Origin of the sequence: Amaricoccus sp. (genome assembly GCF_017993425.1) — a bacterium.
Lineage (GTDB): Bacteria > Pseudomonadota > Alphaproteobacteria > Rhodobacterales > Rhodobacteraceae > Amaricoccus.
In genome coordinates, this window is the sequence record NZ_JAGOMQ010000001.1 from 1 (window position 1) to 57,395 (window position 57,395).

Consider the following 57,395-nt stretch of genomic DNA (forward strand, 5'->3'; position numbering starts at 1 on the left):
GCCCTGCCCGCCCCCGCCCTTCAGCTCGCCCGCCCGCGCGATCTCCGTCGCGCCCTCGACGCCGCTGTCGGCGAGGAGCCCGGCCAGCCGCTCGCGCGAGCCTGGCGAATAGGCGGCGATCACCACGTCCCCCGCCCGCCGCCGCGCCTTCACATGGGCGGCCAGCGCGTCGAAGAGGCTCACCCCCTCCTGCTGCCGCTCCGGCGCGAAGTCGCGCCCGAGCCGCCCGCCCGCGTCGATCACCCCCGGCCCCAGCGGCTGCGGCAACGTGGCGAGCCGCTGCACCGACCGCCCCGCCAGCGCCGCCTCCAGCGCCTCGGGGTCGAGGTAGAGCTCTCCCGGCGGCACGGGCTTGTAGACCGCCCCGAGCTTCGATTTCGCCGACAGCGCGGCCATGCGCGCCTGATACTGCTCGCCAAGCGCCGCCCAGCGCGCCGAATGCGCCGCGTCGAACGCCTCGTCGAGCATCACCGGCGCGCCGGGCAGGTAGTCGAGCAGCGTCCCGAGCCCGTCATGGAAGAACGGCAGCCAGTGCTCGTAGCCCTGGTGCTTGCGCCCGGCGCTCACCGCCTCGTAGAGCGGATCGTCGTTCCCCGCCGCCCCGAACATCGCGCGATAGCGCGTGCGGAAGCGCTGGATCGAGGCCTCGTCCAGCACCACCTCGGAGACCGGCGCCAGCTCCACCCGCTTGAGGCTCGCCGTCGTCCGCTGCGTCTCGGGATCGAAGCGCCGCGCGCTCTCCAGCACGTCGCCGAAGAGGTCGAGCCGCACCGGCCCCCCCGTCCCCGGCGGATAGAGGTCGACGATGCCGCCCCGCACCGCGAACTCGCCCGGCTCGGTCACCGTCGGGGCCTGATGAAAGCCCATCCGCGCCAGGTAGGCGCGCAGCGCCGCCATGTCGAGCCGATGCCCGACCGTCGCGGTGAACGCCGCCTCCGCCACGGTCTCCGGCCGCGGCGTCCGCTGGGTGAGCGCGCCCACGGTGGTCAGCACCGCCGCCGGCCGGTCGAAGCCGCCGGCGAGCGTGGCGAGCGTCGCCATCCGCCGCGCCGCCACGTCCGGGTTCGGCGACATCCGGTCGTAGGGCAGGCAGTCCCAGGCCGGGAAGGTCAGCGCCGGCAGCTCCGGCGCGAAGAACCGCAGCGCCGCGCGCGCCGCGGCGAGCCGCGCGTCGTCGCGCGCGACATGGATCACCGGGCCGCCGGCGCGGCCGATGGTCCTTGCGAGATGACGCCCGTCGAAGCCCTCGGGACAGCCGCCGACGAGAAGCTTTCCGGGCCGAATGGCTGCGACCCCGGCCATGGCGCGCGACGTAGCGCAGCCCCCGCCCGCCCGCAAGCGCCGAGGGGCGGCGCGCCCGCGGCGGCCGCCCGCGAGCCCGTCGGCCGCCTCCCGCCGCCGCAGCCCCCCGAACGGCCCCTGCCTCCTTGCTCCCCTCGCCCATCGACAAGGCGGGGGGCTCAGGGCGATCACCCGATGGCCCCGCGGGTCTGCTCCCGGCGCGGCTGCCCCCTCCGCGCCGCCGATTGACGCCCGCGCGCCCCGGGTTCATGTATACAAAAAACCAACCAGAACCCGGAGGAATCGACCGCCATGGACAGTCTCGAGGACATCATCCGGCGCGACGGCGGCATCGTCCCGCGGCTGCGCAACTCGAGGATCGGCATGTATGTATACCCTGTCGTCGCCTCCGAGTTCTCCAACTGGCGCGACGAGCAACGGGCCTGGCGCGAGAGCGCCGTGCTCTTCGACCAGTCCCACCACATGGACGAGATCGTCGTCGAGGGCCGCGACGCCGCCGGCTTCCTGCAGGGTCTCGCCATCAACAGCTTCGCCAATTTCGGCCCCGACCGGGCGAAGCACTTCGTCGCCGTCGGCCCCGAGGGCTACGTCATCGGCGACATGATCGCCTTCCGCGAGGAGGAGGACCGCTTCGTGCTGGTCGGCCGCGCGCCGACGGCGAACTGGGTCCAGTGGAACGCCGCCCTCGGCAGGCACGACGTCCGCGTCGCCCGCGACCCCCGCTCGCCCTCGCGCCCCGACGGGCAGAAGGTCGACCGCATCCACTACCGCTTCCAGATCCAGGGCCCGCAGGCGAACGCCATCCTCGAGCGGATCAACGGCGGCCCCGTCCCGGAGATCGCCTTCTTCCACACCGGCTGGATCAACGTCGGCGACCGCCGGGTCCGGGCGCTCCGCCACGGCATGGCCGGCGCGCCCGGCCTCGAGATCTGGGGCCCCTACGCCGAGAAGGACGCGGTGCGCGACGCCGTCCTGCGCGCCGCCGCCGCCGCCGGCGTCGACCTCCGCCAGGTCGGCTCGCGCGCCTATTCCACCAACACGCTCGAATCGGGCTGGATCCCCTCGCCGCTGCCGGCGATCTACACCGCGCCCGAGCTCGCCCCCTACCGCCAGTGGCTCAAGGCCGACAGCTACGAGGCGAACGGCGCGATCGGCGGCAGCTTCGCCTCCGACGACATCCGCGACTACTACACCTCGCCCTACGAGCTCGGCTACGGCATCTACGTGAAGTTCGACCACGACTTCGTCGGTCGCCCGGCGCTCGAGGCGATGAAGGACAAGCCCCGGCGCAAGAAGGTCACCTTCGAGTGGAACGGCGAGGACGTGGTCAAGGTGATCGCCTCCGCCTTCCAGCGCGACGCCGACCCCTTCAAGTGGATCGACTTCCCGCAGCCGAACTATGCCTCGTCGAGCTTCGACCGGGTGATGCAGGGCGACCGGGTCGCCGGCCTGTCGATGTTCAACGGCTACAGCTACAACGAGCGCTGCATGCTCTCGCTCGGCGTGGTCGACGCCGACGTGGCCGTCGGCGACGTGCTGACGCTCGTCTGGGGCGAGCCCGACGGCGGGACCGGCAAGACCTCGACCGAGCGCCACCGCCAGGCCGGGATCCGCGTCCGCGTCGCCCCCACCCCCTATGCCCGCGAGGCCCGCGAGAACTACGCCGACAGCTGGCGCACCCGCCAGCCCCAGCCGGCCTGACCCGCCGCGCACTCCGGTCGACCCGCGCCACGGGTCGGCCGGCCACGTCGGCGACTTTAACCTCTCGTTAAGCCGCAATCACGTGAAATCAATGCCTTATCCTATTTTCACGCGTGAACGCCCGCAGCGATCACGCCAGCCGAAGGCTCGCCGCGCCCGCCACGATCAGCCCTGCGGCGGCGAGCCGCGCCGGCCCTACCCGCTCGTGCAGGGCCAGCGCGGCGATCGCCATCCCGAAGAGGATCGAGGTCTCCCGCAGCGCCGCCACCACCGCGACCGGCGCGTGGGTCATCGCCCAGAGCGCCAGTCCGTAGGACCCGAGGTTCCCCACCCCGCCGGCGACCCCCAGCCGCCAGTGCCGCTCCGCATAGGCGAGGAACGCGCGCCGCCGCGCCACGAGCGCCCAGCCGACCAGCGGAATCGCGTTGAGGAGGAACAGCCACATCGCATAGGCGACCGCCGACCCCGAGACCCGCACCCCCGCCCCGTCGATCAGGGTGTAGCAGGCGATCACCCCGGCGTTCGCCAGCGCGAGCCCCGTCCCCAGCCGCGACGAGCGCCCGCCATAGGCGAAGGTCATCGCAAAGACCCCCGACGAGATCAGCGCCACCCCCACCCAGGCGAGCGCCCCCAGATGCTCGCCGAGGACCGTCGCCGCGAACACCGCCACCAGCGCCGGCGCGAGCCCACGCATCAGCGGATAGGCCCGGCTCATGTCCGTCGCCTTGTAGGCCCCGGCGACCAGCGCGAAGTAGACGACCTGCACCACCGCCGAGGCGAGCAGATAGGGCGCCGCCGCGGCCGAGGGCGCCGGCAGGAACGGCAGCGCCGCCGCCCCGATCAGCCCCGACACCGCCGCGAGCAGCACCGTCGTCAGGAGCTTGTCCGGCCCGCCCTTCACCACGGCGTTCCAGCTCGCGTGGAGCGCGGCCCCGAGCAGCACGGCGAGGAACACGGTCGGGCTCATCGCCCTTCCCTAGGACGGCGCGCGCGCCGGCGCCAGCGGCGCGAGAAAACGGCTGACCGGGCCCTCGTCTTGCGCTAGCTTGCGCGGATAACCGCCGGAACAGGCGGGCTCGAGGCGGAACAGGAGACTCCATTGCGCGCCCTCGCTCTTTTGGCATGCGCCGCCGCGCTCGTCGCGTGCGGCTCGCCCTCGCCCCAGGCGTCGAGGTCCGTCGCGACCTCCGCCCCGCGCTTCCTCGACTACGACCCCCACGAATGGACCGCACGCACGCCGTGGAACTACCCCGTCCACGGCGTCGACGTCTCGAAGTGGCAGGGCACGATCGACTGGCCGCAGGTCCGCGCCTCCGGCGCCTCCTTCGCCTTCATCAAGGCGACCGAGGGCGACGACCACATGGACGACCGCTTCGCCGAGAACTGGCGCGCCGCCGGCGCGGCCGGGATGCCGCGCGGGGCCTATCACTTCTACTACTTCTGCTCCTCCGCCGAGGACCAGGCGGCCTGGTTCATCCGCAACGTCCCCCGCGAGCGCGGCGCCCTGCCGCCCGTCCTCGACGTCGAATGGAACCACAAGTCGAAGACCTGCCCCTACCGCCCGGCGCCGGCGATCGTCCGCGCCGAGATGACGACCTTCCTCGACATCCTCGCCAGCCACTACGGCCAGCGCCCGGTGGTCTACGTGCCGCCCGACTTCTACCGCGAGAACGACCTCGGCCGGCTGCAGGGCGTGACCTTCTGGCTGCGCTCGGTCGCGGGGCACCCGTCCGAGGTCTACCCGGGCCAGCCTTGGGGCTTCTGGCAATACACCGGCACCGGACAGGTCCCCGGCATCGCCGGCCAGGCCGACCTCAACGCCTTCGCGGGCGGCCAGTCCGAATGGCGCGCCTGGCTGGCGCGCCACACGCTCTAGACGCCGCCCGCCCCGGGGCGGCGTCCCGTCGCCGTCCCTACTGGTTCGCGGGAGCCGGAGCCGGAACCGCGGGCGCCGCCGGAGCAGCGGGAGCCGGAGGCGCCGGCGGCACGGCGAGCGAATCGAATCCGGCGGTGAACCCGGCCAGCGACAGGTTCAGCACGACCGGCGTCTGCGGGCTGGCGATCGAGGTCACGATCAGCTTGATCGCGTTTCCCCGCTTCATCGCCGCCACGTCGGGCTCGCGCAGGCCGAGGCGCACGACGCAGCCCTCCTGCACGCACCACTCGAACGGCAGCACCGCCGCCTGCGCGTTGTCGATCTGGAAGCTCAGCCCGGAATGCAGCAGCGTGCCGAGCGGGGTGTTGAAGATCATCAGCGCCTGGGCGTCGGCGCCGGCCGGGAGCTTGATGACCCGCGCCAGCACGACCGGGTTCTTCGTCGGGTCGAGCGCCACCTGCTGCATCTCGCAATTGGTGGTGCCGGCGACGCAGCCGATCTCCCAGTCGCCCTGCTTGGTCACCTGGATCTGCGGCTGCGCCGGCGCGGCGGGCGCAGGCGCAGGAGCGGCAGCGGGGGCCGTCGCCGGGACGGCGGGCTGCGCGGCCGGCGCGGCCGCGGGGGCAGCCTCGGCCGGCGCCGCGGCGCCGGCGGGAGCCGCCGGGGCCGTCGCGGGCGCGGCGGCGTCCTGGGCGAGGACCGGAGCGGCGGCCGCGAAGCCGACGGCGGCGGCCGTCATGAGTAGAATGCGCAAGGAGGTCATGATCTGCTCGGGTTTCCTCGATCGACGCGAGGGCGCTTGCCACTCTTGGCCCGGCCTGTCAACGTCGCCGGCGGGGCGCGGAGAAGTGAAAAGGACGCCCACAAGGAGCGCCCTTTTCCTCGCTTGTGCGATTTTCCCTGTCGGACTGGCCGAGCCGTGGACGGGAAGTTACGCCAGATGAGAAACAGCGTCAAGCGCAGCGGACAAGTTGTGATGATACAATCGTGAATAGAAAAAAGGGGCCGCGGAGCAAGCTCCGCGGCCAGTCCAACAGGGAGGAAGTCGCCCGCCCCGGACCGACCAAGCCGCGGGACGTGATTGCACTCTAGCGGACATTAGTTAATAACCGGTTCGAACAAACCGTGACTTCGACTGACCGGAGGACAGATGGCGGAAGGCACGATCTTCGTGGGCGGCGCGGGAGAGGGCTACGCCGAGGCCCGCGAGCTGCTGCTGCGCTACGGCAACCGCCACGGGCTCGTCGCCGGCGCGACCGGCACCGGCAAGACCGTGACGCTGCAAATTCTCGTGGAGGGCCTCTCCGCCGCGGGCGTGCCGGTCTTCGTCGCCGACGTGAAGGGCGACGTCTCCGGCCTCTCCCGCCCCGGCGACCCGGCCGGCAAGGCGCATGAGGCGCTGGAGGCGCGCGCGCGGCAGATCGGCTTCCAGCCCTACGCCTACGAGGGCTTCCCTTGCGTCTTCTGGGACCTCTTCGGCGAGAAGGGCCACCCGGTCCGCGCCACCGTCGCCGAGATGGGCCCGCTGATGCTGGCGCGGATGCTCGAGCTCTCCGAGGCCCAGGAGGGCGTCCTCAACGTCGCCTTCCGCATCGCCGACGAGCAGGGCCTCGCGCTACTCGACCTCGCCGATTTGCAGGCCATGCTGGTCTGGCTCGCCGACAACGCCAAGGAGGTGGGCAAGACCTACGGCAACGTCGCGCCCGCCACCGTCGGCTCGATCCAGCGCGCGCTCCTCGTGCTGGAGAACCAGGGCGCGGCGAAGTTCCTCGGCGAGCCGGCCCTGAAGCTCTCCGACATGATCGCGGTCGATGCGACCGGTCGCGGCCGGGTCAACGTGCTGATGGCCGACCGGCTGATCCAGGCGCCGCGGCTTTACGCGATGTTCCTGCTCTGGCTGCTCTCCGAGCTCTTCGAGGAGCTGCCCGAGGTGGGCGACCCGGAGAAGCCCGTCATGGCGTTCTTCTTCGACGAGGCGCATCTCCTCTTCGACGGAGCCCCCAAGGCGCTTGTCGACAAGGTGGCGCAGGTGGTGCGGCTGATCCGCTCCAAGGGCGTGGGCGTCTACTTCATCACCCAGAACCCCGACGACGTCCCCGGCGTGGTGCTCGGCCAGCTCGGCAACCGCATCCAGCACGCGCTCCGCGCCTTCACGCCGCGCGACGCCAAGGCGCTGAAGCAGGCGGCGGAGACCTTCCGGCCCAACCCCGCGTTCGACACCGAGACCGCGATCCGCGAGGTCGGCACCGGCGAAGCGGTGATCTCGCTCCTCGAGGCGAAGGGCGTGCCCTCGATGGTCAGCCGCGCGCTGATCCGGCCGCCCTGCTCACGCATGGGGCCGATCACCGACGCGGAGCGGGCCGAGAGCCTGCGCACGTCGCCGGTCGCCGGCGTCTACGACACGCCCGTCGACCGCGAGTCGGCGCGCGAGCTGCTGGCGGCCCGCGCCGACAAGGCGGCCGGCGAGGCCGCGCTGGCGGAGATGATGCTGGCCGACGCCGCGGCGCGCGAGGCGGCCGAGAAGGAGTTCGCCCGGGCCCGCCGCTACCAGCCGCCGGCCGAGCCCGCGCGCCGGTCGACCCGCGCCGACCCGGGCCTCGCCGAGACGATCACCAAGACGGTGGTCAAGCAGCTCGGCACCCGTCAAGGCCAGGCGATGGTCCGCGGCATCCTCGGCGGCCTCTTCCGCGCCCGCTGAGGCGGGCGTCTACTCCTCCGGCTGCGCCGCCGGGCGCTCCGAGGGTCCGGGCAGCACCGAGCCGATGCCGCGCTCCACGCGCCGCGCGGCGGCGGAGAAGCCGGAATCGAGGCGGCGGAAGCCGCTCGCGAAGTCTCGCCGGGCCGCGGAGAAGATGTTGTCCGGCTTCTGCGGCTGCACGACCGGCTCCGGCGCGGGCGCCGCTCCCCGGCGCCGGCTCTTCGCCGCCGGCCGCGCCGTCGGCTGCTCGGGGAGCCAGACCGCTATCCCGGGATCGGCCCGCGGCGCATCCTCGAACGCCGCCGGCGGCTGCCCGGCGCCGGAGAAGAGCGGCAACGCCGCCGAGGCGTCCGGCGCGGGAAGCGCCGCGCCCCCCGGCGCCGCGACGGACACGGGCGCAACCGTCGCGTCCCGCGCCGTCCCGGGGGCCTGCAGCGCACCCTCCGTCCGCGCCGCGAGCCCCTGCGGCCGCGGCAGCGGCGCAGCCGCCCGCAAGGTCGCGGCGCCGGCCGGCGCCGCCGGCGCGGCCTCCCGCACGACATCGGTCTCCGGCGCGGCGACGCTCTCTGGCGCAGCCGCCTCCAGGGCGGCGGCGTCCTCGGGCGCGGCGGCGTCCAGGATGGCCGCGCCCTCCGGCGCCGCCTCCGGCATGGCCCCGCCAACCGGCGCGGCGGCGCCGCTGGCCGGCGCAAATCCTTGCTCGGGCTTCGCTTCCACGGCAGGTCGATCCTCCACGGGCATGGGCGCGACGCCCTCCGCTCCCGGGGCTTCCGCACGCGCCAACGCATCGACCGCCGGCACGACCGGGATGACGACCGTCCCGGGGCCGGACTCCGGGGCCTCGACCGGCGAGGCCACGACCGCCTGCGACGAAGCCGCCGGTTCCGACGTCGCCGCAGCCGGCGCCTCGGCCGTCGCGTCCCCCTCCGGGAGCACGACGACGGCAGGAACATCGGACCGGAAGAACGGCCCCGCGAGCCAGGTCAGCGCCGCCCCCGCGGCGAAGGCCAGCCCGGCCGCGAGCAGGACCGAGCCCCTGCGCCGCGCAGCGGGCCGGCTCCGCGCCTCGCGGCGCAGCGGCGTCGCCGGATAGGTGTCGAAGGCGTTGGCGGCATCCTCGGAACCGACCGCCGCGAGCCGCGGCGGCAGGTCGGCGTCGCCCCGCTCCGCCCCGACCCCGAGCCCCGGCCGCGCCCGCCCGAGCCGCGCCGCGAGCCCCGAGGCGAACCGCGGCGGCGGCTTCCGCGCCAGCGCGGCGGCGCGCTGCGCGCGGGCCTCGCGCAACCGCGCCTCCAGCGCCGGGGATTCGATGTGCAGCGCCGCGGGCGCGTCTTCCCAGCCGCCCGCCGTCCGACCATCGTCTCGCATGGTTCGCTCCACCGCCCGCCGGTCGTCGCGCCGACGTTTCGCCAGGATCTGCTCGATCCCGACGATAGCATGCACACGCCCGAGGGTGTAGCCGCTTGTCGCGAAAGAAGCTGGACCGGCGCCGGTCGCTCAGTTGACGATCTTCGCCTCGGTCGCGGCCCGCGCCTCCGCCTCGGTCACCCCGTCCGCGACCTCGACCAGCCGCAAACCGCCCTCGACCACGTCGAAGACGCCGAGATTGGTGATGATGCGGTCCACCACGCCCTTGCCGGTCAGCGGCAGCGTGCATTCCTTCAGGAGCTTGCTCTCGCCGTGCTTGGAGGTGTGGTCCATCACCACCACCACCCGCTTCACGCCCGCAACCAGGTCCATGGCCCCGCCCATGCCCTTCACGAGCTTGCCCGGGATCATCCAGTTGGCGAGGTCGCCCTTCTCCGAGACCTCCATCGCCCCGAGGATCGCCATGGCGATCTTGCCGCCGCGGATCATCCCGAAGCTCTGGCTGCTGTCGAAGTAGCTCGTCCGCGCCAGCTCCGTCACCGTCTGCTTGCCGGCGTTGATCAGGTCGGCGTCCACCTCGTCGTCGGTCGGGAACGGCCCGATGCCGAGCATCCCGTTCTCCGACTGCAACGTCACGTCGACGCCCTCGGGGATGTAGTTCGCCACCAGCGTCGGAATGCCGATGCCGAGGTTCACGTACATGCCGTCCTCGAGCTCCTTCGCGGCGCGGGCGGCCATCTGGTTGCGGTCCCAGGGCATTGTCGTCCTCCTCGGGGTCAGATCGGGAAGCGCCGCGCGCGCGGCACAGCAATGGTGAATGTCGAGCCGCCGGGGCCGCTCTCGACCTCCAGCGTCGCGTCGAGGGACCGGACCAGCGCCGCCACGATGCGCCCGCCGAGCCCGCCGCCCGCGGGCAGCGCCGCGCCGGCCGGCATCCCGCCGCCGTCGTCCGCCACCACGACCACGACGCCGCCGTCGGCCCCCTCGCGCACGCCGACCCGGACCACGCCGCCCCGCCCCGCGAAGGCGTGCCGCAGCGCGTTGGTGACGAGCTCGGAGAGCACGAGCCCGAGGTTCACCGCGACCTCCATCGGCGCGGCGAAGCTGTCGAACCCCACCTCGACCGACACCTCCGGCCGGTCGTCGAGCGCCGCGATCGCCGCCGCCACCCGCCCGAGATAGGGCCCGAGCGCCACCGCGTCGCGGTTCTCGCCGCCGCGATAGGTCAGCTCGTCATAGAGGAGCTTCAGGCTCTCCACCCGATGCGCCAGCATCTCCAGCGCGGAATCGTCCTCGGCGCCGCGCGCCTGCATGCGGATCATGCTGACGATCAGCGACAGGTGGTTCTTCACCCGGTGCTGCACCTCGCGCACCGCCCGGTCGACCTGCTCGCCCGCGGTCTCCTCCAGAGGCTCGCCCAGCACCTGCTGTATGCCGGCGAAATACTGCACCTTGCCCTGGGGGTCGAGAAGCGGCGCGATGACCAGCCGGTTCCAGAACGGCGCGCCGTCGGCGCGATAGTTCAGGATGTCGAGCGAGATCTCCCGCCCCTCCGCCACCGCCTCGCGCAGCCGCGCCACGCTGCGCGGATCGGTGCCTTCGCCCTGCAGGAACCGGCAGTTGCGGCCGATCGCCGCCGAGGGCGGATAGCCCGTGGTCTTCTCGAAGGCCCGGTTGACGTAGACAATCGGATTGTCCGGCAGCCGCGGGTCGGTCAGGATCATCGAGAGCGGCGCACGCGCCAGGATGCCGAGGGCCGCGCCCTCCGGCATCCCGAGCTTCGCCGCCAGTTCGGTCTGCAAATCCGCCCCCTGTGCAGGCCCGGGCCGCCCCGGCGCCCCTTCCGTCTAGCGCCGCCGGTCCAGATCCGGCGGCGGCAGCTCCAGACCGAAGTCGTCGTCGTACTCGGCGATCGTCGCCATGTCCTCCTGGAACGTCCGCGTCGTCGCCTCGAGATAGGCCCCGACCAGCGCCGGGTTCGCCTTGGCGTAGCCCGCCCCGAACAGCCGGTCGAGCTTCGCCACGGCGGCGTCGAGGATCGCGTCGCTCACCGCGGCGGCGTTCTGGGCGATCATGAGCCGCCCGGCCCGGAACTCGTCCATGGCGGCCTCCTCGGCCGACTTGCCGCCCCGCTTCATGCCGCCCTCGTGGTCCGCTGCTCGATCCGCTTCTCGAACGTCCCCTGCACCAGCCGGTGGACGTAGATGCCCGGCAGGTGGATGCAGTCGGGGTCGAGCGCGCCGCGCTCGACGATCTCCTCGACCTCGGCGACGCAGACGCGGCCGCACATCGCCGCCGGCGGGTTGAAGTTGCGCGCGGTCTTGCGGAACACGAGGTTGCCGGTGTCGTCGGCCTTCCAGGCCTTCACGATCGACAGGTCCGCGACGATCCCCCGCTCGAGGATATAGGTCTCGCCGTCGAACTCCTTGTGATCCTTGCCCTCGGCGATCACCGTGCCCACGCCGGTCTTCGTGTAGAAGCCCGGGATGCCGCAGCCCCCCGCCCGCATCCGCTCGGCGAGCGTGCCCTGCGGATTGAACTCGAGCTCGAGCTCGCCCGAGAGGTACTGCCGCATGAACTCGGCGTTCTCGCCGACGTAGGACGAGATCATCTTCCTGATCTGCCGCGTCTTCAGCAGGATCCCGAGGCCGAAGTCGTCCACGCCGCAATTGTTCGACGCGACGGTGATGTCCTTGGTGCCGGCGTCGCGGATCGCGGCGATCAGATTCTCGGGAATGCCGCACAACCCGAACCCGCCCGCGGCGATCAGCATCCCGTCGAACAGGAGCCCGTCGAGCGCCGCGCCCGCGTCCGAATAGACCTTCTTCATCCCGTCCTCCCTCGCGCCTGCGGCTGTCTGCATCCGGGATGCGCCAACCGCTGTCAAGCGCCGACGGCCCGTCTCCAGCCCGCCTCCGGCCCATGTCCGCGCGCGCGCTCAGCCGTGCGGCGCGGGCAGGACGTCCTCGACCGTCGCGGCGATCAGCGCGAGGTTCTCCGGCGCGCTGAACCGGTGGTCCGCGTCGCGGACGAGGGTGAGGCGGACGTCCTCGCCCTCGGCATGGTCGAGGAGCCGGAGCGCCACCGAGACGTCCACGTCGAGGTCGGCGGTGCCGTGCAGCAGACGCAGCGGAAACGGCAGCGCCAGCGGCGCGCGCAGCACGAGATTGTCGCGGCCGTCCTCGATCAGCCGCCGCGTGATGACGTAAGGATCGTCGGAATACTCGGACGGCGTCTCGACCCGGCCCTCGCGCAGCAGACGGTCGCGCTGCGCGGCGTCGAAGCCTGCCCACATCGAATCCTCGGTGAAGTCCGGCGCGGCGGCGACGCCCACGATGGCGGCGACCCGCGCCGGCAGGCGCAGCGCGAGGAGGAGCGCGATCCAGCCGCCCATCGACGAGCCGACCAGCACCTGCGGACCGCGGGTGAGCCGGCTCACCGCATCCGCGGCGTCGCGGGCCCAGTCGCCGATCGCGGCCTGCTCGAAGTCGCCCGAGGAGGCGCCGTGGCCGGTGTAGTCGAACCGCAGGAAGGCGCGCCCGCGCTCGCGCGCCCAGGCCTCGAGGAACAGCGCCTTCGTCCCCGTCATGTCGGAACGGAACCCGCCGAGGAAGACCACCCCCGGCTCGATCCCCTCGGTGCGGGCATGGGCGATGCGGCGCCCGTCGGGCAGGTCGAGGAAGGCGGTCTCCATGCCGACGGGTTACCAGCCCCGCGCCCCTCAGGCCAGCGCCGCGTTCTTGGCGCAGCGCCGGCCGGGCGGCCGTCACCCCGGGGCGGCGAGGTAGGCGACGCAGTTGTTGAGGAAGGCGAGGTTGTCCGCAAAGCCGGTCTGGCCCCGCGAGGGGAAATCGGCGCCCGCGTTGCCGCAGATGCCGGAAGGCCGATGACGATGATCTTGCCCGAGCCGATCGTGACTCGCCCGTCCGGCGCGGCCGTCAAAAGGGGCTGCGACGGCAAGGTTCCGTTAAACCAGAGTTTAGGGAATATTGAGATATTTCAACAATATGACCCGTGCCAGCACATGCGCGTCTCCCCGGCGCGCATGTGCCCCCCGGCTTTGCCGGGGCCGCCCCGCTCCCCGCCGCCGGCGCGGGTCAGGCGATGTATTCGCGGTAGGCCGCCTCGTCCATCAGGTCGTCGAGCTCGGACGGATCGTTCAGCGTCATCTTGAAGAACCAGCCGTCCTCCATCGGATCCTCGTTGACCTTGCCGGGGTTCTCCACGATCGCCGAGTTCACCTCGGTGATCACCCCGTCGAGCGGCGCGGCGATGTCCGAGGCCGCCTTGACGCTCTCGATCGTCACGATCTCGTCGCCCTTCGCCACCGTCACCCCCTCCGAGGGCAGCTCGACGAACACGATGTCGCCGAGCTGCTCGGCGGCGTGCTCGGTGATGCCGACGGTCACCTCGTCGCCGTCGAGCCGCAGCCACTCGTGCTCCTCGGTGTATCTCAGCATCGGCGTCCTCAGCGCTTGTAGCCCGGCCTGACCAGCGGGCCGCGGGCCACCTTTACAGGCTGCATCCGGCCGCGCAACAGCCCGAACAGCGCCGTCCCCGGCGCCGCCGAGCCGGCCGGCACGTAGCCCATGGCCACCGGCGCGTCGAGGCTCGGCCCGAACCCGCCCGACGTGATCCGCCCCACCTCCGGCCCGTCCTCCGCCGCGTGGAGGGCTACCCCCTCCCGCATCGGCGCGCGGCCCTCCGGCAGCAGCATCACCCGCCGCCGCTCCGCCCCCTCCGCCATCTGCCGCAGCACCACCTCCGCCCCCGGAAACCCGCCGGCCCGCGCGCCACCGGCCCGGCGCACCGGCTGGATCGCCCATTCCAGCGCCGCCTCGACCGGGGTGGTGGTCCGGTCGATGTCGTGCCCATACAGGCAGAGCCCCGCCTCCAGCCGCAGCGAGTCGCGCGCGCCGAGCCCGACCGGCAGCACGTCCGGGCTCTTCAGCAGCGGCGCGACCACGTCCGCGGCGTGCTCGGGGGCGAGCGAGATCTCGAACCCGTCCTCCCCCGTGTACCCGGAACGCGAGACGATCCCCGGCATCCCCCGGAAGTCGATGTCGCGCACGTCCATGAACCGCATCCCGGCCACGTCCGGGTTCAGCCGGCCCAGCAGCGCCTCCGCCTTCGGCCCCTGCAGCGCGACCAGCGCCCGGTCGAGCGGCTCCACCTCGCAGCTCCCGCCCAGCCCCGCCTGCAGATGCGCGAGGTCCGCGTCCTTGCACGCGGCGTTGACGACGAGGAGCAGGTGATCCCCCCGATTGGCGACCATCAGGTCATCGAGGATCCCCCCCGCCTCGTCGGTGAAGACCGCATACCGCTGCCGCCCCGGCGCCAGCCCGACGACGTCGACCGGCACGAGCGCCTCCAGCGCCGCCGCCGCGTCGGCGATCCGCCCCGATCGCGGCCGGACCGCGATCTGCCCCATGTGGCTGACATCGAAGAGCCCCGCCGCGGCGCGGGTGTGCAGGTGCTCCTTCAGCACGCCGGCGGGGTAGTTGATCGGCATGTCGTAGCCGGCGAAGGCCGCCATCCTCGCCCCGAGCGACAGGTGCAGCCCGTGAAGCGGCGTGGTCCTGAGTTCTGGCATCGGCTCCCCTCCGCAACGGGGCCGAGCATAGGCGCCGCCCGGCGCCCTCACAAGCCGGCGAGCGCGCCCCCCGCAGGGAACGCCCGGCCGCACGCCGGCGTTTTCCCGTCACTCGGCAGTCACGCTGGCGCCACGGGCGATTAACGACAATCCCCTAGAACGAGGCGCGGAGTCGGTATCGGGCAGGGTCATGGCCATCATCGGGGTCACGGCGAGGCAGGACGGGCTGGCGGCGGCGGACGGCGATCCGCTCGACGCCGCGCTCGCGCCGGCGCTCGCCGCCCTCGCGCCCCGCGCGCCCATCGTCGTCCTCGTCCACGGCTACAAGTTCAGCCCCGACCGCCCCGCCGACGACCCGCACCGCAGCCTCTACGCCGCCCGGCCCGCGGAAGCGTCGTGGAAGGTGCCGAGCTGGCCCGCGGGCCTCGGCTTCGATCCCGACGACGCTTCCGGCGGGCTCTGCGTCGGCTTCGCCTGGAACGCGGTCGAGCCGCTCCTCGCCAGCCTCCTCGCCACCCGCCGCTCCGGCTTCGCCCGCGTCTACGACCGCGCCGGCGAGACCGGGCTCCACCTCGCCGCGCTGCTGCGCCGCATCGCCCTGCTCGCCCCCGGCCGCAACGTCGACGTGCTGGCGCATTCCCTCGGCGCCCGCGTGGCGCTGGCGGCGCTGCCGCATGTCGAGGTCGCCCCGGGCCGCATGGTCCTCCTCGGCGCGGCCGAGTTCGACGCGCGGGCCCGCGAGGCGCTCGACGCCTGCCGCGCCCCGCGCAAGCCGGCGGTCTACAACGTCACGGCGCGGGCGAACGACGCCTACGACCTCGCCTTCGAGACCTTCGCGCCGCGCCGCGGCTGGGGCGAGCGGGCGCTCGGGCTCGGGCTGCGGACGCCGCCGCCCTGCTGGCTCGACCTCCAGCTCGACCGCGCCGACGTCACCGACTGGATCAACGCCCAGGGCGTCGCGCTGCGCCAGGCCGAGGCGCGGCTCTGCCACTGGAGCTTCTACACGCGGCCGGGGGCGTTCGAGGTCTACCAGGCGATCCTGCGCCGGCGGCCGGGCTGGGACGTGGGCTCGCTGCGCGCCGCGCTCGCCTTCGCGACGCAGGAGCCGCGCTGGAGCCGGTTCGCCCGGCGGCCGGCGGGGGTCCCGCACGGGTTCGGCCTCGGGCGCGCTTGATCCCGGCGGCGCGGTCGCGCCAGTATCCTCCGGTCCTGCAAGGAGACCGGCATGCCCGCACCGATCGAGCTTCATTACTGGCCGACGCCGAACGGCTGGAAGATCGCCATCGCGCTCCACGAGATGGCGCTGCCGTTCGAGACGCGGCTGGTGAACATCGGCAAGGGCGAGCAATTCCGGCCGGAATTCCTCGCGATCTCCCCCAACAACCGGATGCCGGCGATCGTCGACCCGGAGGGGCCGGACGGCCAGCCGATCTCGGTCTTCGAATCCGGGGCGATCCTGCAATACCTCGCCCGCAAGACCGGCCGCTTCCACGGGCGGGACGCGCGGGAGCGGGTGGCCGTCGAGGAGTGGCTGTTCTGGCAGGTGGGGGGCGTCGGGCCCATGGCCGGGCAGGCGCACCATTTCCTGACCTACGCGCCGAAAATGGAGCCGCCGCAGGACCTGCCCTACGCCAAGGATCGCTACCGCAACGAGGTGGCCCGGCTCTACGGCGTGCTCGACCGCCGGCTCGCCGGGCGGGACTTCGTGGCGGGGGAATACTCGATCGCCGACATGGCGATCTGGCCCTGGGCGAGCCTGTGGGAGCGGCAGGAGCAGGACCTCGACGCCTTCCCGAACATGAAGGCCTGGCTGGAGCGGGTCGGCGCGCGGCCGGCGGTGCAGGCGGGCCGCGCGCTCGCCGCGGAACTGCGGGCGAACCTCGCCGGCGACAAGGAGGCGTTGAAGGCGCTGTTCGGGAAGCGGCCGCCGGGCTGAGCCCGCCCAGCTCCGGCTCGACCAGCGGCGCCGTCCCGCCTCGCGCCCGCGCCAGCGGCCCGGCGTCGGGCCCGCCCGCGCCAATTTGTTGAAAACACGCGAAAATCCCGCGCATTAACCGCGCGTTCTCGTTTCGTGTTGCAGGGTGCCCGGCATCGTCATGCGGGGTCCTGCGATGCTCCAGAGGATTTTGACCTGTCGGCGCGGCGCGGTCAGCGTCGAGGCGGCGCTCCTGATGCCGGCGCTGATCCTGCTGGTCATGGGCGCGATGGAGTTCGGCCTGCTGATCTTCACCTACAGCTCGATGCAGACCGCCACGCGCGAGGCGGCGCGCGAGCTTGCGGTGAACTACGCCAGCGCCGGCTCGATCGACGGCGACGTGCGCGCCCGGCTGCCGCAATGGAGCCGGGCGGCGGCGGACGTGACCGTCAGCCAGTCCGCTCCGGGGAACGCCGCGGCCAACGTCATCACCGTGCGCGTCGTCATGCGCGCGGACGATGCGACGCCCATGCGCATCTTCACCCGCCTCGCCGAGGAATGGGACCTGCGCACCGAGGTGACGATGAAGCAGGAGCTGCCGCTGTGAGGCAGCTCCGCGACCTCCTCCGCGACGAAGGCGGCGCCGTCGCCGTGGCCGTGGCGCTGCTCCTGCCGGTGCTGATCGGCGTCGGGGCCTTCGCCGTCGACGTCAGCCACACGCGGCTGGTGAAGAACCGCCTGCAATCGGCCGCCGACGCCGCGGCGCTCGCCGGCGCGCAGCTCCTCGGCGACCAGCCGGCGGCGCGCGCCCGCGCGATCGCCTACGCGCGCGCCAACGTGCCGGAAGGCTTCGGCGCGGTCACCGGCGGGGCGGACGTCGACTTCGGCTCCTACGACCCCGCCGGGCGCGTCTTCACCCCGTCGGCCGTCGACGTGAACGCGATCCGCGTCGTCGCGCGCCGCGACGCCGACCGCGGCAACGCCGCGCCGCGCTTCCTCGCCGCGATCTTCGGCGAGGGCGGCCTCGCCGTCGGCGCGAGCGCCATCGCGGCGCGCACCATCACCACGACCTACGGGCCGCCCGAGCTCTTCGACCTCGCGCCGGAGGCGGCCGACTACAACGAGGTCTACGCCTATTGCTACAAGTACGACGGCAGCGGCTCGAAATCGTCGCGGCGGACCAAGATGACGCTGATCGCGCGGAACATCACCCCGGCCGTCAAGTACACCTGGCCCGAATGCCCCGACGGCCAGTCGATGAGCTTCCGGCTGCGCAACATCCGCGACGCCCGCAACAACCCGCAGCTGCGCACCTCGCCGAACCGCGAGGAATACAACCACTACTCCGACACGGTGATCGAGGAGAGCCGCGAGGTCTTCGACTTCGGCGGCAGGAAGATCCTCGAGACCTATCGCTGCGACACGCTCGGCGCGTGCAAGCCGACCAGCGAGGGCGGCGTCGTCCCCTACGGCAAGAACCGCGAGCCGGTCCGCGACGACCGGCCCTGCGTGCCGGGCAAGTTCATGTATTTCGGCTGGGAGGACCGCCCGCCGGGGCTCGGCTGGACCGACCAGGACTACGACGACATCGTCTTCGTCATGCGCTGCCCGACCGGGATCGGCGTCGAGTACGGGGCCTCGCGGCTGGTGAAGTAGCCCGCGCGTGATCGCTCCGCGACGGATTCCCAAAGCCGTCGCGCTCGCGTAACCTCGCGGTAACGCCGGCCGGCTAGAGCACGGCGAAACCTGAGGCACGAGGCGCCAGTATGGGCCGTTGGGCAGGCCTTCTCCTCCTGATCGCGAGCGTCCTGCCGGGCGCGGCGCAGGCCACCGAGGCGGACGAGCGCGGCGCGGCGCTCTGCGAGCGCGCCATCGTCGACGGCGCCCGCCGCGGCGGCGTCCCGGTCGACGTGCTGCGCGCCATCGCGCTTTCCGAGACGGGGCGGATGGTCGGCGGCCAGCTCCGCCCCTGGCCCTGGGCGATCAACCGCGAGGGCGAGGGCCACTGGTTCGCCAGCCGCGACGAGGCGCTGGCCTTCGCCCGCGCCAGCGTCGCCGCCGGACGGCCGAGCTTCGACGTGGGCTGCTTCCAGATCAACTACAACTGGCACGGCCACGCCTTCCCCTCGCTCGAGGCGATGTTCGACCAGGAGGTCGCCGGCACCTACGCGGCGCAGTTCCTGAGGAGCCTCCAGCACGAGCTCGGCGACTGGTCGCGGGCCGCGGGGGCCTATCACTCGCGCACCCCGGAGCGCGCGGAGCGCTACCGCGCCCGCTTCGACCGGCTCTATGCCGGCGTCGCCGGGACGCCGCTGGTCGTCGCCGCCGCGGAGCCGGAGGCGGCGGCGGAGCCGGCGATCCCTCGCAAGAGCCGCACCCGCGTCGGCGTGCGGCCCAAGGTCATCAACCTCGCCGGCGACCCGCGGCTTTCCGACATCAACGCCGCCCGCGTCGCCGGCATCCGCGTCGAGCGCGGCCGCACGCCGACGGCGCGGAACGTCGAGGCGGAGGCGATCCCCGCCGACGCCGAGGTCACGCTCTCGGCCCGCAACGAGCCGCTCTGAGGTCCCGGCGAAGGCTCCCCGCGACCCGCCGGCGGCGCGTGTTCACGCGTGAAAATTCAGCAACCCATTGATTTCACGAGAGCGGGGTTCCTCGCGGGCGCGGCGCGCCCCGGGGCTTCCGGCGGCTCGCCGCAGAAATTCCGCGTCCTGGCCGGGCGAAGCCCGCGGCTTTAACCGCCAGTAAATCTTTTGGCTTATTTATCGAGACAGTTTCGGGAAAACTCTCTGTATTGATGAGTTGACTTGCGGAACAAAACAAGTAATGTGGCGTCGTGCGATCGTCGCACGCAGTTCAGTCGTGTAACGAGGAGTAGGGATGTGACCAAGTTCATCGAGTTCGCCAGGCGTCTTCGCAAGGACGAGGACGGGGCCACCGCCATCGAGTACGGGCTGCTCGCCGCGCTGATCGCGGTCGCCATCATCACCGGCGTCGGCCTGCTGGGCGATCGCCTGCAGGGCACCTTCGACGAGATCAACGACCAGTTCGTCGCCGAGGGCGTGCCGCTGCCGGACTGATCGTCCGCATCGCCTGATCGTCGCGTTCTCCGGAGCTGACCGCACGTGCGAGTCGTCGTCCTCCTTGCCACGGGCCTGATCGCCGCCGGCGGCGCCGGGCTCTATCTCTATCGCGGGATGGAGCCGGCGCCCGCCGAGGCCGCGGCCGCCGTGGTCGAGCCGCCGAGGCAGGCCGAGGTCTACGTGGCCAAGGTCGACCTCGCCCGCGGCGCGATCCTGAAGCCCGAGCATCTCGGGCGGATGCCGATCGGCGACGCCGCGCTGACGCCGGAGATGGCGCCGGCCGGGCCGGAGGGCGACGCGGCGCTGCTCGGCGCGGTGGCGCTTCAGCCGCTGCCCGCGGGCGTGCCGATCGCGCGCTCCTCGGTGGTGCAGCCGGGCGACCGCGGCTTCCTCGCGGCGGTGCTGCCGCAGGGCAAGCGGGCGATCTCGATCCCGATCAGCGAGGTGGCGGGGCTCTCGGGCCTCGTGCTCCCCGGCGACCGGGTCGACATCATCCTGACCTACTCGCTCGCCGGCGACACCATCGACGCCGGCCGCGACGTCCGCGCCAGCGAGACCGTGCTCGAGAACATCCGCGTCCTCGCGCTCGACCAGCGGCTCGGCCAGTCCGCGCCGAAGGGCGACGCGCTCGCGGACGCGCCCCCGATCGCGCGGACCGCCACCTTGCAGGTGACGCCGCACGAGGCGGAGATGATCACGCTCGCCACCTCGCTCGGCGACCTCTCCATGGTGCTGAACTCCGTCCACGACGGCGGCGAGGAGGCGGAGGCGGCGACCGAGGCGGCCAGCGAATCGGGGGCGGAAGCCCCGCGGCGGATGACGCTCGACAGCGAGGTGACCTCGCTCCTGCGCCGCGAGGCGCCGGAGGAGAGCGGGGCCGCGCCGACGCTCGCCGACCGGACGCTGCGCATCCAGATCGTCCGCGGCGCCAAGGCCGGCGCGATCGAGCTCGGCCAGGAGGTGGTCGCCTCCGCCGGCCCGGCGCCCGAGGTCCCGCCCGACGACGCCGGGGAGAGTCCGGCCGAGTGACACGAAAAGACGGCCCGCAGGAAGAATCCGGAGGGACCATGACGACGCGGAAACACCCGAGGCTCGCGGCCGCCATCGCCGCGGCGCTGATCCTCCAGCCGATGGTCGCCGCCGCCCCGGGCTCGGCCTTCGAGGTCATCGAGCCGCAGGAGGAGCGCGAGATCGCGATGACCGTCGGATCGGGCCAGCTCATCAAGGTCGACGCCGAGTTCTCGTCGCTCTTCGTCGCCAACCCGGAGGTCGCCGACGTCGAGGTGAAGAGCCCGCGGATGCTGTACCTGACCGGCGTCGGCGTCGGGCAGACCACGATCTTCGCCGTGGACGAGCTCGACAACGTGCTGATGTCGGCGACCGTCCACGTCACCCACAACACCGACGCGCTCAACAAGGGCATCGCCCGGGTCGCGCCCGGCCAGTCGGTCACCGCGACCAGCGTCGACCAGTCGCTGGTCATCGCCGGCACCGTCGCCTCGCCGGAGCAGGCGGCCAACATCATCGAGGTGGCGAACCAGTTCGTCGACGAGCCCTCGCGGGTGGTCAACCGCCTCGCCGTCGCCGCGCCGACGCAGGTGAACCTCGCCGTGCGCATCGCCGAGGTGAGCCGCCGCGTCGACCGCCAGCTCGGCATCCAGTGGAACGAGCTCAGCTACAGCTCGGGCGGCGGCCAGGAGCAGGTGCGCTTCTCGGGCGGCGGGCAGGCGGCGACGCCGGGCGGGTTCTCGACGCAGATCCTGCGGGTCGGGCAGCTCAACATCGACGTGGTGCTGCAGGCGCTGGCGCAGGAGGGGCTGGTCTCGATCCTCGCCGAGCCGAACCTGACGGCGCGCTCAGGCGAGAGCGCGAGCTTCCTCGCCGGCGGCGAGTTCCCCTACACGGTCGCGCAGGACCTCGGGACCAACACCATCGAGTTCAAGGACTACGGCATCGGGCTGAACTTCACCCCCACCGTGCTCGACGGCGGGCGGATCAGCCTGACCATCGCCACCGAGGTGAGCGACCTCGACTTCTCGAACGGCACCGACATCCCCTCGATCGTCACCCGGCGCGCCGACACCACCGTGGACCTCGGCAGCGGCCAGACCTTCGCCATCGCCGGGCTGATGCAGAACCGCTCGTCGCAGGACGTGAGCAAGATGCCCGGGCTCGGCTCGGTCCCCGTCGTCGGCGCGCTCTTCCGCTCGAACGGCTTCACCCGCGGGCAGACCGAGCTCGTCATCCTCGTCACCCCGGTCATCGTCTCGCCGACCAACGGCAAGCGGCTGAGGACGCCGGTCGACGGCTACGTGCCCCCGAACGACTTCGAGCGCATCGTGCTCGGCCGCTTCCAGGGCAACCCCAACGCCGCCTCGCAGGCGCAGACCCGCCTCGGGTCGCGCCGGCTGAACGGCGCCAGCGGGTTCACCTTCAAATGAGGGCGGGACAGATGAGGCGGGAACAGATGCTTCAGCAAAGCCCCATTGCACGACAGTGGAACGGAAGCCCGGCCGGGAGCAGGTCGCGACGGCGCAGCCAGACGGATTTGACCCGCGGCAAATCCGTCCGCGATCGCCCCTCGGGGGGCGAGCGCGTCACCGCGCTCGCCGGGGCGACCACGGACGGATTGCGTGGTTCGGTGAAATCGGCGCCCCCCACGGCTTCCGCGCCAACGCGCTCCAGCCGTCGGCGCGGCGAAAGCCTTGCTTTCGCTTGTCGCGCCGTGGTCTCGCGGGCAAGCCCGCTTCGGTCGCTCGGCGCGCGCGCCCCGTGGATCCAGCAGGGGAGGCAGGCGTCGTGCCGTGCGCAGCGAAGCAATCCCGCGGGCGCCGCATGAGGCCGGGACAGATGAGAACCGGGCACATGCGGCGGACGCTGGCCCTCGCCGGCCTGCTCGGCCTCGCCGGCTGCGTCGCGCAGCCGATCGGCACCATGGACCCGGCGACGATCACCTCCGAGGCGGCGCAGGCCCAGACGGACCTCTGGTTCCGCCCGGGCACGGCGGCCTTCCTGCCCGGCCAGACGCAGGACGCCAACGCGCTGCTGCGGAGCCTGCTGCTCAGGCCCGAGGACGACGTGGTGCTGACCTTCGGCTCGACCGGCTCGGACGTCCTCGACGCCCGCCGCGTCGCCGCCGCCCGCGGCGCGCTCGCCACCGCCCCGGCGCGGCTGCGCATCGTCGCGCCGCTCGGCTTCGCCCGCGCGCCCGACCGGCCGGACGTCGTGCTGATGCAGGTGATCCGCTACGACCGCGCGCTCGTCACCTGCCCCGGCCTCGGCCGCACGCAGGAGCCGGCGTCGTTCCTCGACGACATCCCGCGCATGGGCTGCTCCAACGCGGTCAACCTCGCGGCGCAGGCCGACCAGCTCCGCGACCTGACCGCGCCGCGCCGGCTCCAGGGCTCGGACGCCGTCGCCGACGTCGCGGCGGTCGGCCGCTACCGCCGCGGCGAGGTCACGGTCGCGCCGCTCGAAGCCGTCTCATCGGGGGACTGAAGCCCGTGGCCGCACCCGTCGTCGCGCTCAAGACCGGAATGCTCTTCGACACCGACGAGCAGGACCGCGATCCCTTCGGCGCCTACATCGCCGACGACGCCGCCGCCGCGGCCGCGCAGGCGGTGGCGCGGCTGCGCGGCTGGTCGACCGGCTCGATCCGCAAGGGCGGCCTGCCGACGGCGCTGCGGCTCCTCGGCGTCGCGCCGCCGCCGCGCTTCCTCATCCTCGACATCGAGGGCCTGCCGATCGAGGAGGTCGAGGCCGGCCTGACCGAGATCGCGCGCCTCGGCACCGCGATCATCGCGCTCGGCGCGATCAACGACGTCAACCACTTCCGCCGCATCGTCCGCGCCGGCGCCCGCGACTACATCGTCAAGCCGGTCGACGCCGACGCGCTCGGCGAGGCGCTGGTCCGCCTCGAGCAGCCGGGCGACGCGGCGAACCCCGCCGGCCGGCTCGTCGGCTTCATCGGCGCGCGCGGCGGCGTCGGCGTGACCACGCTCGCCGTCAACGCCGCCTGGATCATGGCGGAGAAGCTGTCGCGCCGCACCGCGCTCGTCGACATGGACCTCTACGCCGGCAACATCGCGCTCGCCCTCGACATCGAGCCGACCCGCGGCCTGCGCGAGGCCTTCGACGATCCCGAGCGCGTCGACGAGGTGTTCCTGCAGAACGCCATGGCGAAGTTCGGCAAGAGCCTGCACGTGCTCGCCACAGAGGAGGACTTCGACGACGCCGTCCGCATGACCGACGACAAGGTGCTGATGCTCGCCGACACCATGCGGGCGAACTTCGACATGACGATCCTCGACGTGCCCCGCCATTTCGTCATGCGCGAGCCGCAGCTCTTCTCGCGCTTCGACGAGCTGGTCATCGTCGCCGAGCTGACGCTGCAGGCGCTGCGCGACTGCAACCGCCTGACCAAGCTCCTGCAGGCGCGCAACCGGCAGATGAAGATCCAGATCGTCGCCAACCAGACCACCTCGAAGCCCGACGTCAGCGTCAAGGAGTTCGAGACCGGCATCGACGGCAAGCTGCGCTGCGTGTTCCCGCACGACCCGAAGACCTTCGCCGCCGCCGGGATCAAGGGCCGGGCGCTCGCCGGCCACAAGCCGAAGCACCGCATCGTCGCCGACCTGCACCGCTTCTGCATCGAGCTGGCCGGCGTGCCGGAGGAGCCGAGGCAGGGCTTCTTCCGCCGCCTCGGCAAGCGGTAGCGCGCCATGGAGGACGGGTTCGACCACGGTCCCGCGCGCGGCCTCGCCGGCATCCGCGCCGCGGCGCTCGCCCGCCTGCGCGAGGCGGCGGGCCAGGGCGGCCTCGCCGGCGCGAGCCCGCTCGCCCTCGCCGAGCGCGCCAACGACGTCGTCGAGGCGCTGGTCGCGGCCAGCGCCGATAAGCCCAGCCTCGCCGAGCAGCGCCAGCTCCTGCGCGAGCTGATGGCCGAGCTGCGCAGCGTGCGCGCCGCGAGCGACCACGAGGCGGCGGCCGCGGCGCCGGGGCCCGCTCCGGCGGCGCCCGCGGCGCACGACCCGCTCGCCGAGGTGGCGGTCCGCAACGCCCCGGAGCTGCGCAACAAGCGCGAGCTCCAGGTCAAGGCGCAGGTGATGCCGCTCCTGATGCAGCGGATCGACATCTCCGTCGCCTCCGCCCTCGGCCCCGACGAGCTGCGCGCCCAGATCGCCGAGATCGTCGAGCAGATCATCGTCGACCTGCGCATCCAGCTCAACGCCACCGAGCTGCGCTCGATCGTCCGGCTCCTCGTCGACGACATGGTCGGCCTCGGCCCGCTGGAGCCGCTCCTCGCCGACGAGACGATCACCGACATCATGGTGAACGGCCCGAACCAGGTCTATGTCGAGCGCCGCGGCAAGCTCGACCTGACCGACGTCGTCTTCCGCGACGACGCCCACGTCATCCACGTCGCCACCCGCATCGTCACCGAGGTCGGCCGCCGGGTGGACGAGTCGACCCCGCTCGTCGACGCCCGCCTCAAGGACGGCTCCCGCGTCAACATCATCATCCCGCCGCTCGCCATCGACGGCCCGACCATCGCCATCCGCAAGTTCTCCAAGAAGGAGATCACCCTCGACGTGATGGCGCGGCAGGCGAACATCTCGGTCGACATGGCGACCGTGCTGAAGATCGCCGGCCGGGCGCGGCTCAACATCCTGATCTCCGGCGGCACCGGCTCCGGCAAGACCACGCTGCTCAACGCCATGTCGCGCATGATCGACCACGGCGAGCGCACCGTGACCATCGAGGACGCCGCCGAGCTCCAGCTCCAGCAGCCCCACGTCGTCCGGCTGGAGACCCGCCCCGCCAACATCGAGGGCGAGGGCGAGATCACCATCCGCCACCTGCTCAAGAACGCGCTCCGCATGCGGCCCGACCGCATCATCGTCGGCGAGATCCGCGGCGAGGAGGCGATCGACATGCTCCAGGCCATGAACACCGGCCACGACGGCTCCATGGGCACCATCCACGCCAACACGCCGCGCGACGCGCTCACCCGTCTCGAGAACATGGTCGCCATGTCCGGCTTCAAGCTCCCCGCCGAGGCGGTTCGCGAGCAGATCCAGTCCGCCGTCCACATGATCGTGCAGGTGAGCCGGATGCGCGACGGCAAGCGCCGCATCACCCGCGTCACCGAGATCACCGGCATGGAAGGCGACGTCGTCACCACGCAGGACCTCTTCCGCTACGTCTACGACGGCGAGAACGCCGACGGCACCCTCGCTGGCCGCTTCGAATGCTCGAACCTGCGGCCGAACTTCATGCCGCGGGCGGAGTATTTCGGCCTCGGCAACCGGCTGCTGGAGGCGATGGGATGCCGGGGGTAAGCCTCGCCGCCGTCGCGGCGCTCGCCGGCGGGCTCCTCGTCGTCGTCGTCGCCGGCCTCGCCGCGCTGTCGCTGGCGCTGCGCGCCCGGCGCCGCCACCGCAACCGCCTCGCCCGCGTCGGCCGCCGCCGCATGTCGGGCCGGCTCGACCTCGACGACGTCCGCCTCAGCCTCGCCCGCGCCGAGGACGAGGCATCGCTCCTCACCCGCCTCGGCGACGCGCTCGGCCGCGTCGTCCCCGTCCTCGACGCCACGCGCCTCCGCGCCAACATCGTCCGCGCCGGCATGTCGATGACGCTCGGCGGCTTCGTCGTCGCCTCGCTCCTCGTCGGCGCCGGCGCCGCCGCCGCCGCCTGGCTCGTCACCCGCGCCCCGGTCCCGCTGCTTGCGCCCGCCGGCGTCGTCGTCGGCATGATGGCGGTCAACGCCTTCGTGAAGTTCCGCGGCGAGGCGCTGGCCGACCGCTTCATGCGCCAGCTCCCGGAGGCGCTCGACACCATCATCCGCGGCGTCCGCTCCGGCCTCCCCGTGATCGAGTGCATCGGCGTCGCCGGCCAGGAATGCCCCGCCCCGGTCGGCCCGCACTTCCGCTCGATCTCCGAGCGCGTCCAGCTCGGCGAGCCGCTCGAGGCGGCGCTCTGGCGCGTGGCCCGCGTCGTCAACAAGCCGGAGATGGACTTCCTCGCCGTCTCGATCGCCATCCAGATCGAGACCGGCGGCAGCCTCGCCGAGGCGCTCGGCAACCTCTCCGACCTGCTGCGCAAGCGCGAGCACATGAAGATGAAGATCAAGGCCGTCTCCTCCGAGGCCAAGGCCAGCGCGATGATCATCGGCGCGCTCCCCTTCGTCATGCTCGGGATGCTGTCGGTGATGAGCCCGGAATACGTGCTGCCGCTCTTCGTCGACCCGCGCGGCCAGGTGATGCTCGCCTGCGGCATGACCTCCATCGCCATCGGCGGCTTCGTGATGTGGCGCATGACCAAGTTCGAGATCTGACGGTGCCGGCCGATCCCCTCGCCCTCCCGCCGCGCCTCGCCGACCGGCTCGCGGACCGCGCGCCGCTCTCCGTCGGCCTGCGGCATTCCCACATCCCGGCTGAAGCCGCGGAACGGGCGGAATGGACCGCGACGCCGGAGCCAGACGGATTTGACCCGTGGCAAATCCGTCCGCGATCGCCCCTCGGGGGGCGAGCGCGTCGCCGCGCTCGCCGGGGCGCTCACGGACGGATTGCGCACGACGGGGAAATCTTCAGCCCCCACGGCCTCCGCGCCAACGCGCTCCAGCCGTCGGCGCGGCGAAAGCCTTGCTTTCGCTTGTCGCGCCGCAGCCTCGCGGGCGAAGCCCGCTTCGCTCGGTCGGCTATCGGCTTCATATCGTTCGGCCCATGGCGGCTGGAGGAAAGGTGCGGCTCCGCGCGTCCCGCGGGCCCGCGCGGGCAGGCGGCGCCCGCCCCCTCCATCGCCGCCGCCCGCCTCGCGAGGGGCCGCATGACCAGCCTCGGGACCTGAGATGCCGGCCGATCCCCTCGCCGATCCCGTCGCCATCCTGCTCCTCGTCGGCAGCCTCGGCGGCCTCGCCACGCTCGCCGCCGTCGCCGACTGGCTCTTCGAGCGGCGCACCCGGCTCCGCCGCGTCCGCGCCGCCGCCGGCGGCCGCTCGACCCGCGGCGCCGGGGCGAGCCGGCTGCGCTCGACCGAGCCGCAGGCCTGGCGGGTGGCGGCGCTGCAATTCATGCGCCGCTCCACCCAGCGCGTCTCGATCATGAAGGACCGCCAGGTCCAGGACACCCGCCGGCTCCTGGTCAGCGCCGGCTACCGCGGCCGCGACGCCATCGTCGTCTACACCTTCTTCAAGCTGATCTCGCCCTTCGTGTTCATGGTCGGGACCGCCGCCTACGTCTACGGGCTCGACCCGATCGGCAAGGGCGCGGGCGTCGACCTCGCCGCGGTGATGGCGGGCGCGCTCCTCGGCTCGAAGCTGCCCGACCTCCTCCTGAAGAACGCCCGCGGCAAGCGGCTGGAGAGCGTGCGCAAGGCGCTGCCCGACGCGCTCGACATGCTGGTGATCTGCGCCGAGGCCGGGCTCGGCACCGACGCGGCGCTCAAGCGGGTGGTCGCCGAGACCAGCCGGCGCGCCTCGATCCTCGGCGAGGAGCTGAGCCAGACCGCGCTCGAGCTCTCCTTCATGCCCGAGCGCCGCCAGGCGCTGGAGAACTTCGCCGAGCGCGTGCCGCTCCCCTCGGTCTCCGCCTTCGTCAACACGCTGATCCAGGCCGAGAAATACGGCACGCCGCTGGCCCGCGCCTTCAAGATCCTGAGCCAGGAGCAGCGCGCCGAGCGGATGATGCGCGCCGAGGAGAAGGCCGGCCGCCTCCCCGCCACCATGACCGTGCCGATGATGCTCTTCATCCTCCCGGCCCTCTTCGTCGTCCTGATCGGCCCGGCGATCCTCGACATCATGGACAACTACATCGGCATGTGAGCCGACCGTCGGCCTCCGCCCGCCGCCCGGACGCCCGCGGCGCGAGCTTGACCCCGCGGCTCCGCGCTGCTATGTCCATATCTGGACAAGAGGAGCGCCCGCGATGAAGGTCGCCGCCGCCGTCGCCCACCCCGAGGCCCCGCCGGCCTTCCGCATCGCCACCCGCGCCGACCTCGCGCGCCTCAGCGGCCCGGGGCTCCGCGCCTTCCGGGCGATCGCCGAGGAGTGGGGCCTCCCCGAGAAGGCCCGCATCGCGCTCCTCGGCCTGCCGGCGCGCTCGACCTACCACCAGTGGCTCGGCAAGGCGGAGCGGCGCGAGCCGCTGACGCTCCCCCTCGACACGCTCACGCGCATCTCCGGCATCCTCGGCGTCCACGACGCGCTCGCCACCCTCTTCCGCGACCGCGGGGAGGCGCAGGCATGGCTCGCCGGCCCGCATCGCGGCGCCATCTTCGCCGGCGCCTCGCCGCTCCGCTTCGCCATCGACGGCGGCCTCGACGGCATCCTCACCGTGCGCCGCCACCTCGACGCCTGGCGCGCCGGGGCCCTCGCCGCCGACGCCCCCGCGGCCGACATCCCGCCGGTCCGCGAGGAGGACATCGTCCTTTCATGAGCGCCGGCCTCGGCGGCTACGGGGCCGCGTCTCCGCCGCCCGCGACCTTCCGCCTCGTGCCGGAGCAATGGCCGGCGATCCCGGCCTTCGACGCGGTGACCACCGCCGGCGACCTCGACGCCGTGCTGGAGCTCGCCGGCTGGACCGACGACGCCCGCGCCAGCGTCCGGCTCGCGCAGATCCCGCCCGCCGAGCGCGTCTACGGCCGCCCCAACGCCAGCATCGTCATGGCCGCCTTTGTCCACGGCGGCCCGGAGGGCCTGCGCTTCTCCGGCCCGGAGCTGGGGGCCTGGTACGGCTCGACCGGGTTCATGACCGCCGTCCTCGAGGTCGCGAACGGCCTGCGCCGCGAGCTCGCCCACAGCGCGGCCGCGCGCCTCGACGTGACGTACCGCGAGTTCACCGCCCGTCTCGACGGCGCCTGCGTCGACATCTTCGGCCTGCGCCCGGAGCTCCACGACCCCGACCCCGCCAGCTACCCCATGTCCCAGGCCTTCGGCCGCGAGGTGCGCGACGACGGCCCCCGCCTCGGCCGCATCGGCATCCGCTACGAGAGCGTCCGCCGCCCCGGCCACGAGAACTGGGTCTGCTTCCGCCCCCGCGCCGTCGAGGACGTCGTCGCCCGCGACCTCCACCGCATTGCGCTCGAACGCACCGGCAAGGTCGAGGTCCGCCGCCTGCCGTGATCCGGCTTCCGACGGCTCGCGCCTCGCCGCGATCCGCCTCGCCGCCCGGCGTCAGGACGTCGGGCCGGTCGACCCGCCGATCAAGGCGCGCCGCCTCCGACGCCCGGAAGGGAGCGGCCGGGGACATGGGTGACAGAACGTACCGGACACACAACCGTGCAACCTCGTGCATTTTCGTGCAAGATCATGCATCGCCGCACGCAAAATCAAGGACTTGCCCCCCGTCCACGCGTGAACACCCACGCGCCTCACAGGAAGGTCTGCGGGTCCACGTCCACCCCGACCCGCACGTTCGACGGCGCCGGCGCCGCCGCCAGCCAGGCCCGCAGCGCCGCCTGCAGCGCCACCCCCTTCGGCGACTGGGCGAGCAGCCGCACCCGGTGGCGGCCGCGGATGCGGGCGATCGGGGCCGGCGCCGGCCCCCACAGCATCGCCCCCGCGGCCCGCAGCGGCTCGCCCGCCCGCGCCAGCGCCCGGGCGACCTCCCAGACCCGCGCCTCGTCCGTGCCGGAGACCACGATCCCCGCCATCCGCCCGTAGGGAGGCGCCCCCGCCCGCTCGCGCAAGCTCGCCTCGGCCCGCCAGAAGCCCTCGTCGTCGCCGGTCAGGATGGCCCGCAGGCAGGGATGCTCCGGCTGGCAGGTCTGGATCAGCGCCGCCCCCCGCCGCTCCGCCCGCCCCGACCGCCCGGCCACCTGCCGGATCAGCTGGAAGGTCTTCTCCGCCGCCCGCAGATCCGCCCCCTGCAACCCGAGGTCGGCGTCGATCACCCCCACCAGCGTCAGCAGCGGAAAGTTGTGCCCCTTCGAGACGATCTGCGTCCCGATCACCAGATCCGCCTCGCCCCCGGCGATCGCCTCGATCCGCGCCCGGAGCGACCCCGCCCCGTCGGCGAGGTCCGAGGACAGGATCGCCGTCCGCGCCTCCGGCCACAGGCTCGCCGCCTCCTCCGCCAGCCGCTCGACCCCCGGGCCCAGCGCCGCCATCCGCCCCTCGACCCCGCAGGACGGGCAGACGGTCGGGATCGGCCGCGTCGCCCCGCACTGGTGGCAGACGAGCCGCCCGCGGAACCGGTGCTCCACCATCCGCGCGTCGCACTGGGCGCAGCCCACCTGCGTCCCGCAGGCCCGGCACAGCGTCAGCGGCGCATAGCCCCGCCGGTTCAGGAACAGGAGCGCCTGCTCCCCCGCCGCCAGCCGCGCCGAGACCGCCTCCCGCAGCGGCTCCGAGATCCACCGCCCCTGCGGCGGCGCGTCGACCCGCATGTCGATCGCCGCCATCTCCGGCAGCGTCGCCGTCCCGAACCGCTCCGGCAGGTCGATCCGCGCGTACTTGCCCGAGGCGGCGTTGGCCCAGGTCTCCAGCGACGGCGTCGCCGAGGCGAGCACGACCGTGGCCCCCTCGATCGAGGCCCGCAGCACCGCCATGTCGCGGGCGTTGTAGAGCGCCCCGTCCTCCTGCTTGTACGAGCCGTCGTGCTCCTCGTCGACGACGACGAGCCCGAGCGCGCGGAACGGCAGGAACAGCGCCGAGCGCGCGCCCACCACCAGCCGCGCCGACCCGTCCGCCGCCGCCCGCCACGCCCGCCGCCGGTTAGTCTGGCCGACCCCGGAATGCCACTCCGCCGGCCGCGCCCCGAACCGCGCCTCGACCCGCTCGAGGAACTGCGCCGACAGCGCGATCTCCGGCAGGAGCACCAGCGCCTGCCGCCCGCGCGCCAGGCACTCCGCCACCGCCTCGAGATAGACCTCCGTCTTGCCCGAGCCGGTCACCCCCTTCAGCAGCGTCGCCGAATAGCCCCCCGCCGCCACCCCCGCGCGCAGCCGCGCCGCCGCGGCGGCCTGGTCCTCCGACAGCGCCCGCCCCGGCCCGTCCGCGTCGAGCGCCGGATAGGCCGCGTCGCGGGCGACGATCTCGCGCACGATGACCCCCTGCGCCTCCAGCCCCTTCAGCACCCCGGCGCTCACCCCGGCGAGCTGACAGAGCTCGCCCGGGGCGAAGCCGAGGTTGCCGTATTCCGCGAACGCCGCCAGCACCCGCGCCCGCGCCGGCGTCTCCCGGTCGGGCGGCCTTTCCGTCAGCCGCAGCAGCGCCCGCGCCGCCGGCGGCTCGCCGAGACCCGGCGCCCGCGTCGCCAGCCGCACCATCGCCGGCAGGGGCGTCAGCGTGTAGTCGGCCACCCGCGCGAGGAACGCCCGCATCTCCGCCCGCATCGGCGCCACGTCGAGCCGCCCGATGAGCGGCCGCAGCTTCGCCTCCGGCGCCTCGCCCGTCGCCGGCCCCCAGACCACGCCGAGCACCCGCCGCGGCCCGAGCGGCGCCGCGACGAAGTCGCCGGCCCGGACGCCCCCCGCCGGCGCGCGGTAGTCGAGCGGCCGGTCGAGCCCCTCCGCCAGCGCGACCGCCACCGGCTCGCCCTCCGCGAACGCCCGCATAGCGTGAGTCGCCTGTTCCATCGCGCAAGACCTTGGGCTAGTATCCCCGCGAACCACAAGGGCTGACGGGCCCTGGGCACGGGGGAGCGCGCCAGATGACGTTGCGGGACACCATCGCCGCCGCCGGCCCGGAAACCACGCGAGGGGGGAGGCGATGACCGAGGAATCCGCCGCCTGGCTGCGCGAGCGCATCCTCTCCGACCCGGACGTCATCCTCGGCGACGACCAGCTGATGCGCGCGCTCCTCGCCGCCGACCGCCGCGCCGCCGGCCGCAACGTCGTCGACCTGCGCGGCGTGCTGGTCGAGCGGCTCGAGGACCGGCTCGACCGGCTCGAGGACACCCACCGCGAGGTCCTGGCGGCCGCCTACGAGAACGTCGCCGGCATGAACCAGGTCCACCGCGCCTGCCTCGCGCTGCTCGACCCCGCCGACTTCGCCGGCTTCCTCAAGGTGCTGACCCGCGACGTCGCGATGATCCTCGGCGTCGACATCATCCGGCTCGGGCTCGAGGCCCCCGCCGCCGAGCCCGGCCAGCCGCTCGGCCCCTCCGGGCCGCTCCGCGCCACGGTGATCGCGCTGCCCGCCGGCGGCGTCGACGGCTACGTCACCCGCGGCCGCGGCCTCGGCCCGCGCAAGGTGACGCTGCGCCGCGCCGAGCCGGCGGGGACGAGCCTCTACGGGCCGGACGCGGCGGCCGTCCGCTGCGAGGCGCTGATGCGGCTCGACCTCGGCGAGGGCAACCTCGCCGGCCTCCTCGCCTTCGGCGCGACCGACCCGAACCGCTTCCACCCCGACCAGGGCGTCGATCTGCTCACCTTCTTCGCCGGGGTGTTCGAGCGCACTCTCCGCCGCTGGCTGGCGTGACCGATCCGTCGGCCGCCGCCACCGACCTGCTGGCCCGCTGGCTCGCCCAGCTCTCCGCCGTCCGCGGCGCGAGCCCGCAGACGATCACCGCCTATCGCCGCGACGTCTCCGGCTATCTCGGCTTTCTCGCCCGGCACTGGGGCGGCCCCTACGGCGCGCCCCGCCTCGCCGGGGTCGGGCCGACCGACATGCGCGCCTGGATGGCCGAGGAGCGCAACCGCGGCCTCTCCGCCCGCTCGCTCGCCCGCTCGCTCTCGGCGGTGAAGAGCTTCCACGCCTGGCTCGCAGAGGCCGAGGGAGCCGAGGCCCCGGCCGTCTCCGCCACCCGCGGCCCCCGCCGCAAGGCCCGCCTGCCGCGCCCCGTCGCCCCCGAGGCCGCCAAGGCGCTGATCGAGACGATCGAGCTCCAGAGCCTGAAATCCTGGGTCGGCGCCCGCGACATGGCGGTCGCCACCCTCCTCTACGGCTGCGGCCTGCGCATCTCCGAGGCGCTGTCGCTGACGCAAGGCGACGCCCCCCTCGGCGAGACCCTGCGCATCCGCGGCAAGGGCGGCAAGGAGCGGCTGGTCCCGGTCCTCCCCGTCGCCCGCCGCGCGGTCGAGACCTACCGCCGCCTGTGCCCCCACGCGCCCGGCCCCGCGGCGCCGCTCTTCCTCGGCGCCCGCGGCGGCCCGCTCAACCCGCGCCTCCTGCAAGGCGCCATGGCCGCCGCCCGCCGCCAGCTCGGCCTGCCCGCCACCGCCACGCCGCACGCGCTCCGCCACTCCTTCGCCACCCATCTCCTCGAGGCGGGGGGGGACCTGCGCACCATCCAGGAGCTCCTCGGCCACGCCTCCCTCGCCACCACCCAGGTCTATACCGGCGTCGACCAGGCCCGCCTGATGGAGAGCTACCTCGCCGCCCACCCCAAGGCGCGGGGCTGACGCTTGACCCCGCCGGCCCCGCCCGTCTCCTGGCGTCGCCTGAGCCCTACCGGGCTCGTCCTCGGCGCCATCTTCTTCGCCACCGCGCTGACCCCCTCGCTGGTGCCCCGCGCGCCGCTCCTGCAAGGGGTGCTGGGCGGCGTGGTCGGGGCGGTCGGCTACGAGATCGGCGCGCTCCTCGCCTGGGGCTGGCGCTTCCTCGAGCTGCCCGAGCCCGCCGCCCGCCGCCCCGCCGCCCTCCTCGCCGCCGCCCTCGTCGCGCTCGGGATCGCCGGGTTCGGCATCGCCCGCTCGGCGGCCTGGCAGAACGCCACCCGCCGGGTCTTCGACCTGCCGCCGGTCGAGGCCACGCACCCGACGACGATCGCCGTCGTCGCGGCGGTGGTCGCCGGCCTGCTCTGGCTCATCTTCCGCCTCTTCGGCGTGCTCCGCCGGCGCATCGACCGCACGGCGTCGCGGGTGCTGCCGCAGAAGATCGGCCGGGCCATCGGCTTCGCGCTGGCGCTGTGGCTCGCCTGGGCCCTCGTCGACGGCGTGCTGGCGCGCCAGCTCTTCCGGATCGCCGACGCCTCCTTCGAGGCGGCCGACGTCTTCGTCCGCCCCGACCTGCCGGCGCCCACGGACACGCTCAAGACCGGCGGGCCCGGCTCGCTGGTCGCCTGGGACGAGATGGGCCGCTTCGGCCGCGAGTTCGTCGCCGGCGCCCCCGGCCGCGACGAGATCGCCGCCTTCGCCGGCCCCGAGGCCATGGAGCCGATCCGCGTCTATGTCGGCCGCCGCGCCGCCGAGACGCCCGAGGAGCGCGCGCAGATCGCCCTCGACGAGCTGGTCCGGCAGGGCGGCTTCGAGCGCGACGTCCTCGTCGTCGTCCCCCCGGTCGGCACCGGCTGGATGGACCCGGGCGCGCAGGACAGCCTCGACTTCATGCTCGGCGGCGACGTCGCCACCGTGGCCGTGCAGTACTCCTACCTGACGAGCGTTCTGGCGCTGCTCGCGCATCCCTCCTACGGCGTCGCGCAGTCCCGGGCGCTCTTCGACGCCGTCTACCGCCACTGGACGACGCTCCCCAGGGAGAGCCGGCCCAAGCTCTACGTCCACGGCCTCAGCCAGGGCGCCTTCAACAGCCAGGCGACGCTGCCGCTCCTCGACATGCTCGCCGACCCGATCGACGGGGCGATGTGGGCGGGCTCGCCGTTCTTCTCGCGCTACTGGCGCTACATGCAGGAGCGCCGCCGCGAGGACTCGCCGGCGTGGCGGCCGCAGCTCGGCAACGGCTCGCTGGCGCGCAGCCTCGACCAGTTCGGCGGCCTCGACGGCGACTTCGCGCCCTGGGGGCCGGTGCGCATGGTCTTCCTCAACTACGGCTCCGACCCGATCGTCTGGTTCGACCCCGCCGCCGCCTGGCGCCAGCCCGCCTGGCTGAAGCCGCCGCGCGCGCCGGACGTCGCCCCCGAGCTCGGCTGGTTCCCGGTGGTGACGCTCTTCCAGCTCGGCCTCGACAGCGCCATCTCGCTCGACGTCCCGGGCTTCGGCCACGCCTACATCGCCCGCGACTACATCGACGCCTGGGCCGCCCTCCTCGACCCGCCCGGCTGGTCCTCCGATCGCGCCACGGCGCTGAAGACGATCCTCGCCGCCCGCCCGGTGGCGTTCGATCCCGAGTAGCCGGCGCCGCTTGACGCAGGTCAATGCGGACCGGAGCCCTTGTTCCGAGGCTCTTCGAACGGGGATCTCGGGAGGGGGCAATGGCGACGTTCATCGTCACGACGTCGGACGACAGCGGCGCCGGATCGCTGCGCGAGGCCGTCCTCGCGGCCAACGCCAGCGCCGGCGCGGACGAGATCCGCTTCGACGAGACGGTGTTCGACGGCGGCGCGGAGGATCTGATCCGGCTGACGAGCGGCCAGATCGAGATCACCGACGAGCTCGCCATCGTCGGCGGACCGGCCGGGGTGACAATCACCGGCGACGCGGCCGGCGACGACGTGACGCTGGCGGGCGGGATCACGGACCTGAAAGCCTCGGGAACGTCGGCGCTCGACGACAACACCCGAATCTTTCACGCCACCGGAGCGCTCACGATAGAGGGTTTGACGCTGACGGGCGGCGTCAGCCAAGGGGAGAACGAGCACGGCGGCGCTGTGGCGGGCACTCAGGTGACGGTGCGCTCCAGCACGCTGAGCGGCAACAGCACCCTCGCTCTGTCCTCTTTGCGCTCGGAGCCCGGCGGCGGCGCCATCTTTGCCAAGGAGGTCACGTTCGAGAACAGCACGGCGACCTCGAATGGAACCTTCACGAACCGGGGCGGCGCTATCCTCGCGACTTCCGTGATCGTCGACAACAGCACGCTGAGCGACAACGTCACTCGCAGCGGGAGTGGCGGAGCCATCGCCGCCGGATCCGTCTCAATCACGGGAAGCACGCTCGTTCACAACCTGGCCGGGGGCTATGGGAACGGAGGGAGCATCTACAGCACGGGCGATGTCCTCGTCGTCGACAGCACCATCAGCGGGAGCAGCGCGGATGATGGCGGCGGCATTCTGGCCCACGGTTTCGCGACGCTGGTCCGTAGCGTCGTCAGCGACAACAGGGCGTTCGGGGTCAGCCTGTATGGAATTCCAGGACAGGGCGGGGGTATCGACGCCTGGGGTGGGATATCGCTGACGGACAGCAGCGTGCGTGAAAACCGCGCCCACCAAGGGGCCGGCATCAATTCCGACGGCGATATCACGCTGACGAACAGCACTGTGAGCGGAAACTACGCGCGCGGCAATTACGCCGGGGGCGGGATAAAGTCACGTGGCGCGGTCACCCTCGTCAACAGCACGATCAGCGGCAACAGCACCTATTCATTTGCCCGGTATGGCGGCGGCGGCATCGCCGCCAATGGCCTTGTCACCCTGATAAGCAGCACTGTCACAGGCAACAGCGCCGCCGACTATGCGCACGCCGTCACGGGTGGAGGTATCCTCTCCCAGACGGACGTAAGGGCAAGCAACAGCATCGTCAGCGGCAACGCCACACCCCCGGGCATCTATGATCCTGACGGCACGGGCTCACACGGCCCCGCGTCGGAGATCTCGGGCCCGCTGACGCTCCTCGGCGGCAACATCATCGGCGACGCCATCTTCGACGGAGCGGCGCAGGTCGGCAGCGTGACGGCGGCGGAGATCTTCGTCGCAACGACCGAGATCGCGCCCGGCGTGGTCGCGGGCGTGCTCGCCGACAACGGCGGGCCGACGCAGACCGTCGCCATCCGGGCCGACGGGCCGGCGGCCGGGGCGGCAGACCCGGCCACCGCGACGGCGACCGACCAGCGGGGCGTGGCGCGCGACGCCGCGCCCGACCTCGGCGCCTTCGAGGCGGCGCGGGAATGGGACCTCACGCTGGTCGGCGGGTCGGGCGATGACGAGCTCGTCGGCGGGGCCGGGGCCGATCGCTTGCGCGGACGCGGCGGCGACGACCTGCTGATCGGGCGCGCCGGCGACGACTGGATCCTCGGCGACAAGGGCTGCGACACGATCTGCGCCGGCGCCGGCGACGACCTCGTCCATGGCGGAAAGGGGCGCGACCGGATCGACGGCGGGACCGGCGACGATGTCCTGCACGGCGGCAAGGGCGGCGACGTCTTCGTGTTCGGCGCGGGCTTCGGCGACGACAGGATCCTCGACTTCGGCAACGGGCCGGACCGCATCGACCTGCGCCGGCTCGGGATCACGGCGGCATCCTTTGCCGACGAGGTGACCATCTCGCAGGATGGCGCGGATGCGCTGGTCGCGGTGGCTGGCCATGGGACGATCCGCACCCTCGGCGTCTATGCGGGCCATGGCGACGGACTCGATGCGGGGGACTTCCTGCTGCTGGCATGACGGGGCGATCGCCGCGACCCTCGGCGCCGACGCAAGGCCGCAGCGCCGACCGTGCCGGCGAAGCAATTTTGGACGCGCCGCCGCCCTCAACCTCTGGGTGCGCGCCAGCAATCGCCAACAGTATCTAGCGGCGGGGTCTTGCCGCCGCCGTCTGGTTCCCGTATAGATTGAGTCCCGTGGGGCGCGGGCCAGGACCGGCCCCAGCCCACGGGAGAGCCAGATGGCGCGTTACGTTTTCATCACCGGCGGCGTCGTGTCGTCGCTCGGCAAGGGGCTCGCCTCGGCGGCGCTCGGGGCGCTCCTGCAGGCGCGCGGCTATTCGGTCCGGCTGCGCAAGCTCGACCCCTACCTCAACGTCGACCCCGGCACGATGTCCCCCTTCGAGCACGGCGAGGTCTTCGTCACCGACGACGGCGCGGAGACCGACCTCGACCTCGGGCACTACGAGCGCTTCACCGGCGTCGCCGCCCGCCGGACGGATTCGATCTCGTCGGGCCGCATCTACTCCAACGTGCTGGAGAAGGAGCGGCGGGGCGACTATCTCGGGCGGACGATCCAGGTGATCCCGCACGTCACCAACGAGATCAAGGATTTCCTCCGCTTCGGCGAGGACGAGGTCGACTTCATGCTCTGCGAGATCGGCGGCACGGTCGGCGACATCGAGGGCCTGCCGTTCTTCGAGGCGATCCGGCAGTTCGGGCAGGACAAGCCGCGAGGGCAGTGCATCTACATGCACCTGACCCTGCTGCCCTACCTCGCCGCTTCCGGCGAGCTGAAGACCAAGCCGACGCAGCATTCGGTGAAGGAGCTGCGGGCGATCGGCATCGCGCCCGACGTGCTGGTGTGCCGGTCGGAGACGCCGATCCCGCCGAAGGAGCGGGAGAAGCTGGCGCTGTTCTGCAACGTGCGCCCCGAGGCGGTGATCGCGGCGCAGGACCTGCGGTCGATCTACGAGGCGCCGCTCGCCTATCACCGCGAGGGGCTGGACCAGGCGGTGCTCGACGCCTTCCAGATCGCGCCGGCGCCGCGGCCGAACCTCGCGAAGTGGGAGGACGTGGTCGACCGGATCATGAACCCCGAGGGCGAGGTCCGCGTCGCCATCGTCGGCAAGTACACCCAGCTCGAGGACGCCTACAAGTCGATCGCCGAGGCGCTGACCCACGGGGGCATCGCCAACCGGGTCAAGGTGCGGGCGGAATGGCTCGACAGCGAGCTCTTCGAGCGGACGGAGGACGTGGCCTCCTATCTGGAGGGCTACAACGCCATCCTCGTCCCCGGCGGCTTCGGGGAGCGGGGGACCGAGGGCAAGATCAAGGCGGCGCAGTTCGCCCGCGAGCGCAAGGTGCCCTATCTCGGCATCTGCCTCGGGATGCAGATGGCGGTGATCGAGGCGAGCCGGAACCTCGCCGGGCTCGCCGACGCGGGCTCGGAGGAGTTCGACCACGAGGCGGGGCAGCGGCGGTTCACGCCGGTGATCTACCACCTCAAGGAATGGCTGGAGGGCAACCGCACCGTGCAGCGCTCGGTCGCCGACGACAAGGGCGGCACGATGCGGCTCGGGGCCTACGACGCGATCCTCGCCGCGGGCAGCCAGGTGGCGGGCATCTACGACCGGCTCACGATCAGCGAGCGGCACCGGCATCGCTACGAGGTCGACATCGCCTACCGGGCGCGGCTGGAGGCCTGCGGGCTCTACTTCTCCGGGCTGTCGCCGGACGGGCGCCTGCCGGAGATCGTCGAGATCCCCGGGCATCCCTGGTATATCGGGGTCCAGTATCATCCGGAGCTGAAGTCGAAGCCCTTCGCCCCCCACCCGCTCTTCGCCGACTTCGTCCGCGCCGCGCTGGAGCAGTCGCGGCTGTTCTGAGGGTCGCCGGGACCGCGCAAGCGCCGTGGATAGAGGTCATGTCATTGATTCAGATCAATATTGGCGAGAATCGCGCTTAACGGAACCTTACCGGAAGAGCTTCGCCGAGACGGCGGCGGCGCCACGCCTCTGCCCAAATAACAGTCAGCGGCGCAAGCGACAGATGAGCCGCGGGCGGCGCATTGCGCGTGGGCCGCGTAGCAACGGGGCCTCGCCTTGACACCTGCGGCGCGGAGGAACAAGCCCGGAGCGGACCTGACGCCACCGCAGCGACGCCCGGCCCCTCACCAGTCGTTTCGGGAGTCCCCATGACACATCGTCCGAGTTCGCTTGCCGGCGTCGCGGCTGCGGCCCTGTTCCTTGCGCTTCCGGCCGGCGGCTTCGCCGCGGACTACGCCGACCAGAAGGTGGTCTATCACAACAACGGCGGCGACGCGGACTACTTCACCCGCTTCCTCGGCAACATCACCAACCACATCGACGCCGTCGGCGCGGACCACCTCCGGATCGTGGTGATCGACCACGGCGACGGGCTCGACCTCTTCGAGGCGATGGCGGCGGATCCGAAGATCGCCAGGCGCGTCGAGACCCTGCGCGGCGAGGGCGTGCGCTTCCTGATCTGCCAGAAGACGCTGACGGCGCGCGACGTCGACTGGCACGACCTGCCCGGCGTGACCGAGGCGGACATCGTCCCGAGCGGCGTCGCCGAGATCGCCCGGCTCCAGGGCGACGGCTACGTCTACATCCATCCCTGACGCGCGCCTGCTGCGGTCGGCGCCCGGCCGCAGCTGACCGCGCCCGAATGTCTATGCAGAGGCGGCTGCGGCCGGCCGCATTCGATTGACGCCGGTCAATGTGGACACGCCTCCGCGGTGTCCTACTTGTGGCGTCTCAGGGGTGAGGGCCGCAAGATGTCGACATTCATCGTCACCACGACCAGCGACCGCGGCGCCGGATCGCTGCGCCAGGCCATCGCCGACGCCAACGCCAATGCGGGCGCCGACGAGATCCGGTTCGACGCCACGGTTTTCGACGGCGGCGCCGAGGACGTCATCCGCCTCACGAGCGGACAGATCCGCATCTCTGACGGTCTCACGATCGTCGGCGGCCCGGCCGGCGTCACCATCACTGGCGACGCCAAGGCCGACGATGTCACCGATGCGAGCGGCGTCACCGATCTGGACCTGTCATATGCCCACCTTCGGGACAACAGTCGCATCTTCGACGCGGGCGCCGACCTGACGATCCAGGGGCTGACGCTGACCGGCGGCAACGCGCAGGGCGCCTCACAAGGCGGAGGAGCGGTGCGTTCCTCCGCTTCGGTCTGGATCAGCGGATCCACCCTGAGCGGCAATATGTCCTACAGCGGGGGCGGCGGCGTCTACGCGTCCGGCCATGCTTATATCGGCGACAGCGTCATCGCCAATAATGCGAGCACCTGGGGAACGGGCGGCGTTTTCGCCCGGAGCCTCGACGTGTCCGACAGCGAGTTTCGCGCCAACCGGATGATAGAGGACCAAGGCTCGGGCGCGAGCGCCCTGTCGGGAACCTACGTCCGGATCGTGGACAGCACGATCAGCGACAACCATGGCCCGAAGGCTGCGATCGGCGGCCTGTCCGTCCGGCTTGTCGACAGCGTCGTCAGCGGCAATCGCGCCTTCTATTCCGCCGGCGGCATCTCCTCCGGCGGGGACGTCTACGTCGCAGGAAGCACCATCAGCGAGAACAAGGGCGCCGGCGCGGGCGGTATCTCCGGTCGGTGGGTCATGGTCGTCGCCAGCGCCGTGACCGACAATGTCGGCCTGAACGGCGGCGGCGGCATAACGGGAACGACGAGCGTCTCGCTCGTCAACAGCACGGTGAGCGGCAACGTCGCGCGCTTTTCGCCTTATTACGGCTACTCCGAGATCGGACGCGGCGGCGGCGTCCTGTCTCTCCTGGGAGACGTGACCGCCCTCAACAGCACCATCACCGGCAATATCGTGCAAAGTCCGCTCGAGGGCAGCGCCGGGGGCGGGATATATGCGCGCTCCATCAGCCTCGAGAACAGCATCGTCCTCGGCAACACGGCTCTGGCGGGCGCGGAGACCTCCGGCGACCTGTCGCTCTTCAGCGGCAACATCGTCGGCGACGGGCTCTACAGCGGCTCCGTGCGCACTGGCGGCGTAGACGCGACCGGCGTGTTCGTCGAGACGGTCGAGATCGCTCCGGGCGTCCTTGCCGGCGTTCTTGCCGACAACGGCGGTCCGACCGAGACGGTCGCGATCCGCGGCGAAGGACCGGCGGCGGGAGCCGCGGAGACGGGCTACGGGCACAACTCGACCCGGACGGACCAGCGCGGGGTTCCGCGCGCGGTCGACGATTCCGACCTCGGGGCGTTCGAGGCGGCGCCTCCGCAAGGCCTGACCCTGGTTGGGGGCCCCGGCCCGAACCGGCTGACGGGCGGCGAGCTCGACGACCGAATCCGCGGACACGGCGGCGACGACGCGCTGCGCGGCCGGGGCGGCGACGACCATCTGCTCGGCGACAACGGCGACGACGTCATCCGGGGCGGCGACGGCGATGACATCATCCGGGGCGGGGCGGGCCGGGACGTAATCATCGGCGGGGCCGGCGACGACACGCTGCGCGGGGACGGGGGGGACGACATCTTCGTCTTCGGCAAGGACTTCGGACGCGATCAGATCTTCGGGTTCAATGCGCTAGGCGCCGGGACGGACCTCATCGACCTGCGCCTGCTCGGCGTCACGGCCGCCACCTTCGATGAAGTCGTCTCGATCACGCACGCTGGTCTGTACGACCACGTGACGGTGGAGGACGGGGGCGAGATCTCCTGCCGGGTGGCGTCTTCAGGCGGCGGCGACGGGCTCCAGGAGTCCGACTTCCTGCTTCTCGCCTGAGTCAGGGCGCGTCGGTCCGGCCGTTGGAGGAGGCGGGCTTCTCCGGGGCGATGCGCCAGGCGGAGGTGCCGGCGGGGTCGTTCCAGAAGGTCAGCCGGTCGAAGCGCTCGAAGAGGTCCGGGGGCAGCACCGTGGCGCGGGCCTCGGCGCGCACCGGACCCGACACCCGATGCAGGCCCGGCGCGCCGAGCGGCCCGTCGAACTCCGGCGCGTCGTACTCGACGCTGTCGAAGTCGTGCTGGTGCCATTCCTCGCCGAGAAAGCGGTAGACCAGCCGCAGGCAGGCCTCCGGCTTCTTCGTCAGGATGTCGTAGTCGATCAGCAGCAGCCGGTCGGAGAGCTCGCCGTAATAGGCCTCCTTCAGCGCCGAATAGGCGAAGCCGACCACCCGGTCGCGGTGGCCGAGCGCCTCGGTGCGGCTGTAGACGGTGGCGCGCTCCTCGGGCGTCACGAAGAGCCGCGACGGCTCGAAGGCGTTCTTCCGCACCAGCCGCTCGAAGCTGTCCATGATCCAGGCGACGCTGCGCACGCAGGCGAGCACCTTCGCCTCCGGATAGAGCGCAGCGATCAGCGGCAATCGCGCCGACCACATGCGGTTGGTGTCGAAGATCACCTCGCGGCCGTCCTCTCCGGCGTAGTAGGCGTCGACGACGGCCTTGAGGATCGCCCGCCGCCGCGCCTCGTCGAGGAACACCGCCGCCTCGTTGCGCGGGCTCATCGCGTCGAGGAGCGTGCCGACCAGCCCGCCGACCGGCCCGGTCATCGCCGCCGAGAACCGCGGGTTCTGCCGCAGGAGCCCGGCGAGCAGCGTCGAGCCGGAGCGCGGCAGGCCGGCGATGAAGTGCAGGCGTGGCATGGGCGCTCCCCGTTCGCAGCGGCGCCAGTGAAGCGCGCCGCCGCCCGGAAGACAAGCCGGGCAGGCCGCGGCCGTTCTCCGGGGGCCGTGCGGACCCGCGCGCGGGGCGCGGGATTGCGCGGGCGGGCGGCTTCCCCTAAACGGTCCGGGCTTTCGCCCCAGAGCCGGAGCCTGCCCCCCGATGCGCCTTACCCAGTACTTCCTGCCGGTCCTGCGGGAGACCCCGGCCGAGGCCCAGATCGCCAGCCACCGGCTGATGCTGCGGGCCGGGATGATCCGGCAGGCGTCGGCGGGGATCTACTCCTGGCTGCCGCTCGGCTACAAGGTGCTGCGCCGGCTGGAGCAGATCGTCCACGAGGAGCAGCAGCGCGCCGGGCACATCCCGCTGCTGATGCCGACGCTGCAATCGGCGGACCTGTGGCGGGAGAGCGGGCGCTACGACGATTACGGGGCGGAGATGCTGCGCATCAAGGACCGCCACCAGCGCGACATGCTCTACGGGCCGACCAACGAGGAGCTGATCACCGACATCTTCCGCTCGGCGGTGTCGAGCTACAAGGATCTGCCGCTGACGCTCTACCACATCCAGTGGAAGTTCCGCGACGAGATGCGCCCGCGCTTCGGCGTCATGCGCGGCCGCGAGTTCCTGATGAAGGACGGCTACAACTTCGACCTGACCGTCGAGGACGCGCTGCACGCCTACAACCGCCACATGGTCAGCTACATCCGCACCTACGAGCGCATGGGGCTGAAGGCGATCCCGATGCGCGCCGACGGCGGGCCGATCGGCGGCGACCATACCCACGAGTTCCTGGTGCTGGCCCCGACCGGCGAGAGCGCGGTGTTCTACGACAAGGCCGTCACCGACCTGACGCTCGGCGACCGGGCGATCGACTTCCACGACCGCGGGCAGGTGGCGGAGATCGTCGCTACCTGGACGGCGCCCTACGCCCGCACCGACGAGCGGCACGACCCGGAGGCCTTCGGCCGCATCCCCGAGGAGCGCCGCGTCGAGGGCCGCGGCATCGAGGTCGGGCAGATCTTCTTCTTCGGGACCAAGTACTCCGAGCCGCTGAAGGCGATGGTGGTCAACGAGGCGGGCGAGCGCGTGCCGGTGCAGATGGGCAGCCACGGCATCGGCGTGTCGCGGCTGGTCGGCGCGCTGATCGAGGCCAACCACGACGACCGCGGCATCATCTGGCCGGAGGGGGTGACGCCCTTCCATGTCGGCATCGTCAACCTCAAGCAGGGCGACCCGGCCTGCGACGCGGCGAGCCTCGCCCTCTACGCCGGCCTGCGCGACGCCGGCCTCGACCCGCTCTACGACGACCGCGAGGAACGGGCGGGCGCCAAGTTCGCCACGATGGACCTGATCGGCCTGCCCTGGCGGCTGACCGTCGGCCCGCGCGGGCTGGCAGCCGGCAAGGTCGAGCTGACCTCGCGCCGGAGCGGCGAGAGCGAGGAGATGACGGCCGAGGCGGCGGTCGAGCGGCTGCGCGGCATCTACGCCGGGGTCTGAACGGGACCTGGCGTCGCCTCCGTCGCCCCTGCGCGCCGGCGCGCTCCGGGACGACGACCGGGACGAAGCGGTGCGTCGCTATCGCCGGTCGAGGCGAGTTTCGTCCCGGCCTCCGACCCTCCCCCGCCCCGCCGGCGCACCAAACCCTGCGCCCGGGCCGCCTGCCGCGCACGCGGGCGCTTGCGCGCCGGCCCCGCTGGCCTAGAATCGCGCCGTCAGGAGACCGCGCGATGCTGCAGACCGTTCCGACGCCCGACGTCGACGCCGACTTCCTCAACGCCCCGGCGCCGGCCGGGCGCGAGCTGCCGGAGTTCGACCCCGCGGGGCCCGACCGCTTCATCAACCGCGAGCTCAGCTGGCTCGCGTTCAACTGGCGCGTCATGGCCGAGGCGGAGAACCCGGCGACGCCGCTCCTGGAGCGGCTGCGCTTCCTGTCGATCTCGGGCTCCAACCTCGACGAGTTCTACTCCGTCCGCGTCGCCGGCCTGCGCGGGCTGGTGCGCGAGGGCGTCGCGGCGCAGAGCGCCGACCGGCTCTCCGCCGCCGAGCAGCTGCGCCGCATCGACGCGGACACCCGCGCGCTGATGCTGCGCCAGCAGGAATGCTGGGCGACGCTGCGCGAGCTGCTGCGCGTCGAGGGGATCGACATCCTGAGCCCCGCCGCCGTTCGCGCCGCCGACGTGCGCATGCTGGAGAGCTACTTCTTCGAGCAGGTGTTCCCGATCCTGTCGCCCCTCGCCATCGACCCGGCGCATCCGTTCCCCTTCATCGCCAACGGCGGCTTCGCCATGGGGCTGCAGCTGCGCCGCGAGGAGGACGGCGAGGTGCTGGAGGCGCTGCTGCCGGTGCCGGCGCAGGTGCCGCGGATGGTGGCGCTCGCGCCGGGGCCGAAGGGCGAGGTGCGCTTCCTGCCGCTCGAGGGGCTGCTCGAGCTGTTCCTCGACCGGCTGTTCCCCGGCTACGCCGTGCTCGGGACCTGCGCCTTCCGGGTGCTGCGCGACAGCGATCTCGAGGTCGAGGAGGAGGCCGAGGACCTCGTGCGCGAGTTCGAGACGGCGCTGAAGCGCCGCCGCCGCGGCGAGGTGATCCGCATGAAGATCACCGCCGACGCGCCGACGGACCTGCGCAAGCTGATCGTCCACGCGCTCGGGGTCGCCAACGACGAGGCGATCGACGTGCCGGGCATCATCGGCCTCGGCGACCTCGCCGAGCTCTGCCGGCTGCCGCGGCCCGACCTGCTCTGGCCGCCGTTCACGCCGCGGGCGCCCGAGCGGGTGACGGACTTCGAGGGCGACATCTTCGCGGCGATCCGCCAGAAGGACATGCTGCTGCACCACCCCTACGAGTCCTTCGGGATCGTGGTCGGCTTCCTGCAGCGCGCCGCGCGGGACCCGGACGTGGTGGCGATCAAGCAGACGCTCTACCGCACCTCGCGCGACAGCCCGATCGTGCAGGCGCTCTGCGAGGCGGCGGAGGACGGCAAGTCGGTCACCGCGCTCGTCGAGCTGAAGGCGCGCTTCGACGAGGCGGCGAACATCCGGCAGAGCCGGCGGCTGGAGCGGGCCGGGGCGCAGGTGGTCTACGGCTTCATCGACTGGAAGACCCACGCCAAGATCTCGACCGTGGTCCGGCGCGAGAGCGGGGAGCTCGTCACCTACACGCATTTCGGCACCGGGAACTACCATCCCGGGACCGCGGGCATCTACACCGACCTGTCGCTCTTCACCTGCGACCGGGCGCTGGGGCGCGACGCGACCAAGGTCTTCAACTACGTGACCGGCTACGTGAAGCCGGTCGAGCTCGAGAACCTCGCGATCTCGCCGCACATGATCAAGCCGCGCATCCTCGCCGGGCTGGAGGCGGAGATGGAGCACGCCCGCGCCGGGCGGCCGGCGCATGTCTGGGTGAAGCTCAACGCGGTGACCGACCCGACCGTCATCGACGCGCTCTACGCCGCGAGCGGGGCGGGGGTGAAGATCGACATGGTGGTGCGCGGCATCTGCTCGCTGCGCGCCGGGGTGAAGGGGCTCTCGGACAACATCCGGGTGAAGTCGATCATCGGCCGGTTCCTCGAGCATTCCCGCATCGTCTGCTTCGGCGACGGCCACGGCCTGCCCTCGCCGCAGGCGCGGGTCTACATCTCCTCGGCCGACTGGATGGAGCGCAACCTCGACCGGCGCATCGAGACGCTGGTGGAGATCGTCAACCCGACGGTGCATGCGCAGATCATCGACCAGATCATGGCGGCGAACATGGCCGACCAGGCGCAGAGCTGGGTGGCGCAGCCCGACGGCTCCTATCGCCGCCACACCCCGACCGACGACGAGCCGCTGTTCTCCTGCCACCGCTTCTTCATGGAGAACCCCTCTCTCTCCGGCCGCGGCCGCGCCGGCGCCCGCGACGTGATCAGCCTCGTCCGCAGCCCGGGCTAGGGAGCCGCTGACGGGAGGCGGGGAAATGTCGCACCGTGCGGCAGGGGTCAAGCTGTTGATCTAAATGTATAACCCTGAGCAGATAGATTTTATTTCGCGGACGATGACCCCGTTCCGCTGTGCCGGGGGATCGCACCCGAGGCCGTCCGCCGGGCCTGCCCGCCCCCGCCCGCCTTCGGCCGGGTGCATCAGCCCTCGCGGGCGCGATGGGCGGTCTCGGCGTCCACGGGCTCGCGGAGGGCGGCGAGGAGGGGGTGGCGGTCGGTGTGCTCGCGGCCGTAGCCGAGGTTGAAGGCGTAGTCGAAGCCGGCCGGGTTGGCGCCCTCGACATGCTGCAGGCAGGTCTCGATCCGGTCGAGCCCCTTGACCAGCCGCGCCTCCGGGGTCTCGGCCGCCGCGCATTCCTTCCAGAGCACACGGATCCGCGCCGCCGGGCCCGGCGGCAGCGAAGCGGCGATCGCCGCCACGTCGGCCCGCTCGGCCGCCGTCTTGTCGGCGCCACCCTGCAGCGGCGCCGGGATGTCGCCGCGGATCGCCTCGCCGAGGTCGTGGACGAGCAGGAGCTGCAGGAGCCGCTTGTGGTCGATCCCGGGCAGCTCGTCCTCCAGCGCCACCGCCATCAGCGCCAGCCGCCAGGAATGCTCCGCCACGCTCTCCCGCCGCCCCTCCCGCGTCCAGGAGTTGCGCGTCACGTCCTTGAGACGTCCCGCCTTGCGGAAGAAGGCGAGGAACCGTCCGACGGCGGTGGTGGCGGTGGTGGCGCTGGTCATCGGCGTCTCCGCGTGGCGCCGCCCCGGGGCGCCGCGGCGTCCCTATGCCGCGCGCGCCATCCGCGCAAGCTCTCGCCGCCGCCGACCGGGCGGACGGAGCGATCGAAGCCGCGGGGCCGCCGGGTGGGCAGCGTGCCGGGGGCGGCAAGGGGCGGTCCGGGCGGTTGAAGTCGGGCGGGCGGTCGGGCCGGTCACCGCTCCGCGGCGAGCAGGTTGACATGCGCATGTCACCCTGCGGGCGCCGTCGCGAGGCGAGACGCCGCCGCTGGTCGACCCTGCCGCCTCCATCACATAGCGTGCGCGCGGGAGAGTTCGTGCGGGGGCGGAGAACGCGCCGGCCCGGCTTCCGCGGGCGAACGTCCGGGCGACGCCCGGCTGCCCGACAGGGCACGAAGCTCCGCCGGCGGGGCGACGGCGCCGGACGGATCCGGGCCCGCGGTCGACGGGAGCGGGCGTTCAGGAATCCTGCGCGGCCGGCTCCCCGGCGGGGGGCGCGAGGCGGCCGGCGAGGGCGGCGTCGATCAGGGCCACCGTCTCCGGCAGCCCATAGAGCGCCACGAAGCCGCCGAAGCGGGGGCCCTGCCCGGCGCCGAGGAGGACCTCGTAGAGCGCGCCGAACCAGAGGCGGAGCGGGTCGAAGCCGTGGGCGCGGCCGACCTCGTAGAGCATCGCCTGCAGGGCCTCGGGCTCGGCGGGGCCGTCCCAGGCGGCGAGGCGGGCGCGCAGGTCGGCGAGCGCCGCCGCCTCGCGGGCGTCGGGGGCGCGGTGGCGCTTCGTCGGCCGCACCTGATCGCGGAAGTAGCGCACCGCGTAGTCGGCCGCGGCGTCGAGGCCGGGATGGCTTTCCGGGCTCGCGCCGGGGGCGTACTTGCGGATGAAGCCCCAGAGCACGCCCTTGTCGCCGGCGTTGGCGGCGCTGGCGAGGTTCAGCAGCATCGAGTAGGGCGCCTCCATGTCGGAGGCGGGCGGTCGGCCGGCATGGATGTGCCAGGCCGGGTTCTCCAGCCGCGCCGCAGCGTCCTGCCCCGGCCAGGCCCGCAGGTGCGCGTCGTACTCGTCCATCGCCTTCGGGATGACGTCGAAATGCAGCCGCTTCGCCGTGCGCGGCTTTCCGTACATGAAATGCCCGAGCGATTGCGGGCTCGCATAGGTCAGCCACTCGTCGATCGAGAGGCCGTTGCCCTTGGACTTGGAGATCTTCTGGCCCTTCTCGTCGAGGAAGAGCTCGTAGATCATGTGCTGCGGCGCCCGCCCGCCGAGGATCTCGCAGATCCGGTCGTAGATCGGCGCGTTGGTGGCGTGGTCCTTGCCGAACATCTCGAAATCGACGTCGAGCGCCGCCCAGCGGGCGCCGAAGTCGGGCTTCCATTGCAGCTTGACGTTGCCGCCGGTGACCGGGAGCGTCGTCTCGGTCCCGTCCTCGTCGTCGAAGGTGATCGTGCCCTCCGCGGCGTTCACCTCCTTCAGCGGCACGTAGAGCACGCGCCCGGTCTGCGGGCTGATCGGCAGGAAGCAGGAATAGGTCTGCTGGCGCTCCTCGCGGAGCGACCGGAGCATGACCTCCATGATCGCGTCGTAGCGCTCGGCGGCGCGGCGCAGGATCGCGTCGAAGCGGCCGGACCTGTAGAAATCGGTCGCCGAGATGAACTCGTACTCGAAGCCGAAGGTGTCGAGGAAGCGCCGCAGCATGGCGTTGTTGTGGGCGCCGAAGCTCTCGTGCTCGCCGAAGGGGTCGGGCACGGCGGTCAGCGGCTGCTGGAGGTGGGCGCGCAGCATCTCCGGGTGGGGCACGTTGTCCGGGACCTTGCGCATCCCGTCCATGTCGTCCGAGAAGCAGATCAGCCGGGTCGGGATGTCGGAGATCGTCTCGAAGGCGCGCCGCACCATCGTGGTGCGCGCCACCTCGCCGAAGGTGCCGATATGCGGCAGGCCGGAAGGGCCGTAGCCGGTCTCGAAGAGGGCATGGCCCTTGGCGGGCGGGTTGGCCTCGAGCCGGGCGAGGAGGCGGCGCGCCTCCTCGAAGGGCCAGGCCTTCGCCTCCAGCGCCAGTCCGCGCAGCTCGTCCATGGGTTCGCCCTCCGCCGTCGCGGCCTCAGGTAGCCGCGGCGGGCGGGAGGGTCAATGCGAGCGGGAGGCGCGCCCGGGCGCGTGGGGCGAGGGGCGGAGACGCAAGCGGCAGGGTGCGCGACGGCGCCCGCAGGTCGGGACGCGCATGTCAGCCGGTCGACGCGGAGCGGCGGCGGCGCTTGCGTGCGGCCCCCCGCCCGTGCCTTGACGCCGACCGCGCCCGGCCGTGCGCGCGCTCCGCCGCCGGCCGGCATAGGCCGGACCTCCGGCGCCGGATGCGATCCCCGCGAGGGCGGCCGGCGCGGCGCAAGGCGCGCGCGTCCGGGAAGGGCGGCTTGATCGCGCGGGGCTTCGGGCGCAGGGTCGGGGGGAGGCCGTCTGCGAGGGGTCCGATGCGCCTGATCGCCGTGCTTGCGCTGCTCGTGGCCGCCGGAGGCGCGGCGGCGGAGACGACCTGCCCGACCTCGGCCGAGGGGTTCGCCCGGCCGGTCGAGACGCACCCGACCGTCTGGTCGTTCACCGAGGGCCCCGACCGCGTCGCCGTCGGGCTCGCGCCGTCCTGGGTGCGGTTCGACGCGCTCGGCGGCGACGACGCCGTCTTCGTCGTCGCGCCCGCCGCCAGCGCCACGGTGACGGCGGGGGCCGGGGCCGACGTGGTGGTGGTCTGCGCGCTGCGCGAGGCGTCGCTGCAGATCAACGTCGGCGAGGACGAGGCGGTGGTGGGCGACGGCGCGCCCGACCTGATCGTGATCGAGCCCGGGCTCTTCCTCGGCGCCCCGCCGGGGGTGACGATCCAGATCATGGTGCAGGGCTTCACCAAGGGGCAGGATCGCATCCGCCTGCGCCTGCCGCCCGGGGTGACGCCGCAGGTCACGCCCCGCCCGGGGGTGACCTTGCGCGCCGGCCCGCTCCAGTTCCTGATCGCCCCGGTCGACGACCCGATGCCGGCCGGGGCCGAGAGCTTCGAGATCGAGCAGGTCGCGGCGGCGGCCCCGAACCCCTGGCCGGCGGTCGCGCCGGCGTTCTCCGGCTACGACCCCGGGCTCGGCTGCGCCTCGGCGCCGCCGGCTGCGGCCGTCCCGGCGCGGCTGGCGGACGGGTTCGCGATCTTCGCGCCCTCGGCCGGGCCGCTGCGCATCGAGGTGGCCGACGACGTCGTCCCGCAGGCGAGCGACGCGGCGGACCGGCTGCTCGCCTTCGGCGGGCTGCTGGTCTCCGCCGGCGCGGGCGCGGACCAGATCGTGGTCTGCGACTTCGCCGGCGACACCTTCACGGTCCATGCCGGGCCGGGGTCGGTTCCGGGGCTCGACCTCGACCCGGACACCATCGTGATCGACGCGGGGCGCCTGCAGGGCCCGCCGCGGCGGCTGACCATCCTCAACGTCAACCCGGTCAACGACCGCGTGGTGCTGCGCGTGCCGCCGGGGCTGGAGCCCGCCTTCGAGAAGCCGCGCTTCGGCATGGGCTTCCTGCGGGTCGGCACGCTCGAGGTCCACGCGATGGCGCAGATCTGGGAGCGGGGGCTCGACTACGAGCTCGACCACGCCGCCTTCGCCGTCGACCGGGTGGCGGCGCCGTGAGTCGGGCCGCCGTGAGTCAGGCCGCCGGGAGTCAGGCCGCCGGGAGCCAGACCTCGACGCGGCCGCGCGGCAGGTTGCGGTAGCGCCCGGCGAGCGAGATCGTCGCGAAGGGCTGGCCGAAGGCCGCCTGCAACGCCTCGGCGAGGCGGGCGGCGCAGTCGGCCTGCTCGGGCCAGTAGAAGCGCACGTCGCCGGCGGTGCGGGCGGCGTCGACGAGCTCGAGCCCCTCGGCCACCTGCCAGCCGGCGGCGAGCAGCAGGTCGCGGGCCTCGGCGGCGCGGGGACGCGCGGGCGGGGCGACGAACTGGATGTAGACGACGGGGGGCGCGGCGCCGCAGGCCTCGCCCGGCCCGAGCGCCGCGGTCGGCGCGGGCGTGTCGGGCCGCGGCGCGTCGGTCGCGGTCTCCGGCACCGATTCCGGGCTGGGCTCGGCCGGGGCCGCGACGGGCGGCGCGAGCGGGCCGCCGGTCCAGGTCTCGGGCAGCGCCACCTCCGCGGGCATGGGCGGCATCGCGGCGGCGGCGAGGCGGGTCGCCTCGCCCTGGCACTGCGCCTGGGCGAAGGTGGCCAGCAGCAGCCGGCAGTCCGTCCACATCAGCGGCCACGCATACCAGGAGAGGTCGGCGCCGAGCCGCGGGCAGTCGGAGGCGGCGCCGCCCGCGCCGGCCGCGGCGAGGGCGGTGGATTGCAGCGCGTCGAGCGAGCTGCCGCCCTGCGCCGCCAGCCGCTCGATCTGCGCGCCGATGGCGTCGGCGATCGGCTTGACGCTGCGCCGCGCCGTCTCGTCGCCGGCAAGGCGGCCGGCCTCGGCGACGTAGTAGCCGAGCGCGGCGCAGAAGGCGTGCTCGGGATAGGTGGCGCGGAACTCGACCAGCGTGCTGTGCGGGTCGGCGCGGAAGGCGGCGAGGTGCTCGGCGTCCTTCGCCTCCTCGACCGCCTGCCGGTTGATGTCGAGCTGCTTGCGGCGCTGGTCGTCGAAGCCGAACCACAGCGCGGTGGCGGCGGCGATCGCGGCGACGACGACCTGCCATTGCTGGAGGAGCGCCCCGAGATCGCCGAGGATCCCGCCCTTCTTCTCGCCCGCCCCCTTCTCGCCCGCCATCGCCGCCCCCGAAGCCGACGGCGGCAGGATACACCCGATCCACCCGCGGCGCGAGCAGGACGGCGGGGGCGGCGTCGGGTGGCGTCGGGGCGGGCCGGAGATCAAGCCGTTGGGGCCGCCCGGAAAAGCGGCGCCGGCGGCGCTACTGGCCGGCGGCCTCGACGATCGGGGCGAAGTCCGCGGCCTTGAGCGAGGCGCCGCCGACGAGGGCGCCGTCGACGTTCGCGACGGCGAAGATCGCGGCGGCGTTGCCCGGCTTGACCGAGCCGCCGTAGAGCAGGCGCACGCCGGCGGCCGCCGCGGCGCCGAGGCGATCCGCCAGGCGGGCGCGCAGGAAGTCGTGGACCTCGCCGATCTCCGCGAGGCTGGGGGTGCGGCCGGAGCCGATCGCCCAGACCGGCTCGTAGGCGATCACGAGGCTCGCCGCCGTGGCCCCGTCGGGGATCGAGCCGGCGAGCTGGCGGCCGACGACGGCGAGGGCCTCGCCCGCGTCGCGCTCGGCCTCGGTCTCGCCGACGCAGACGATCGCCGTCAGCCCGGCGCGCCAGGCGGCCGCGGCCTTGGCGGCGACGTCGGCGTCGCTCTCGCCGTGGTCGGCGCGGCGCTCGGAATGGCCGAGGATCACCGCCGTCGCGCCGGCGTCGGCCAGCATCTCCGCGGCGACGTCGCCGGTATGCGCGCCGGAGGCGTCCGCGTGGCAGTCCTGCCCGCCCAGCGGCCAGCCGCGCCCGGCGAGCCCGGCGAGGAGCGTCGCCGGCGGGCAGATCAGCACGTCGCAGCCGGGGGCAGGCAGCGCCGCGGTCAGCGCGTCGAGCACCGCGGCCGAGGCCTTCGTCCCGTTCATCTTCCAGTTTCCGGCGACGAGCTTCTTCGGCGGCATGGGCGGGACTCCGGGCGCGAGGGACGACGCCGGCCCGGGTAGCAGAGCCGTCCCCGGAGGGGAAGGGCCGGCGCCCTCGGGAGAAGCGCCGGCCTCGGGGAGGCGCGCGGGCGCGCCCCCCGCTCGGCCGCCGCTCGCGACCGGCCGCCTTTGCGGCCGGCCGCCCGGAGCGGCCGCAAGCGGCCGCGAGTCTTCCTTTTCTCCCCGCCCTTTGGCGGGGAGGCGCCTGCTCGATAGGGTTTCAAGCCAGTATGAACGCCTGAAGGGGGATCGCGGCGCCGGAGCCGCGCCGGGGGCCGGCGGCGGGGATGCGGCGGGCGGCGTTCATCCTCCGTTTACGCCCGCCATGCTAGCCGGCGCGCTTCGGCCGCGGGCGCGGCCCGGGACAGGAGCCCCCATGCCGGCAGGCCGCGCGTTTCCGCTCGATCTCACCCCGCCCCGCTTCGCCGAGGGCCTCGCCGACTGGGCGCGCGGCGACGGCGCGGGGTCTTGCGCGGGGTCCTGCGAGGACTGGCCCGCCGTCCGCCTCGTCCACGACGATCCCGACCTCGGCGACTGCCTGGAGCTGCGCATGACCGGGCGCGCCGAGCGGCTGCGCTACCTCGGCGAGACGCCGCTGCGGCCGGGCGCGGCCATCGAGGTGACGCTGCGCCTGCGCGCCGTCGCCGGCCCGGTCCCGCGCGCCCGCATCGCCGCCTGGCCGGGCGGGCGCGGCGGGCGCGTCCTCGCCGGCCTGCCGACCGGCGGCGCCTTCGCGCCGCTGCCCGCCGACGGCGCGCCGGTCGAGCGGCGGCTGGTCCTCGCCCGCGCCCCCGGGCCGGGGGTCGACCTCGCCTGGGACGGGCGCGCGCTCTTCGCCCATGTCGGGCTGGAGCTCGCCGGCGCGCCGGGCGGGGTCGTGCGCATCGCCGATCTCGCGGCGCGCGAGCGCGCCGGCCCCGCCCTCCCCGGCTTCGGGGCCGCCTGAGGCGCGTTGCCGTCGCCGCCGCCGCCGGGCTAGGATCGGCCCCGATCCGAAGCCAGGAGGCGCGAGATGCCGACCATCCGCCAGGACGCCGAGCTGCAGACCGTCATCACCACGTTCGAGACCAGCCCGGGCGCCTGCCTCGACCTGCTCGAGCTGCTCACCGACGCCTACGACGCCTTCATCCGGAGCCAGCCGGGCTTCATCTCCGCCGGCCTCCACGTCAACGACGCCCATACCCGCATCGCCAACTACTCGCAGTGGCGCAGCCGCCAGGACTACCAGGCGATGCTGCGCACCGACGAGATGCGCGCGCGCAACCGCGAGATCGTCAAGCTCTGCCGCAGCTTCGAGCCGGTGATGTACGAGGTTGCCCGCGTCTATTCCTGACCGGGTCCTGACCGGGCGGGCCCAAGGCGGCACGAGCCCGGCGGGCTTGCCCTCTCCCGGGCGCTCCCGTAGGACGGCGCCCGTCCCCGTCCGGCCGGAGCCCACGCCCATGACCGAGCCCCTGCGCATCGCCATCGCCGGCCTCGGCACCGTCGGCGCGGGCGTCGTCGCCATGCTGCAGACGAACGGCGCGCTGATCGCCGCGCGCGCCGGCCGGCCGATCGAGATCGCCGCGATCTCCGCGCGCTCGCGCCGCCGCGACCGCGGCGTCGACCTCTCTCCCTACGCCTGGGAGGACGACCCGGTGGCGCTCGCCCGCCGCCCCGACGTCGACCTCGTCGTCGAGGCGATCGGCGGCGAGGACGGCCCGGCCAAGGCCACCGCCGAGACGGCGATCGCCGGAGGCCGGCACGTCGTCACCGCCAACAAGGCGATGCTCGCCCGCCACGGCCAGGCGCTGGCCGAGGCCGCCGAGGCGCGCGGCGTGGCGCTGCGCTTCGAGGCCGCCGTCGCCGGCGGCATCCCGATCCTGAAGGCGCTGGCCGAGGGGCTCGCCGGCAACGCCGCGTCGCGGGTGATGGGGGTGATGAACGGCACCTGCAACTACATCCTCACCCGGATGGAGGCGACCGGCGCCCCCTACGCCGAGGCGCTCGCCGAGGCGCAGCGGCTCGGCTACGCCGAGGCCGACCCCGCCTTCGACGTCGGCGGCGTCGACGCCGCGCAGAAGCTCGCGCTCCTCGCCGCCATCGCCTTCGGCACGCAGGTCGACTTTCCCGGGGTCGCCGTCGAGGGCATCGAGCGGGTGTCGATCGCCGACATCGAGCAGGCGGCCGACATGGGCTACCGCATCAAGCTCCTCTGCGTCGCGCGCCTGACCGAGGCCGGGCTCGAGGCGCGCACCCAGCCTTGCCTCGTGCCCGCCCGCTCGCCGCTCGGCACGCTCGAGGGGGTGACCAACATGGTGGTGGTCGAGGGCGACTTCATCGGCCGCACCATCTACACCGGCCCCGGCGCCGGCGCCGGCCCGACCGCCTCGGCGATCGTCGGCGACATCGTCGACGTCGCCCGCGGCGCGGTCCGCCCGGCCTTCGGCGTCCCGGCCGCCTTGCTCGCGGCGCCGCGGCGGGCGGGCGACGGGGCGGAGGCGGCGTTCTACCTCCGCCTCGCGCTGACCGACGCGCCGGGGGTCCTCGCCCGCGTCGCCGCGGCGCTCGGCGACGAAGGCGTCTCGATCAACCGGATGCGCCAGTACGAGCACGCCACCGAGGAGGCGCCGGTGATCATCGTCACCCACCGCACCCGCCGCGCGGCGCTCGACGCCGCGCTCGCGCGCATCGCCTCCCTCGACGTCTGCGGCTCCGCCCCGGTGGCGCTGCGGATCGAGGAGGTCTGAACCCGCTTGCCGGCGGATCGCCTCGCTCCAGGCCGGAGCGCGCCGGGGCCCCAATTCCCGGGGATGCGCCAGCATCGGCCGCGCGGGCCTTGCCTCCGGCAGGCCCGCCGATGACCCCCTGAGATGTCCCGGGGCCAGGGCGCAAACGTCAACGCGCGGCGCTCCTCCGAGGGCGGCCCGGGGCTGCTACAACCGCTTCCGCCCCCGAGGGCGCCGGGGAAACGACAAGGGCCGCGCGATGCGCGGCCCTTCATTTCCGTCCGGCAGGGGCGCTCAGATGCCCGGCGACAGGGTCTGGCAGGTGGCCGCCTCGCGGGCGAGGCTGGCGCAGGCCTGCTCGGCGGCCTGCTGGCTCAGGCCGACGAACTGGGCGCGGTAGAGCGTCACGCCCTGCACCTTGCCCGCCTCGATCCGGCGCAGGCCCCCGTTGAGCGGCGGCAGGTCCTTGAGCGCCATGGTCAGCAGGTGCCGCTCGGCGTCGCCCTTGGAGCGGAACGCCCCGAGCTGCACGCCCCAGGCGTTGCCGCCCGTGCTGCCGCCCGCCACGTCGACCGGCTGCGCGTCGCCCTCGGCGACCGCCGCCGGGCGCGCCGGGGCGACGGCGAAGGTCGAGGGCGAGCCCTGCGCGCGCGAGACGATCGCCTGGCCCGCGCCGGGCCGCGGCGCCGGCCGGATCGTGCCGTCCGAGCTCGCGACGACCCGCGGGCCGGCGGCCAGATCGGCGTTCACCTCGGCGATGGCGGTGGCGATGCTCTGGTTGGTCCGCGCGATCGCCGCGTCGCGGTCGGCGCCGAGGCCCATCCAGCGCGGCATCGGCCGGCCGCTCGTCGCCGGCGCGCCGGCGCCCGTGCTCCGCGGCGCCGCGGCGATCTCGGGCTCGGCGGCGCTCGCCACCTCCATCCCGACGACGCCGACCGGCACCCC

Annotated in this window: 48 protein-coding genes and 1 pseudogene (1 of these 49 running past the window's edge); 31 read left to right on the forward strand and 18 right to left on the reverse strand. The window is 73.2% G+C overall.

Going from position 1 to position 57,395, the window contains the following annotated elements; genetic code table 11:
* Positions 1–1,302: pseudogene (locus KBB57_RS00005) on the reverse strand (transcription-repair coupling factor); the annotation flags it as partial.
* Positions 1,303–1,593: 291 nt separating this feature from the next.
* Between KBB57_RS00005 and KBB57_RS00010 the strand changes: the two are divergent.
* Positions 1,594–3,003 carry an aminomethyl transferase family protein gene (locus tag KBB57_RS00010; RefSeq protein ID WP_290744871.1) on the forward strand — a complete coding sequence of 470 codons (1,410 nt, stop codon included), beginning with the start codon at positions 1,594–1,596 and terminating at the stop codon, positions 3,001–3,003.
* 130 nt (positions 3,004–3,133) lie between these two features.
* Here the strand turns inward: KBB57_RS00010 and KBB57_RS00015 are convergent, their stop codons facing one another.
* The gene (locus KBB57_RS00015; RefSeq protein WP_290744873.1) at positions 3,134–3,970 is read right to left on the reverse strand and encodes a DMT family transporter; all 837 of its coding nucleotides are present in this window, start codon (positions 3,968–3,970) and stop codon (positions 3,134–3,136) included.
* Positions 3,971–4,102: 132 nt separating this feature from the next.
* Here KBB57_RS00015 and KBB57_RS00020 point away from each other — a divergent pair, with 132 nt between their 5' ends.
* The gene (locus tag KBB57_RS00020) at positions 4,103–4,879 is read left to right on the forward strand and encodes a GH25 family lysozyme (protein ID WP_290744875.1); all 777 of its coding nucleotides are present in this window, start codon (positions 4,103–4,105) and stop codon (positions 4,877–4,879) included.
* A 37-nt stretch (positions 4,880–4,916) separates the two neighbouring features.
* Here KBB57_RS00020 and KBB57_RS00025 read toward each other — a convergent pair whose 3' ends face one another.
* Complete coding sequence (locus KBB57_RS00025) at positions 4,917–5,642, reverse strand: invasion associated locus B family protein (RefSeq protein ID WP_290744878.1); 726 nt, start codon at positions 5,640–5,642, stop codon at positions 4,917–4,919.
* A 387-nt stretch (positions 5,643–6,029) separates the two neighbouring features.
* Here KBB57_RS00025 and KBB57_RS00030 point away from each other — a divergent pair, with 387 nt between their 5' ends.
* Positions 6,030–7,577: a helicase HerA-like domain-containing protein gene (locus tag KBB57_RS00030; RefSeq protein ID WP_290744880.1), complete on the forward strand. Its 1,548-nt coding sequence runs from the start codon at positions 6,030–6,032 to the stop codon at positions 7,575–7,577.
* 9 nt (positions 7,578–7,586) lie between these two features.
* Here the strand turns inward: KBB57_RS00030 and KBB57_RS00035 are convergent, their stop codons facing one another.
* From KBB57_RS00035 to gcvT, 8 genes are all read right to left on the reverse strand, one after another.
* Positions 7,587–8,945: a hypothetical protein gene (locus KBB57_RS00035; protein WP_290744881.1), complete on the reverse strand. Its 1,359-nt coding sequence runs from the start codon at positions 8,943–8,945 to the stop codon at positions 7,587–7,589.
* A 129-nt stretch (positions 8,946–9,074) separates the two neighbouring features.
* Positions 9,075–9,704, reverse strand: coding sequence for a 3-oxoacid CoA-transferase subunit B (locus KBB57_RS00040; protein WP_290744883.1), 630 nt, complete (start codon positions 9,702–9,704; stop codon positions 9,075–9,077).
* A gap of 17 nt (positions 9,705–9,721) precedes the next feature.
* A complete protein-coding gene (locus KBB57_RS00045; protein ID WP_290744885.1) occupies positions 9,722–10,747 on the reverse strand; it encodes a PAS domain-containing protein in 1,026 nt (341 codons plus the stop codon).
* 45 nt (positions 10,748–10,792) lie between these two features.
* Positions 10,793–11,083 carry a hypothetical protein gene (locus KBB57_RS00050; RefSeq protein ID WP_290744887.1) on the reverse strand — a complete coding sequence of 97 codons (291 nt, stop codon included), beginning with the start codon at positions 11,081–11,083 and terminating at the stop codon, positions 10,793–10,795.
* On the reverse strand, positions 11,080–11,775 hold the full coding sequence (locus tag KBB57_RS00055; protein ID WP_290744889.1) for a CoA transferase subunit A: 696 nt from the start codon (positions 11,773–11,775) through the stop codon (positions 11,080–11,082). The genes KBB57_RS00050 and KBB57_RS00055 overlap by 4 nt, the downstream gene beginning before the upstream one ends.
* A gap of 108 nt (positions 11,776–11,883) precedes the next feature.
* Positions 11,884–12,639 (reverse strand): alpha/beta hydrolase, encoded by a 756-nt coding sequence (locus KBB57_RS00060; RefSeq protein ID WP_290744891.1) that lies wholly within the window; start codon positions 12,637–12,639, stop codon positions 11,884–11,886.
* Positions 12,640–13,042: 403 nt separating this feature from the next.
* Positions 13,043–13,402, reverse strand: coding sequence for a glycine cleavage system protein GcvH (gene gcvH / locus KBB57_RS00065; protein WP_290745403.1), 360 nt, complete (start codon positions 13,400–13,402; stop codon positions 13,043–13,045).
* Positions 13,403–13,413: 11 nt separating this feature from the next.
* Positions 13,414–14,538, reverse strand: a complete 1,125-nt coding sequence (gcvT, locus tag KBB57_RS00070) for a glycine cleavage system aminomethyltransferase GcvT (protein WP_290744893.1) — start codon at positions 14,536–14,538, stop codon at positions 13,414–13,416.
* A gap of 190 nt (positions 14,539–14,728) precedes the next feature.
* Here gcvT and KBB57_RS00075 point away from each other — a divergent pair, with 190 nt between their 5' ends.
* The 15 genes from KBB57_RS00075 (at position 14,729) to KBB57_RS00145 (ending at position 29,656) form a co-directional block, all read left to right on the forward strand.
* Positions 14,729–15,712, forward strand: a complete 984-nt coding sequence (locus tag KBB57_RS00075) for a hypothetical protein (protein ID WP_290744895.1) — start codon at positions 14,729–14,731, stop codon at positions 15,710–15,712.
* A gap of 51 nt (positions 15,713–15,763) precedes the next feature.
* On the forward strand, positions 15,764–16,474 hold the full coding sequence (locus tag KBB57_RS00080) for a glutathione S-transferase N-terminal domain-containing protein (RefSeq protein WP_290744899.1): 711 nt from the start codon (positions 15,764–15,766) through the stop codon (positions 16,472–16,474).
* Between the two features lie 175 nt (positions 16,475–16,649).
* Positions 16,650–17,060 carry a TadE/TadG family type IV pilus assembly protein gene (locus KBB57_RS00085; protein WP_290744902.1) on the forward strand — a complete coding sequence of 137 codons (411 nt, stop codon included), beginning with the start codon at positions 16,650–16,652 and terminating at the stop codon, positions 17,058–17,060.
* A complete protein-coding gene (locus KBB57_RS00090; protein WP_290744905.1) occupies positions 17,057–18,109 on the forward strand; it encodes a pilus assembly protein TadG-related protein in 1,053 nt (350 codons plus the stop codon). The genes KBB57_RS00085 and KBB57_RS00090 overlap by 4 nt, the downstream gene beginning before the upstream one ends.
* A 110-nt stretch (positions 18,110–18,219) precedes the next feature.
* Positions 18,220–19,017 (forward strand): lytic transglycosylase domain-containing protein, encoded by a 798-nt coding sequence (locus KBB57_RS00095; protein WP_290744908.1) that lies wholly within the window; start codon positions 18,220–18,222, stop codon positions 19,015–19,017.
* 318 nt (positions 19,018–19,335) lie between these two features.
* Positions 19,336–19,533, forward strand: coding sequence for a Flp family type IVb pilin (locus tag KBB57_RS00100; protein ID WP_290744910.1), 198 nt, complete (start codon positions 19,336–19,338; stop codon positions 19,531–19,533).
* Positions 19,534–19,578: 45 nt separating this feature from the next.
* Positions 19,579–20,565 carry a Flp pilus assembly protein CpaB gene (cpaB, locus tag KBB57_RS00105; RefSeq protein WP_290744912.1) on the forward strand — a complete coding sequence of 329 codons (987 nt, stop codon included), beginning with the start codon at positions 19,579–19,581 and terminating at the stop codon, positions 20,563–20,565.
* 38 nt (positions 20,566–20,603) lie between these two features.
* Entirely contained in the window at positions 20,604–21,977 is a 1,374-nt protein-coding gene (locus KBB57_RS00110) for a type II and III secretion system protein family protein (RefSeq protein WP_290744915.1), read from the forward strand.
* A gap of 409 nt (positions 21,978–22,386) precedes the next feature.
* Complete coding sequence (locus KBB57_RS00115; RefSeq protein ID WP_290744918.1) at positions 22,387–23,034, forward strand: CpaD family pilus assembly lipoprotein; 648 nt, start codon at positions 22,387–22,389, stop codon at positions 23,032–23,034.
* A gap of 5 nt (positions 23,035–23,039) precedes the next feature.
* Positions 23,040–24,251, forward strand: a complete 1,212-nt coding sequence (locus KBB57_RS00120) for an AAA family ATPase (RefSeq protein WP_290744921.1) — start codon at positions 23,040–23,042, stop codon at positions 24,249–24,251.
* Positions 24,252–24,257: 6 nt separating this feature from the next.
* Complete coding sequence (locus tag KBB57_RS00125) at positions 24,258–25,877, forward strand: CpaF family protein (protein ID WP_290744924.1); 1,620 nt, start codon at positions 24,258–24,260, stop codon at positions 25,875–25,877.
* A complete protein-coding gene (locus tag KBB57_RS00130; protein ID WP_290744927.1) occupies positions 25,865–26,872 on the forward strand; it encodes a type II secretion system F family protein in 1,008 nt (335 codons plus the stop codon). The genes KBB57_RS00125 and KBB57_RS00130 overlap by 13 nt, the downstream gene beginning before the upstream one ends.
* A gap of 513 nt (positions 26,873–27,385) precedes the next feature.
* The gene (locus tag KBB57_RS00135) at positions 27,386–28,357 is read left to right on the forward strand and encodes a type II secretion system F family protein (protein ID WP_290744929.1); all 972 of its coding nucleotides are present in this window, start codon (positions 27,386–27,388) and stop codon (positions 28,355–28,357) included.
* A gap of 103 nt (positions 28,358–28,460) precedes the next feature.
* Positions 28,461–28,970, forward strand: coding sequence for an antitoxin Xre-like helix-turn-helix domain-containing protein (locus KBB57_RS00140; RefSeq protein WP_290744932.1), 510 nt, complete (start codon positions 28,461–28,463; stop codon positions 28,968–28,970).
* A complete protein-coding gene (locus KBB57_RS00145) occupies positions 28,967–29,656 on the forward strand; it encodes an RES family NAD+ phosphorylase (RefSeq protein ID WP_290744934.1) in 690 nt (229 codons plus the stop codon). Before KBB57_RS00140 ends, KBB57_RS00145 begins: the two co-directional genes overlap by 4 nt.
* Positions 29,657–29,904: 248 nt before the next feature.
* Here the strand turns inward: KBB57_RS00145 and KBB57_RS00150 are convergent, their stop codons facing one another.
* Positions 29,905–32,091 carry a primosomal protein N' gene (locus KBB57_RS00150; RefSeq protein WP_290744937.1) on the reverse strand — a complete coding sequence of 729 codons (2,187 nt, stop codon included), beginning with the start codon at positions 32,089–32,091 and terminating at the stop codon, positions 29,905–29,907.
* 154 nt (positions 32,092–32,245) lie between these two features.
* Here KBB57_RS00150 and KBB57_RS00155 point away from each other — a divergent pair, with 154 nt between their 5' ends.
* From KBB57_RS00155 to KBB57_RS00185, 7 genes are all read left to right on the forward strand, one after another.
* The gene (locus KBB57_RS00155) at positions 32,246–32,956 is read left to right on the forward strand and encodes a DUF484 family protein (RefSeq protein WP_290744940.1); all 711 of its coding nucleotides are present in this window, start codon (positions 32,246–32,248) and stop codon (positions 32,954–32,956) included.
* Complete coding sequence (locus tag KBB57_RS00160; protein WP_290744943.1) at positions 32,953–33,879, forward strand: tyrosine recombinase XerC; 927 nt, start codon at positions 32,953–32,955, stop codon at positions 33,877–33,879. Before KBB57_RS00155 ends, KBB57_RS00160 begins: the two co-directional genes overlap by 4 nt.
* A gap of 3 nt (positions 33,880–33,882) precedes the next feature.
* On the forward strand, positions 33,883–35,544 hold the full coding sequence (locus KBB57_RS00165) for an alpha/beta-hydrolase family protein (RefSeq protein ID WP_290744946.1): 1,662 nt from the start codon (positions 33,883–33,885) through the stop codon (positions 35,542–35,544).
* 80 nt (positions 35,545–35,624) lie between these two features.
* Complete coding sequence (locus tag KBB57_RS00170) at positions 35,625–37,748, forward strand: choice-of-anchor Q domain-containing protein (RefSeq protein ID WP_290744949.1); 2,124 nt, start codon at positions 35,625–35,627, stop codon at positions 37,746–37,748.
* A gap of 220 nt (positions 37,749–37,968) precedes the next feature.
* On the forward strand, positions 37,969–39,615 hold the full coding sequence (locus tag KBB57_RS00175; RefSeq protein WP_290744952.1) for a CTP synthase: 1,647 nt from the start codon (positions 37,969–37,971) through the stop codon (positions 39,613–39,615).
* 308 nt (positions 39,616–39,923) lie between these two features.
* A complete protein-coding gene (locus KBB57_RS00180) occupies positions 39,924–40,370 on the forward strand; it encodes a DsrE family protein (protein WP_290744955.1) in 447 nt (148 codons plus the stop codon).
* 156 nt (positions 40,371–40,526) lie between these two features.
* Entirely contained in the window at positions 40,527–42,515 is a 1,989-nt protein-coding gene (locus KBB57_RS00185; RefSeq protein ID WP_290744958.1) for a choice-of-anchor Q domain-containing protein, read from the forward strand.
* Position 42,516: 1 nt separating this feature from the next.
* Here the strand turns inward: KBB57_RS00185 and KBB57_RS00190 are convergent, their stop codons facing one another.
* On the reverse strand, positions 42,517–43,371 hold the full coding sequence (locus KBB57_RS00190; protein ID WP_290744961.1) for a sulfotransferase: 855 nt from the start codon (positions 43,369–43,371) through the stop codon (positions 42,517–42,519).
* 181 nt (positions 43,372–43,552) lie between these two features.
* On the opposite strand from KBB57_RS00190, the gene proS reads away from it, so the two are divergent.
* A complete protein-coding gene (gene proS / locus KBB57_RS00195; protein ID WP_290744964.1) occupies positions 43,553–44,890 on the forward strand; it encodes a proline--tRNA ligase in 1,338 nt (445 codons plus the stop codon).
* Positions 44,891–45,120: 230 nt separating this feature from the next.
* On the forward strand, positions 45,121–47,322 hold the full coding sequence (locus tag KBB57_RS00200; RefSeq protein ID WP_290744967.1) for an RNA degradosome polyphosphate kinase: 2,202 nt from the start codon (positions 45,121–45,123) through the stop codon (positions 47,320–47,322).
* Positions 47,323–47,510: 188 nt separating this feature from the next.
* Here KBB57_RS00200 and KBB57_RS00205 read toward each other — a convergent pair whose 3' ends face one another.
* Positions 47,511–48,092: an HD family hydrolase gene (locus KBB57_RS00205; RefSeq protein WP_290744970.1), complete on the reverse strand. Its 582-nt coding sequence runs from the start codon at positions 48,090–48,092 to the stop codon at positions 47,511–47,513.
* A gap of 456 nt (positions 48,093–48,548) precedes the next feature.
* Complete coding sequence (locus KBB57_RS00210; RefSeq protein WP_290744973.1) at positions 48,549–50,159, reverse strand: lysine--tRNA ligase; 1,611 nt, start codon at positions 50,157–50,159, stop codon at positions 48,549–48,551.
* Positions 50,160–50,551: 392 nt separating this feature from the next.
* Between KBB57_RS00210 and KBB57_RS00215 the strand changes: the two genes are divergently transcribed.
* The gene (locus KBB57_RS00215) at positions 50,552–51,739 is read left to right on the forward strand and encodes a hypothetical protein (protein ID WP_290744976.1); all 1,188 of its coding nucleotides are present in this window, start codon (positions 50,552–50,554) and stop codon (positions 51,737–51,739) included.
* A gap of 31 nt (positions 51,740–51,770) precedes the next feature.
* Here KBB57_RS00215 and KBB57_RS00220 read toward each other — a convergent pair whose 3' ends face one another.
* Together KBB57_RS00220 and tpiA are read right to left on the reverse strand one after the other, a co-directional pair.
* A complete protein-coding gene (locus tag KBB57_RS00220; protein ID WP_290744979.1) occupies positions 51,771–52,841 on the reverse strand; it encodes a hypothetical protein in 1,071 nt (356 codons plus the stop codon).
* Between the two features lie 142 nt (positions 52,842–52,983).
* Positions 52,984–53,721: a triose-phosphate isomerase gene (gene tpiA, locus KBB57_RS00225; RefSeq protein ID WP_290744982.1), complete on the reverse strand. Its 738-nt coding sequence runs from the start codon at positions 53,719–53,721 to the stop codon at positions 52,984–52,986.
* Positions 53,722–54,118: 397 nt separating this feature from the next.
* Here tpiA and KBB57_RS00230 point away from each other — a divergent pair, with 397 nt between their 5' ends.
* From KBB57_RS00230 to KBB57_RS00240, 3 genes are all read left to right on the forward strand, one after another.
* Positions 54,119–54,688: a hypothetical protein gene (locus tag KBB57_RS00230; protein WP_290744985.1), complete on the forward strand. Its 570-nt coding sequence runs from the start codon at positions 54,119–54,121 to the stop codon at positions 54,686–54,688.
* Between the two features lie 66 nt (positions 54,689–54,754).
* Positions 54,755–55,075, forward strand: coding sequence for an antibiotic biosynthesis monooxygenase (locus tag KBB57_RS00235; protein ID WP_290744987.1), 321 nt, complete (start codon positions 54,755–54,757; stop codon positions 55,073–55,075).
* A gap of 109 nt (positions 55,076–55,184) precedes the next feature.
* On the forward strand, positions 55,185–56,471 hold the full coding sequence (locus KBB57_RS00240; protein ID WP_290744990.1) for a homoserine dehydrogenase: 1,287 nt from the start codon (positions 55,185–55,187) through the stop codon (positions 56,469–56,471).
* Positions 56,472–56,744: 273 nt separating this feature from the next.
* Here the strand turns inward: KBB57_RS00240 and KBB57_RS00245 are convergent, their stop codons facing one another.
* Positions 56,745–57,395 carry the end of a D-alanyl-D-alanine carboxypeptidase gene (locus KBB57_RS00245; RefSeq protein WP_290744993.1) on the reverse strand. The gene runs 915 nt beyond the window's last position, so the window shows 651 of its 1,566 coding nt (coding positions 916–1,566); its start codon lies off the right edge, out of view — the gene reads right to left on this strand; its stop codon occupies positions 56,745–56,747.

Coding starts and splice junctions, on each gene's coding strand:
- KBB57_RS00010 (WP_290744871.1), top strand. CDS start 1,594: ATGGACAGTCTCGAGGACATCATCCGGCGCGACGGCGGCATCGTCCCG.
- KBB57_RS00015 (WP_290744873.1), bottom strand. CDS start 3,970: ATGAGCCCGACCGTGTTCCTCGCCGTGCTGCTCGGGGCCGCGCTCCAC.
- KBB57_RS00025 (WP_290744878.1), bottom strand. CDS start 5,642: ATGACCTCCTTGCGCATTCTACTCATGACGGCCGCCGCCGTCGGCTTC.
- KBB57_RS00030 (WP_290744880.1), top strand. CDS start 6,030: ATGGCGGAAGGCACGATCTTCGTGGGCGGCGCGGGAGAGGGCTACGCC.
- KBB57_RS00035 (WP_290744881.1), bottom strand. CDS start 8,945: ATGCGAGACGATGGTCGGACGGCGGGCGGCTGGGAAGACGCGCCCGCG.
- KBB57_RS00040 (WP_290744883.1), bottom strand. CDS start 9,704: ATGCCCTGGGACCGCAACCAGATGGCCGCCCGCGCCGCGAAGGAGCTC.
- KBB57_RS00050 (WP_290744887.1), bottom strand. CDS start 11,083: ATGAAGCGGGGCGGCAAGTCGGCCGAGGAGGCCGCCATGGACGAGTTC.
- KBB57_RS00055 (WP_290744889.1), bottom strand. CDS start 11,775: ATGAAGAAGGTCTATTCGGACGCGGGCGCGGCGCTCGACGGGCTCCTG.
- KBB57_RS00060 (WP_290744891.1), bottom strand. CDS start 12,639: ATGGAGACCGCCTTCCTCGACCTGCCCGACGGGCGCCGCATCGCCCAT.
- gcvT (WP_290744893.1), bottom strand. CDS start 14,538: ATGCCAGAACTCAGGACCACGCCGCTTCACGGGCTGCACCTGTCGCTC.
- KBB57_RS00075 (WP_290744895.1), top strand. CDS start 14,729: ATGGCCATCATCGGGGTCACGGCGAGGCAGGACGGGCTGGCGGCGGCG.
- KBB57_RS00080 (WP_290744899.1), top strand. CDS start 15,764: ATGCCCGCACCGATCGAGCTTCATTACTGGCCGACGCCGAACGGCTGG.
- KBB57_RS00085 (WP_290744902.1), top strand. CDS start 16,650: ATGCTCCAGAGGATTTTGACCTGTCGGCGCGGCGCGGTCAGCGTCGAG.
- KBB57_RS00095 (WP_290744908.1), top strand. CDS start 18,220: ATGGGCCGTTGGGCAGGCCTTCTCCTCCTGATCGCGAGCGTCCTGCCG.
- KBB57_RS00110 (WP_290744915.1), top strand. CDS start 20,604: ATGACGACGCGGAAACACCCGAGGCTCGCGGCCGCCATCGCCGCGGCG.
- KBB57_RS00115 (WP_290744918.1), top strand. CDS start 22,387: ATGAGAACCGGGCACATGCGGCGGACGCTGGCCCTCGCCGGCCTGCTC.
- KBB57_RS00125 (WP_290744924.1), top strand. CDS start 24,258: ATGGAGGACGGGTTCGACCACGGTCCCGCGCGCGGCCTCGCCGGCATC.
- KBB57_RS00130 (WP_290744927.1), top strand. CDS start 25,865: ATGCCGGGGGTAAGCCTCGCCGCCGTCGCGGCGCTCGCCGGCGGGCTC.
- KBB57_RS00135 (WP_290744929.1), top strand. CDS start 27,386: ATGCCGGCCGATCCCCTCGCCGATCCCGTCGCCATCCTGCTCCTCGTC.
- KBB57_RS00140 (WP_290744932.1), top strand. CDS start 28,461: ATGAAGGTCGCCGCCGCCGTCGCCCACCCCGAGGCCCCGCCGGCCTTC.
- KBB57_RS00145 (WP_290744934.1), top strand. CDS start 28,967: ATGAGCGCCGGCCTCGGCGGCTACGGGGCCGCGTCTCCGCCGCCCGCG.
- KBB57_RS00150 (WP_290744937.1), bottom strand. CDS start 32,091: ATGCGGGCGTTCGCGGAGGGCGAGCCGGTGGCGGTCGCGCTGGCGGAG.
- KBB57_RS00155 (WP_290744940.1), top strand. CDS start 32,246: ATGACCGAGGAATCCGCCGCCTGGCTGCGCGAGCGCATCCTCTCCGAC.
- KBB57_RS00170 (WP_290744949.1), top strand. CDS start 35,625: ATGGCGACGTTCATCGTCACGACGTCGGACGACAGCGGCGCCGGATCG.
- KBB57_RS00175 (WP_290744952.1), top strand. CDS start 37,969: ATGGCGCGTTACGTTTTCATCACCGGCGGCGTCGTGTCGTCGCTCGGC.
- KBB57_RS00180 (WP_290744955.1), top strand. CDS start 39,924: ATGACACATCGTCCGAGTTCGCTTGCCGGCGTCGCGGCTGCGGCCCTG.
- KBB57_RS00185 (WP_290744958.1), top strand. CDS start 40,527: ATGTCGACATTCATCGTCACCACGACCAGCGACCGCGGCGCCGGATCG.
- KBB57_RS00190 (WP_290744961.1), bottom strand. CDS start 43,371: ATGCCACGCCTGCACTTCATCGCCGGCCTGCCGCGCTCCGGCTCGACG.
- proS (WP_290744964.1), top strand. CDS start 43,553: ATGCGCCTTACCCAGTACTTCCTGCCGGTCCTGCGGGAGACCCCGGCC.
- KBB57_RS00200 (WP_290744967.1), top strand. CDS start 45,121: ATGCTGCAGACCGTTCCGACGCCCGACGTCGACGCCGACTTCCTCAAC.
- KBB57_RS00205 (WP_290744970.1), bottom strand. CDS start 48,092: ATGACCAGCGCCACCACCGCCACCACCGCCGTCGGACGGTTCCTCGCC.
- KBB57_RS00210 (WP_290744973.1), bottom strand. CDS start 50,159: ATGGACGAGCTGCGCGGACTGGCGCTGGAGGCGAAGGCCTGGCCCTTC.
- KBB57_RS00215 (WP_290744976.1), top strand. CDS start 50,552: ATGCGCCTGATCGCCGTGCTTGCGCTGCTCGTGGCCGCCGGAGGCGCG.
- KBB57_RS00220 (WP_290744979.1), bottom strand. CDS start 52,841: ATGGCGGGCGAGAAGGGGGCGGGCGAGAAGAAGGGCGGGATCCTCGGC.
- tpiA (WP_290744982.1), bottom strand. CDS start 53,721: ATGCCGCCGAAGAAGCTCGTCGCCGGAAACTGGAAGATGAACGGGACG.
- KBB57_RS00230 (WP_290744985.1), top strand. CDS start 54,119: ATGCCGGCAGGCCGCGCGTTTCCGCTCGATCTCACCCCGCCCCGCTTC.
- KBB57_RS00235 (WP_290744987.1), top strand. CDS start 54,755: ATGCCGACCATCCGCCAGGACGCCGAGCTGCAGACCGTCATCACCACG.
- KBB57_RS00240 (WP_290744990.1), top strand. CDS start 55,185: ATGACCGAGCCCCTGCGCATCGCCATCGCCGGCCTCGGCACCGTCGGC.